This is a genomic window from Pseudoalteromonas sp. SG43-7, from assembly GCF_014164295.1.
Lineage (GTDB): Bacteria > Pseudomonadota > Gammaproteobacteria > Enterobacterales > Alteromonadaceae > Pseudoalteromonas > Pseudoalteromonas rhizosphaerae.
Genome location: NZ_JACJEY010000042.1, coordinates 1 through 42,943, shown reverse-complemented (window position 1 = coordinate 42,943; position 42,943 = coordinate 1). Strand labels below are relative to the sequence as shown.

Here is a 42,943-nt window from a genome sequence, read left to right as displayed (position 1 = left end):
AATCAGCTAAAAGCAGAAACAAGCTTTAATAAAGGCATGCCCGCAAAACAGAAAAAAGCTATGCGCAGTACAGGTTACCTTGAAAAGGTATTGAAATCATAGGCTTTTTTCATGCTCTTGCCCTGGGCTTTAATTGCACTCAATAGGTTTTATTTCGAGTCACTGAATAGATTAATTCTACAGCTAAAAGAGCTAGGCCTATAAGCTCTATTGAAGAAATGCACAGATATTACCTTTTTCATGCGATTTTAATCTGAAAGTTGCTATTACCCTGAAATTAATCCTATATTTAGTGGACATAAATATTGAGCAATGCAATGAAAACAGCGCAAATCCCAGCAGACGAAGAGTCTAGACTAAAAGCCTTGTATGAGTATGAAATATTAGATACCAAAGCCGAACAAGTATTTGATGATTTAACTCAACTTGCTTCTGAAATTTGTGAAACGCCTATTTCACTCATTAGCTTAGTAGATCCGCAAAGACAGTGGTTTAAGTCAAAGTACGGTATTGATGTTGATGAAACTGAGAGAGAGATTGCATTTTGCTCCCATGCAATACTGCAAGACCACATTTTTGAAATACCGAACGCATTACTCGATGAGCGCTTTCATGATAACCCGCTAGTTGTTAATAATCCAAACATACGATTTTATGCAGGCGCCCCGTTAGTAACCCCAAAAGGAAATACTATAGGCACACTCTGTGTTATTAGCGATAAGCCCAAAAAGCTAAATCAAAACCAAATTAACGCTCTGACGATACTAGGTCGAGAAGTTATCACTCAACTTGAACTTAGATTAAACAACAGAAGATTAACATCAGCTCTAGAACAACAAAAAATACATAATGAAGAACTTGAAGTACTAAAAAAAGAAGCTGATAGTGCCAACACCTTAAAGGGCCAATTTCTAGCAAATATGACCCATGAACTTAGAACACCACTACACGGTATTTTAAATTTAGCTGAATTTGGCCTAGCTGAAGAAACGAGTTTAGAAAAAGATAACGCTTTGAAAAGTATTTTAAACTCAGCCAATATACTCTCAAGTATTGTGAATGACATTCTAGATTTTTCAAAAATTGAAGCTGGCAAACTAGATATCGAAAATATCAATTTTAATCTTAAAGAGGTTGTTAACGATCTCTTCAAGCCTCTCATTAAACAAGCATCAGCTAAAGGCATTAAACTTACTTTATATATTGATGAGAAGGTGGCAGCAACTTTAAAAGGTGATCCTGTAAGGATCTCACAAATTCTAAATAACTTGTGTTCAAACGCGATTAAATTTACAAACCAAGGGCAAGTAAATCTCAAAGTCAGCGTTCAAAGTAGTTCATTAATTGAACAGGATATTTTATTTGAAATTATTGATACAGGTATTGGTATCAGCGAAGCAGCACAACAAAACTTATTTCAAGATTTTCATCAAGCAGATGCATCTATATCAAGATGTTATGGGGGCACAGGGCTTGGCTTATCAATCTGTGCCAAGTTAAGTCAACTAATGAAAGGTAAAATCGGCTTTACAAGTAAAGAAGGCGAAGGCTCTATATTTACGTATCAACAGAGCTTTGAAACACATCTATTGTATGATTCATTAAAACAAAAGAAAGAAATAACTAATTTACAAGGGTGCACCATTCTAATCGCCGAAGATAATAAAATAAATCAACTCATCGTAAGTAAAATGCTACAAGCGCATAACGCCAATGTAGTAATCACAGAAAACGGTAAAGAGTGTGTTGATTACTTTAATACAAACCCTGTAGATTTGATTTTTATGGATATCCAAATGCCAGTAATGGATGGAGTACAAGCCACAAAAGCAATTCGGGCACAACAAGGAGATAAAACAACCCCAATTATAGCCTTGACAGCTAACACCTTGAAACAAAACATTGAACATTATTTAGACATTGGTATGGATGGTTATTTAGCTAAACCATTTGATAAAGATAAATTAAATAGCTTACTTAATATTTACAACCCTAATAACCTCAATCTAAAAAAGCTAGCGGTTAAAATTAGTGATCCTAATATTTCAAGCAAATATAAACTAAATCAGACATGCCAAGAGTTAAAAAAGCTAATTCCAAATGCAAATAGAGTTAGCCTTTGGTTACTAAACCACGAATATACTGCGATAAATTGTTTAATATGCCTTGATGAAAATGAGGTAGTAACAAATGACATGGTTTTAAAAGCTCAGGATTTTCCTGCATACTTTAATTATATTTTAGGTAACCAAGTACTTGATGCATCGGATGCAAGGAACAACGAAGTAACAAAGGACTTAAATAAATCCTATTTTGAACCATTCAATGTGTATTCCTTACTTGATTATATCTATTTTATAGATGACAAACCGTTAGGCGTAATTTGTTGTGAAAGTGTTGACTCAAAAGTGTCATGGGACTATGCAGACAAAGAAGCACTGATAAAGATAGCGGATGTAACAACTCTTTTTTTATCCAAGCAACTCAAGTCTTAATAAAAGTAATGAGAATATAAAAAAGGGGACTATTATTTGATAAAATAGTCCCCCGTAATTTAACTAACGTTATTACTTCATTCCTGCAAGAGTCATCAAAAAGCGGATCAAAAGAGACACTAAAAATAATGAAGCAACACTCAAGACCCAAATGATAATTAACCATTTAAATTGATGAAGATGCTTTTTCATATACCCTCCACAAAGCCTTCGCTAAATAGTGCAATAGCATTGAATAACTAATGATACCCCTCGGTATCAACAACTTTGCCACGAAATACATAATAAGACCAAAACGTATAAGCCAATATAAACGGCACGATGATAACAACACCAACCAAGGTGAATTTTAAACTTGATTCAGGCGCTGCAGCTTCATAAATAGACACACTTGGTGGAATAATGTTTGGCCAAAGGCTAATACATAAGCCTAAATATCCCATAAACAACATACACAGCGCATAAATAAATGGCCGATAGTGTTTACTTGAGTTTACTGAGCCCAGTAATAATAAAACAAAAATACCAGTAATAATTGGCAAAGGAGCAAGATATACAATATTTGACCAATTAAACCACATTGCTTTTACATCAGCGTTGATCAGTGGTGTATAAATGCTGATACCTAACATGCACAAGGCTAATAAAATAGTTAATGGCTTAATAAGTTTACGCATTTGTTTATACAAATTATGCTCTGTTTTAACCACTAACCAAGTGGCACCTAATAAGCCATAAGCAAACAGTAAACTACACCCTGTAAATAAGCTAAATGGTGTTAACCAGTCTAAAGATCCACCAGCAAACTCACCATTTTCAACAGGAAAACCAATAATAACAGCGCCCATTGCTACACCTTGAGCAAAGGTTGCCATAAACGAGCCTACAAAAAATAACTTATCCCATAATGGACGGTGAGACTCAGTCGCTTTAAAGCGAAATTCAAACGCAACACCTCGTAATATTAAGCCAAATAACATCACTAAAATAGGCCCATATAAGGCTGATAATATGACTGAGTAAGCCATAGGAAACGCAGCTAACAAGCCTGCCCCGCCAAGCACTAACCACGTTTCATTACCATCCCAAACTGGGGCAACGGAGTTAACCATGATATCTCTTTCATATTTATTTTTAACCAGCGGAAAAAGTAGGCCAATCCCTAAGTCAAAACCATCTAAAAACACATACATCATTAAACCAAAGCCAATAATGAGTGCCCAGATACTCGGTAAATCAAAATCCATCATGTAATCTCCTAAAGCTCAACACCATCGGCCGCTGATAGCGGACGAGCCGGACGTTTGTTTAAGTCATCTTTATTATCGTTGTCATACACTTGTTCAGGGCCCTTTTTGATAAGTGCTAACATATAACGCACACCGACCCCAAACACACAGACATATAAAACAACAAAAGTAAGTAATGAATAACTCATTGCCGTCATCGAATGAGCAGAGCTTGCATCAACCGTTCTTTGTAACCCATATACAACCCAAGGTTGTCGTCCCGCCTCTGTGACAAACCAGCCAGTTAGCATCGCAATCAATCCGGCGGGGCCCATTGCAACACAAAACCTTAAGAACCATTTTTTCTCGTATAATCGGCCTTTTTTACGTAACACTAACCCTGTTATGCCTAATAAAATCATCAATAACCCTAAGGCGACCATAATTCTAAAACTAAAAAATACAATAGGTACATAAGGGCGATCTTCAGGAGGTACAGATGTTAATGGTGCAATGGTGCCATCAAGACTATGCGTTAAAATTAAGCTAGCAAGATGAGGTATTTCTATAGCGTAATCATTGCGCTCTTCTTCCATATTTGGCCAACCGAATAAAACTAAGGGGACACCTTCGCCAGGTTCTGATTCATGCCAATGCCCTTCCATTGCTGCCACTTTCATTGGTTGATGCTCAAGTGTATTTAGGCCATGTTCGTCTCCTACAAAAGCTTGCAATGGTGCGATAATTAACAACATCCACATTGCCATCGACAACATTTTTTTTGCCGCTTGAGTGTGCGAGCCTTTTAATAAATGCCATGCACCAGATCCGCCTACCAACAAGGCTGTCGCTAAAAAAGCGGCTAAGCCCATATGGACTAAACGATAAGGAAATGAAGGATTAAATATTATCTCAAACCAGTCAACCGGAACCGCTCGGCCATCAATAATTTCATAGCCTTGAGGTGTTTGCATCCAGCTGTTAGAAGCCAAAATCCAAGTCATTGAAATCAACGTACCGATTGCCACTAAACAGGTGGATGTAAAGTGAAGCTTTTCGCCAACTTTATTCCAACCAAAAAGCATAACGCCAAGAAAGCCAGCTTCTAAGAAAAACGCAGTCATCACCTCATAACTGAGTAATGGCCCCGTAATAGCTCCAGCAAAATTAGAAAACTGACTCCAGTTAGTACCAAACTGATAAGCCATTACGATGCCGGATACCACTCCCATAGCAAAATTTACCGCAAACACTTTCATCCAAAAACGACAAAGCGTCATGTATATCGGCTTTCGCGTGTATAACCAAAGCCCTTCAAGTACCGCAAGGTAACTTGCCAAGCCAATTGTTATTGCTGGAAAAATAATATGAAAAGAGACTGTAAATGCAAACTGTATACGAGCTAAATCAATAGCAGTAAAATCTATCATAACGCCAACCTACTCCTAGTTAATTACAGAGCAAACATTAAACTTATCACCTATGGTATATATCTTTTTTTTACAGTACAGGCACAGAAAAATAATTTACAATGAGTACAGATTGTCACTACGAGCGAGAGCATGAAACAGTTCAAATATACAGAGCTTGAGGCTATCTTAAAAAAGAAAATTGACGCTAACAGCTTTACTCCAACAGGCAAGTTGCCCTCAGTGAGAGAGCTTTGCAAACTACAGGGCCTATCAAAAGCAACCGTATTACATTCGTTACATCGCTTGGAATCACAAGGACTTATTTATGCAAAACCTAAATCAGGTTACTTTGTAACGCAAATAAAGCCGCCTAAACGAGTGCTACCAAAACAAATCAAAACATCATCTACTCCACGCAATGTGTCAGTACCTGCGATTTTAAAAGACATTATGACGCGCAGTGCTGCCTTTGATATTTTACCAAGTGCTGGCGCGCAGGAAGATGCTACTCACTTAACCGTTCTTAATCGACATTTAAACAAAGCATTTCGTTCTTCTCAAAGTCAAAAAGCATTTTACTATAATAGTTCTGATGGTGATTTGCGTTTGAAGCACGCAATAATTAACCACTATGGTGGTTTAAACCAAAAACCTGATGAGCTTTGCATTACCAATGGCTGTCAGCACAGTTTATTTATTTCTCTTATGGCCACGTGTTCGCCAGGCGACACTGTCGCTGTTGAATCGCCAACTTTTTACGGGGTATTGCAAATATTAGAACAACTTAACCTAAAAATAATAGAAGTAGCATGCGATCCCGAGCACGGCATAAGCATTGACGATCTGACAAAAAAAATAGCCAAGTGGCCCATAAAAGCATGTGTCGTCTCACCTAATTACTCAACGCCAACAGGTGCATGTATACCTCATAGAGCAAGAGAAGAGCTACTTAAATTGGCAGTGAAAAGTGATTTTTGTATTATCGAAGACGACATTTACGGCGATCTGGCTTTTCCTCCTTTTGTTAGTGAGTCTTTAAAAAGTCTCGACACCCAAGGACAAGTAATTTTGTGTAGTTCATTCTCAAAAAGCTTATCAAGAGATTTACGTATCGGATGGGTTTTTGGAGGAAAGTGGCATGATAAAATCACTCAACTTAAACTCGTTACGCAACTTTCTTCATGTGGGTCGATTCAACAAGGATTAGCCACTTTTATAGAAGATGGTCACTATCGTCGCTACCTAAATAAGCACGTATATGCAATTAAACAACAACAAGCAGAGCTGATTAATTTTTTACAAACCCATTGGCCTGAGGATATACGCTTTACACAAGCTAATGGCGGCATATCTATGTGGGTCGAGTTAGATGAGTCAATAGATACCCAAAAAAGTTACAATGAAATACTACAACAAGGTATCGTCATGACCCCGGGCTCACTTTTCTCAGCATCAGGGCAATATAAAAACTTTTTACGATTGAGTTATATTCACCCCCTCACTAAAGCAAGGGAAGTTGCGATCAAAAAACTATTCAGCACCCTCTTGGTAAAAAAATAACACGCTTTATGCCTACGATAAGCCGCTTTAACATCAAATAATAAGGTGGTTTCGGCTAAAACTACTATCAAAGTTGTTGCCAGTCGACAAGCTCGGTTATAATCCGCTCATCTGGCTATATCTTTGGCCTCTAACTGGATTAAAACGATGAAAAAACTCTCTGCGGTGCAAATAAAACAACAAGCACTGGTACTTAAAGTTGCTGATGCAATTGAAGAGCAAGGCCGTAATGAACTCACTGGCATGCTGCAATGCTGGTTTGACGTGGAATATCACTTATTTCCAGGCTCTTTACTAATGTGTTTTCAGTTTGAGAATCAGCAGGCGTTAACAGCGGCAGAGCCTGACTTATTAAAGTGGCAAAAACGTTTAAGTGGTGCAATGCTTAAAAAAGGCGTTATTTTAAAAGACATGCGCAAGCATTTAGTTTTCACCCTAAAGGGGCCTGATGATTAAGTCAGATAGTAGCCATCAATCAAGCCGTTTTTAGTATGATGCGAGCTTTTTGTTGGTCAGAATTTATTCCATCAAAAGCTAATTATCAATATTGCATCATTTTAGGCTAGAACCTGACTTACATTTAAAAAGTTTACACACTAGCATCTTGAGCTCCTTCAAGACCTCGTTGCTTAACATGTTTAATCAATTCAGGGAAAAACGCTAAAAACATAGCATCTAATTCAGTGTAGTGTCGGGCTATATCAGCAGCAGCGCCAGAAAACGTATTAGTAAAGCGAATGCGCTTGGCAATATTATCAAGTGCAACCCCGACCCCTTCGACGGTTTCGTATTCTTTAAACCAATCATTCTGCGTCATATGTTTTACAACACTTTGCATTCTTGGCGGCATAACGGGTGTACGCTTACCCAAAAGCCTATAACTGATTTGCTTAAAGTCACTTAGCGGTTGATCGTTAAACCGTTGCCAATGCTGAATTAAAAAATGATCGAACACCACATCAATAGCGACACCCGCAAAGCGTTTACGCTGAGGCGAAAAATACTGTTTAGCTTCTTTCACTAAAGGGTGAGTATCTGTAAACTTGTCGACTAGATAGTGGTTATCTAGTGCATTTTTTACCGTGATTGGCAATTGCTTTACATGCCTATTGCCGCCAAAATCACCAAGCAAGTTGCCAAAGTGCGAGTCTGCTGTAGGCTGCGCTAAATAAAGATGAGCTAAGTAGTTCAAAGTAATATCTCTTTATATTTCATTACATTAAGAGCTTTCACTCACTTCTCCTAACAGGCGAGTTAAATCATTAAAGCGAACAAGCCCACCTTTTAGATGATAAATACTCGAGCCTTTCCACTTGCCGCCCATTAACTCTCCTAAAAATGTAACTAGGTTACTAAAAGTATACTAATTGATATTACCTTACAGGTAACTAATATATACCACATATTAACAAGCATTTTTAAGGAAAATACAATCAACACTGAACGCACAAATGCACGACAGCCGAATGCTAGTGTACTGATCTTGCAGGTGTAAAAAAATAAAGATCTTTTTCATAAATATCTTTATTTACTGAGAGTGAGCACATCATAAAGAAGCAATAAAAGGCATCAGACCAAAGAGGTATAAAACCTAATAGTTAAAATTCATACATTATTTCAAATACTCATGCCTTTGCATGTGATTTTTATTACAATGCCTGCAAACCTGAATAGTGGAACTGCACGTGCAACAATTTAAACATACCCTCTTAACGCTTTTGGCCCTATGGGCATTCGCACTGATGCCGGATGTCATTTATGGCTTGTTTAATCATAACTACTTGGCCGGTTATAACTTCAAAAGCATTATCATTACCTTACTGTTAATGGTCTTCATGCTGTTAAGCCGCACCCCTAAACTTAACAATATTGTTTTACTGATAATGGCTCTAATGCAGGCCTCTGAACTGATGTACTTCCAATACTTTGGCGGCTTTTACAGTGCTTTTGATATGGTGCTAATGATGGGTGAAATGCATGATGCACTAATTGGCTTTGCTGATGGTTTGAAATTTATGCTACCAGCGTTCTTTTTATCCATGGCATTTTATGGCTTAGCGTATTTCACCTATAACAAATACCATAAAACCAGTTTTACCGTACCTTATATCTCGGTGTTGTTTGTATTATTGCTCACGTTACCCTTTTTACAGTCTTTAGGTTCTAAGAGCTCTCAAAAATACCAGCCTAATATTGCGCACTCAGCTATGAAAAATGGCTTATACAGTGTGTCATTCTTTAGCGCTCGCCAGTTAAAAATGATTCTGGGATTACGTAAAGAAATGCCTAGCTATCAACCTTATCAATTGAGCAAAGGCGAACCTGCGGATGCAAATATTGTAATTTTAATGGGTGAAAGCCTGAGTTATTACAATATGGGTTTATATGGTTATCAAAGAGATACAACGCCAGATTTAATGCCGTATAAACAAGACCCTAATTTCTTTTATTTGCCTGCGATCTCAAGCGCTGTTTCAACACGAGTATCTCTTAGCTTATTTTTTAACACCGTATATGAGCCTAATAATGCAGTCCATATAAGTAAAATGGACACTGCTTTGTTTCGGTTAGCTAAGCGTCAAGGGTTTGAAACCCATTACATTACTACACAAAAAAATGCAGGAGGTTTAACCTATGCATTTTCACTTGGGGATATTGATACCTGGAAAGAAGATAAGCATCTAGATCAGTTCGATGGAGATTATGATGATCGTTTATTGCTCGAACTTAATTCCATGAATCTGGATTACAATAAGCCCCAATTTATTACGTTACATATGCGCAGCGCTCATGCACCTTATGTAGCTAATTACCCTAAAACTCAAGAAGTGTATCCTGTTGATGAGCAACCCTATGAAAAGTACATGCTGAATAGCTACGATAACTCAGTACTTTACACACAAAAGGTGATAGCTAACATTTATGAATTCTTTAAAGATTCAGGTAAACCAACATATATATTCTTCACGCCAGATCATGGTGAACTGACAGGGCAAGATGGTCGTTTTGGACATAACGCTGTCGATATGGATATCGCCCGGGTACCATTTATGTTTTACGGTGTTGATATTCCAAAAAATGAAATAACTCGAATTAAAAAAGAATTAGGTTGTATGCCTAACCATTATTTAATTAGTCTGCAAGTGGCTAAAGTATTGGGTTATGACATTAAAAACCCGAATGAAGAGCAAGGTAAGTATTACTTGAACGGCACCGATGTATTTGGCGAGGCAGGCTTTATGCAGTACGATTTAAAGCAAATACAAGATAAAACTTGTCCAGAATTTTCAAAGTAGCTCCTCAGTATTCAGCCGCTCTATGAGCGGCTTTTATGTTTATAGCACCTTATACTTTCAATTTAGTGTGGTTGATTCACATCTAATATTCTTGATTAACTATAAAAACAAACCTACAACTCACTAATCAACAAGTTCCCTACCCCTTATATTAGGATGATTGCTGCTTTGTTTTCGGTATTCATTAGGAATTTCACCCACAATACTTTTAAACACCCGGTTAAAAGTCGCTAAAGAAGAAAAGCCGCTTTCAAGCGCGATGCTTAAAATGCTCCAACCTTTAGCATCCTCACTTGCCAATAAAACTTGCGCATATTTAACACGATATTGATTAATAAACAGATTAAAGTTGGCTACTTTGTAGTGATAGCGAATAGCTCGGCTGATTTTATATTCAGGTACTTGTAATACTTGAGCAAAATCTGAAATTTTAAGATTTGTTTGCAAGAATAGCTGTTGCTTATTGATAAGTTGATCAATGCCATCGATTAATTCAGGGGCAACATCGATTTGTTCATGTTTATTGGTGTTTTCAGTTATCTCAATGTCATTAAAAATACTAACTGTATCGCCCTCATTTTTAATACCTTGGCTATTTTTATCTCTCGCTTGAAGAAACATTAATGTTTGCATCGCAAGCACAATTAGTAGTGCAGATGAGGTAATAATAATGGGATTATATAGCTCAATTTCAGTCTTACTAAACATTAGCTTAGGTAATACACTTGCATTAAACACAGCTAAAAACCAAGCGCTGGCAAAGAGCACTGATTGCATTTTTTGTGACACTGTTTTTTCACTGTAGCCTCTTATTGCCTCCCAAAAAGAGAGCACAAGTATGCTTGATGAAAGCAATATGGTTACTTCATTCACCCCTTGCTTTAAGCGCCACATTATATCACTGGTAGGTAATGGCTGAGGATCAAAACTCACTAAGTAATGCCATGTTTGGTTAAACATTATCAAGCCTGCAATAGTTGCAGCAAAAACGATATGCCTGCGAGAAATTGGCTTGTTTTCACGAAATAACGCTCTAGCAATCAACCATGAAACATTACATGTAGCGCAAGTAAATAGCCCTATTAGGTATTGATACCCTCCGACACTTGACGCACTGAGTTTTTGCGCCCCAACCATACAGAGCGAGCCACAAAATAGTGCAAACAAATAGTGAACTAGCTGCTTATCTTTTTTCAGTGCATTAAATAACATCAACCCCATGCACACAAAGACGAGAAGGTAATAAGGAGAATTATTTTGCATAACAGGTCGCTCTTAAAATGACGTTGTATAAACAACGTTGCTTTAACTTGGATAATACAAAGTAACTCTAGCGATGGCAAAAAGACTTTGTTAGTGAATGTGTCAGTAACTAATTAACTAACCGTAAAAATTATCCATATATCGTTGCTCAAGTTTCGAATTTGAGAAGTATTCGCCCTGAAAGTCTTTATATTTGGCTATTGAAACGATTTAATGGAAAAGTACATGTTAATGCAAAAAATGAAAACAACCCCAAATAGGCTGCTCGAAAACAGTAAAAAAATATGGTTTATTTGCTTACTAATGGCACAAGGTTGCTTTGTAATTTACCTTATTTTGGGGTATGCCCTGACTAGCGTTACTACAGGTTTATCTGGCTGGGTCCGCCTTAACAATACCGCCTATGTTGCGAGCGACCCCATCGGTAATTTAATCTATGCCACGCATGTGCTACTTGCCGTAGTAATGATAATCGGCGGGAGTTTGCAATTAATCCCCGCAATAAGAGCAAAATATACTAAGTTTCATCGCTATAACGGGCGCGTATTCGTACTGTTAGCTTGTACCATTTCAATCGCAGGAATGTACCTTATGATTGTTAGAGGCACAGTAGGCAACCTGCTAATGCATAGCCTGACAATGTTTAGTGGTGGTATGGTTATTTTATCGAGCATATTTGCAGTGCTGGCTGCTAGAGGGCGTAATATAAATTCACATCAAATATGGGCAATTCGTTTATACCTTGCAGCAAACGGCGTGCTATTTTTTAGGTTAATGATTTTTGCCTGGTTTTTAACGTTTGGCTCACTCGGGATTGATACTACAACGTTCACAGGCCCAACCGTGTTAGCTGTTAGCGTATGTTCTTATGTGATGCCATTGCTCATTGCTGAACTGGTTAGGTATGCGGGGAAAACATCTAATAAAATGATAACAATCGCCACCGCAGCTTTAATGATGTTGATATCCATTGTATTTTTAGTGGGCTTATTTGGTGTAGTGTTAGCAAATTGGTACCCAGCGATAGTTGGCTAATAGCCACATAATTATTAACAAAATAGAAGGCCTAACCCAGCAATCTATTTCAGGGAGATGTGGGCTCTTTTACGGTAGTTGCTAAATCGATATTTGGGTCAGTAATACGCGCAAAAATAAGCCCGAGCTTATCAAGTGGAAATCGGTTGCTGAGTTGTTGATAAGAACCTGGGATCAACTGCTGATCTTTTTGCTGTGCAACCACAAATGAGAATACATAATAACCTTCAAGGCCCATTCTTAAATCACTCATAATGACTTGCTCATCTTGTTGATACACCCCATAAAGGCCTTTAGTAAATGCTTGCAGTAGCTTGATCTGCCTTGCATCATCAAGCTTTGCTAGTAGCGTATTTTCGCTAGGGTAAAATTGCATATCAACGTTGTCTGCGTCATCAAACACAGAGGCATAAATCTCATAATGCCCAAACTCGGTAACGGCCACAGCCCGCCACAACAAGGTATTAAATGGCGTTGGTGTACTTTCAAAGTGCTTAAATATGATATTTTGGGTATTTAGTGCCTGATGAATTTTATCTTCGATATGCCATTTAGCCGCCAACCCCCAAGCTAAATAAAGCGAACTGACGATTAACGCAGCAGTATTTATACGCTGTGCGTAAGGCCACATCCGCGCCAAGCAAAGCGCTATACAAGAGAGTAACAATGGCAAAGTATACGCAGGATCAATAATAAATATGCTCGATATACCAAAGGGGTAAGTCGTCAGTGGCCACAGCAATTGTGTTCCATAAACGGTAAAACTATCAAGCAATGAGTGAGTACTTAAAATTAAAAATAGAGCGACAGACCAGCGCCTCAGCGATACACCTTTGGCCCAGTTCATTTTAAGTAAAAGCCATGCAAACAAGGGGCTTACTAACAGCTGTATAAGCAAAGAATGACTAAAACTGCGGTGATAGACAAAGTTTTCGACATTACCACCAAAATTAATGAGCACATCTAAATCAGGTAACGTGCCAAACGCCGCCCCAACTAATAACGACTTACGGCCCAGCTTATTACCTAATACTGTATAAGCAACTGCACTACCAAGCACAACCTGTGTGAGTGAATCCAATGAAAGCCTCTTTTCAAAATCAATTAAAGCATAGACTTATATTGTACTGTTGTAGGTCTTGTGTCGATCTCAATGAGTGATTAGTTTTCTGGAGAAGCTATAAGTTATGTGGATCCGCAAAAGAAAAATCCACCCCAGCTTATCAGCTAAATTTTTAAAACCGCCAATCCAATTACGATTGTATTTTAGTAAAGAGTCAAGCCTGACGTCATGAATTCGAAGATTGTCTATAATCCTATTTCTATAAAAATCAATAAAATAGGTAAAGCGACTGCGCTCTACCTATTTATTTAAAAACAAGTATGACTTAGCTGCAACTTTTAACAAATGTCCATGAACTATCACTACCAGGCAGGCTATTTGTATACCAGTTCGCCTTATAAACATTGCCCTGATACTGAATTTGGTCGCCAGCTTCGTTATGTGTGTAAGGGCCTGCAGGATAATGCTTTCTAACCCAATTTGGATACGTTTTTACCTCAGTACAACTTGTTCCTGTTGTAACAGCACAACCCGAGGAGTCGACATCAGTACCTTCTGGTGTATTGGGGCATTGATCTTGTACGTCAATTACGCCATCGCCATCTGAGTCTGTAGCCGCACACCCAATAGAATCTACGGGTGTATTCGGCAGTGTGTTAGGGCATTGATCTTGTGAATCAATTACACCATCTTCATCTGAGTCAAGCGGTGCATTATTCATATCCCAATTTAGTAGAATATCTTTTATCTTCTGCCCCGATGCACTTAGTGAATCCCAGCTACCACCAGGAAGAAAGGTTGATGCACCTTCATCTTTGTCATTTAAGGCCCAATTAGCGTGGCTAATAGTATTTGATTTAAGAAAAGCCATCCACGCGTCAGTTTCGTTGCTATTTACACCACCATTACCATCAGCATTGACTGCGCCCCATTCAGTTGCAAATAAAGCAATCCCATTATTTAAAGCCGTCTGCGCCTTATTTCTAAGTGACTCACCATGCGTACCTGCATAAAAATGTAAGGTATAAGCAATATTGTAGCGATCTATCGGGTCTTGTGAGGCAATATCAACATCTTGTGACCAAGTAGGCGTACCAACAATAATTAAATTATCAGGATCTATAGCTCTGATCTTATCAATAACGGTGTTGGCGTAAGGTTTTATATCGTTAGCCCACGATATCTGTAGTGGCTCGTTATAAATTTCATAAATAACGTTGTCGTAGTCGCCATATTTAGTGGCTGCTCGTTCAAAAAACCGGATCGCCATATCAGTGTCGGTATGCGCTTCGTGACTATGAAAATCAATAATGACATACATATCTTCTGCGATTGCTGCATCAACAACTGTATCAAGACGAGTAATATTACCGTCCCAATCGTCATTCAAACTGCCTGAGGTATTTTGTCCGTGACCGATCGCAGCACGAATGATATTAGCGCCAAATTCCTGTTTCGCATTGGCAACCGTTTGCGCGGTATAAAACTTTTCGCCGCCCCAACCTGTATTACTCCAAAATAAGCTTGAACCAGCAAAGCTCTTTGCCTCATCACCAGCTAATATTTGATTACCACTGACGGTTAACTTTTCAACCGCTGCATAACTTGTAGTGGAACAAGCGAGCAATAATGCCAGTGAAAGGCGCTTGGCTTTATATAGTGTTTTTTTAGGTGTACTTCCAATCGTCATAAAATCGTCCTTAAATTAGGTTACCCATCAGATGTAAACTGATATATCAATAATGTCATTAGCAAAAAACTAACAACACAAAGGTAGTACACTGTAATTATAATACAATAATAAAGAATGATTTACTTTATAAAATAATACTAGCGTAAAAGTAACTAAAAATGACCACTCATAGGCTGTCATCTTCAGGGTGGGGGATAAATTCAATAAAAAGCGTGAACGATATACACTTTAGTTGTCGCTAAATACCTTAACCGAAAGCGTTCCATTAATGTTTTAAATATCAATGAGTTGCTCTGTTTACAACATACTTGCCAATTTTCTCTGTATTGCTGTTCAAGGTCAGCGCATTCATATCGTTAATTTGATACGCTTAACCTATAAAACAATAAATTTTATATAGCTTGGTACGCACTCAAAAAATCACTGCCTACCCTTTATAAAAAACTAACTCGCTAATTATGAGAAACAACATGTATAAAACAAATCTCTTGGCTCTTTCTTTAACTATGGTGTCATTGCCAAGTCTGGCTGATGACAATACCGATTTAAAAAATATTATTGACCAACACTGGCAACATGCAAAAAGCGAAAAAGTATTTTTTCGCACCGACCCCGATGGATGGAAACCCAATGGAAATCTGGCTCGCTGGAGTGAGCAAGCCATAAGTAAGCGCCAAACTTATAACGACCAAGTGCTGCACAAATTAGCTGCCATTAACCCAAAATCACTCAATAAAGAACAACTGATGAATTATCGGCTTTTTAAATACGAGCGCGAAACAGAGCAACAAAGTTACCAGTCACTTGATAAGTACTTTCCTATTAACTTTTTAAGCGGCTGGCATACATATTTTGCCGAGGCCCCTGCTAATATGGCGTTTTTAACTACCACCGATTACGACAATTTTTTGGTTAGTTTGAGCGACTACCCACGCTTTAACCAAGAAAACATCAACCTCATGAAAGAAGGCATACAACAAGGCTACACACACTATTGCGAGAGCTTTAAAAATTATCATAAAAGCATCAGTAAACATATCGAAAAAGAGCCACAAAACATTGCCTTGTATGAACCGTTTACACGTATGCCCAACACCTTTAGCCAACAACAAAAAGCAGCCTATCAAGAAAAAGCGAAAGCCCTAATTAGCAATAAAGTGGTTCCTGCTTATCAGCATTTTTATGATTTTTTTGTTGATGATTACATGCCAAATTGCAGAACAGATCCCGGTATTTCAAGCGTTAAAGGCGGGCTTGAATATTATAAGTATGCAGTAAGTTATTACACCACCACACAAGCTACGCCAGAAGAAATTCATGAGCTTGGTCTACAAGAAGTGGCGCGTATTAAAGCTGAAATGCAGGCTATTATTGATTCACTAAACTTTAAGGGTTCGTATGCTGATTTTCTGCAGTTTCTAGCAACTGCTCCACAGTTTTATGCAAAAGACAAACAAGATTTATTAGAAAAAGCGGCTTTCATTACGCAAAAAATGTATGGCAAATTACCGACCTATTTTGGTCATTTACCACGTAATACGTTTACTATTAAAGACTCTGCCAGTCGCGGCGCTTTTTATATGCCACCAGCAGATAACCGCTCTGCCGGCACTTACTTTTTAGCTTCAACCCCTTCGTTGCAACCTTTATATAATTTAGAAGCCTTGAGCCTACACGAAGCGATTCCAGGACATCACTTACAAAATGCAATTGCAATGGAACTGGATGTACCACCATTTCGGCGTACCTTAAGCCATTCAGCATTTGGTGAAGGTTGGGGTCTTTACGCAGAGCGTTTAGGTAAAGAAGCCGGCTTTTATCAAGATCCATACAGTGATTTTGGCCGATTAGGATATGAAATGTGGCGCGCAGTTAGGCTGGTTGTTGATACCGGTATTCACGCATTCGGCTGGAGTCGAGAGCGCGCAATTAACTACCTGAGCGAACATACTGCATTGCCACAAAGTGCCGTAGAAGATCAAATAGATCGTTATATCTCTTGGCCCGCACAAGCGCTTTCTTACAAAATGGGCGAGCTAAAAATACGTGAACTACGTGCAAAAGCTGAAAAAGAACTTGGCGCTGATTTTGACATTCGCAGCTTTCACGACACAGTTATAGGCCAAGGATCGCTGCCAATTGCAGTACTTGAAGAAGTAATAAATGACTGGATAACGCAACAGCAAAAATAACACCCATTACATTAAATTAATAAGCTATTGCTGAACTGATATTAGTTAAACAATAGCTTATTATAGTCTGCAAGTGTGCTTGTTACCTCCCCCATGCACAGTTCTAATTTATGCATCCATATAGTTGTATATGGGTTTAGTAAGTTATTGCTTTTATAAAGTTAATCAAAAACATAACACGGCCTGTATGTAAGCCGCCTATTTATGGCATTACGGTTTAAAATCATCCACCCGATTACAATTGTATTTACTTAATTCAGTAAAGAGTCAGCCCAATTTTGCTATCACTGTCGCTGCATTTTAGGTGCTGCATGAGTCATGAAACGCCTTGCTTAACCTTCCTATTAAATGCCATCTTTAATTGCAACCAAGGCCTCCGACGCATTATGACAACGATTTTTTTAAGTAAATCACAACAAGTCGCTCTGCAACAAGCACTTATCAGTAGTAAGCTGCTAAATAGTGATACTGCAAATAGTGATAACCCACCATCTCTTGAGCAACAAGCGTATAGTCATATCGCCGTCACGCTTTACCGCTTTAATTTACAAAAAATAAAATGGCCCTCTTTTTTAAAAACAGCAATAACCACGGCAACCGACAAATGCCCATGGTTAGTCAACGAACTTGTCAGATGCCAACAAGACTTCCAAGCCCAACCTAATGACGCTGTAATGAGTGAACAAAGTGCATTTATTAATGGTATTTTTAGCGAAGAACTCGCTTATATTGACTACTTAATAGGTACGGAGGTGCAGGCTGAATAAAGTTTCTATATCAATACAGAAAAATACATATTTTAATTTCTATATTGCCACCTATTACTAAAATAACTAACAATTACTTTTACTCCCGAGATAAGTTATGATTATTTAATATCTAAACTATTTTTCTGTGAAATTAAAAACAGCCTTTTTATTTTTATTAATGAGTATCTATATGTCATTTTTTAAAACGTTTATTCCTGACTTGGATGAACTGGATTTAAATACACAAAAATTAAACAAGTCATTAAAAGATAAGATAAACCGTCAATGGAAAGACGTCTTTGATCAAACAACGCTTTTACAACTTTATTCATCACTAATTAAAGAATTAAGATTATTTCGTGAAGGTCAAAGCCAACCTGCGAAATTATATTATTTTTTACAGCTATTTAGTTCATCAGATTATAAAGTTATTTTTGACAAAAAATCTCATCATGCTTTGCTAATGCACACAGAGTTATTAGAGAGTGAGATAGAGCAGCTGTTACTTGAGACCAACACTCAACTGATCCAAAACCCAACGCCTGCAGAGCAAGGTGATTTAAGGGAAATGGTGAGTGATTTAATTTCTTTATATTTTTGTCATCCTTCTTATCACAGTGAAGGATATGACGACTTAAAGCGTATTGGTGGCAACTTAGCATTTAAGTTTTTACGCACTTATCCTTACCAAGATACCAGTAACCTTCTAATCAGTTTATTACCATCAGCTTCAGACCCATTAGAGCAATATACACAATTAATTAATGACATTGTATGTAGCAAACAAAACGATGAAAATCGTGATTTACTACTCTATATTTTAGTTAGCGAAATGATTGGTTTTTATACCGAAAAAAGCGACTTTTTCTATAAAAAATCAAAAGAGGTCTTAAAGTTACTTTCAACTCATATTTCACATTGGAGTGATGACCAAATTGATTACTTTATAACTCAAGGCGTCTTGAATGGCTATAGCATATATCCAACTCCAAAAACTAAGATTGCCGAAATAAAGGGTTATATAAAAAAATTAAATGAAGGTAACTACAAGGCTCAGGTTATCAAAAAACGAGTTAAAGAATATAACCAAGAAATAGCAAATATTGAAAATGACCCTATTGCCTTTATAAATGCGGGCTATAACAAGGCTGCTAAAATTTTAATGGTGAAAAATAATACCATTACATTTTTAGAGAATCTTTCAAAACTTACTCCAGACAGTAAAACAAAAGTACATCTTGATCAACTTATCGCACAGACTTTAGCCCTTAAAAACACACCCAAAGTATTTCCTATTAATAAAACGCCTAAGATCAAATTTAGCGACCTGCATTTTAAGTTACTTGTTATCGAAGAGCTGATGTATAACAAAAATTTATTAACCCCTAAGTTTGACCTTACTCAGTTTATAGCCCAATACCACCTGCGAGAAATTGATAAAGAGCAAGAAGGGTATGAAGTTATACCCGAGGTACTCGCTTACTTTAAAGGGCTTGATATCCCGGAGGATCTGTTAGCGAAAGTAACTTCGTTGACACAAGACTGCGGTGTCGATGGCGGCGCAGAAATTTATTCTCAGATATGGCCTTTTTGGGATCCAGGCTGTGGAGATGAAGTATTAAAAATAAGCAATAAAGCATCAAAAGACTTACCACTGCTACCTAACTTAAAACAAGTCAACGGTTTAGAACACAGTAATCCATCAAAAAAATTAATTAGTAGTTTTAAAGAACGTCATATCAAATTAATTGACCAGGATGTTTAATTTTAATCTCTAGGAGTAATAATGTTTAATTCAGCAGAAGAAATTCACCAGCATATTGGCCAATCAATGTTCGACGCATTACCCGAACAGTGGCATAAAGCTTATTGTGATATCGGCCTGAGTCGAGAAAATACCTGTGGTTTTATGGCAGGGACTTACTATACAGGCGGTGAAGAAAAATTTTATAGTGTAGATATAATCGATGGAATACTGAAAGATTCTCAGTGTGATGAAGCATTTTATGCACTTTATAAAATGATGAAAAAAGACGAAGCGGATATTCCTTGGAACAAAGCTCGTTTTGAATTAGAAAGTGATGGTAGTTACGACGTTAAAACTAAGTTTGATGAAGACTATATAATCTACACTGGATTAGATGCTGATAATGCTGAGCTTGACTCATTGAGTAGCGACTTTCATTTAGCCATAGAGTTTTGGGAAGGCTTACCAGATGATATGCCACGCCCATGGGGAAAAGGCAGTTATGATAAGAGCAAGTTTTTGCAAGGTAATTCAGATACTCATCAAAAAACAGAACCAGAGCAAGTAATATCATCATCTTATTGGCAACAAGCCGGTGAAATAAACGAAACATTAGAGCTGAGCTTTTTAAATCCTTATTTAGCAGATTACCCTCATTGGCATGGCAGCACGCGAGATATTGTTCTGGTTACACCACCGACATGGGAAAATCAAATCGTTGCTACAAGTGGCCTGTCAAGCCCTGAAGCACCATTTGAGGTATATATAGAAACCAATGAATCCATTCAAAGATTCAGCAGCTCTTGGCAAATGAATCTCATTAAAACCATTGGCGGTATAATACCTAATATAGATAACTTTAAAGATCGCCTCAAAAAACACCGTTTTCTTACATTACAATTAGACATGGATGGCGCACCTGAAGAATGGTCAGTAGATCACCCTGACGGTAATATAGGTATGTTTATTGGTTTAGATAATGCGCATATAAATCATGATCATCTTAACTTTTTACCTATAAATATAAAATTAATGCGCCCAGACGAGTTATTGTATTGTTTAGATAAAGCAGCACAAGGCAGAGAGGAAATAGCAGAACTTTATAAGCAGCAAGGCCAAGCAACACTTTCTTGTTTAGATAGAGCCAGTGTTTTACAAAATAACTAATCTGATGTAATGGTCTGCTTCCGATACGGTGTTTATGTGTAATAATTTAATTGTTACACATAAACAAAACCTGCCTTTAATCTGTTGGACTATTTATTTTTAAATAGTTTTAAATTAAAAATAACTCTGTCACTTGGAAACCTGTAGTAACCTGTATTGTCTAAATTAAGCTTAAAGTGATGATAAAATTGGCTTTTCCCAGTCAACTTGATGTTTAGAACCCTTATTCAATGAATTTATTGCTGCCGTGTTACACAAAGTATTGTTTTATGCGGTTTTGTAATATAAGTCACGCAGTTAGCTACAAGTTAGTAAAGCCCAACTGACAATACACACGAGACCATTTAGCCGCAGTAGTACTGCGGCTAAATGGTTTTTTACTATAAATTAAAAGCTATATTCTAAGCTCAGCTTATAATTTACCGGCTCACCGGGTTGAGTCCAAATTGCAGAGTAAGAGTTTGAGTAATATTCTTTATCCAGAACGTTATTCACGTTTAACTGTAAACTCACATCATCATTAACGTTATAAGTTGCAAACAGGTTCACTAGCGTATACGAAGGTAAATAATATGTAGGATCAATCGTTTCACCTAAACGTTCACCTTCATACTGAACAGCTATACCAATAGTCGCATTTAAATCGATTAAGTCATTTAAATCTCTTTTAAGGCGCACATTTGCACTATGTTTAGGGATATTCAGTAATGGGCTGCCTTTTGGCAGTTTTACCCACCAATCTGTATTAACCGTATCGTTTGCTGTTTTTGCATCGATGTAAGTATAGGCAAAATCAAATGAGGTGCGCTCTGTAATATAACCGTGCAAATCAAACTCAGCCCCTTCGCTAGTTACCTCTCCTAATGCTGTCGACACACCCGCTTGCAGATCTGTAGTTAGCATATTGCTTTTTTCGGCGCTAAATACGGTAAAGCTACCATTTAGGGTATCGGTGCTAAATTTAATACCCGCCTCAATAGAGGTTGTGGATTCCGGCTTAAATGCATCACCGTTTATGTCGTAACCGCTGTTTGGCCTAAAACCTTCAGAGTAGCTGGTGTAATATTGTATATCGTCTGAGTAGGCGTACACTAAACCAACCCGTGGACTAAATGTACTTTGGTCACTCTTAGACTGACTTTGATTGATATGATTATCTATTTGCTGATCAAACCAATCATAACGGCCACCCACTTGCACTTTCCATTGCTCAGTGATGTCGATTTGATCTTGAATATAAACCCCGTAACTGTGCTGTACTTCAGTGCTGTTATATAAAAGTGAGCCTTCGGGTGCTGTTTGCCCATACACAAGGTTATACATATTGATTGCATAGCGCGTATCTTCAAGCGTAGGGCGATATCTGTACCAGAGTTTGTCAAAATCAAACTTGCTGGCGTCGGCACCTATTAATAAATGGTGGGTAAACCCAGCTGCTGTTACGCTGCCACTAAGCTCGGTACGCGCAGAAATATTTTTAGTTTGAAAATCGCGCTCGTTATGTTGTCTACTTAAAGTTTCGCCATCAGTAAAGTAAACCTGCCGCCCTGGTGCCAGTTCTGCATCGCTCGATTCGCTTATAAATTTAGAGTCGCTATAGCTAAACCCATTTAAAAGCGACCATTGCCCTATTTGGTGCTCAAAGGTAAGTTGATGAGAAATCGCATCAACCTCTGTTGGTTTATCACTTGGTTCACCTAAAAAAGTATCAATGGGTAATGCATCTACCTTTCCGTCTACAGCAACAATACCACGGTCAAACGTCACACTTTGGTCGACATATTCTAGTTCATAATTTAACTTTGTTGTGTCGGAAATTAACCATAATATTGAAGGCGTTATCACCGTTTTTTTATTTTCGTGGTAGTCTCTAAAGCTTTCACTTTCTTCAATCGCGCCGTTTACTCTAAAGGCGAGTTGTTCGGTAATTGCATTAGTGTAGTCGCCTTCACCGCGATAACTTTGCCAACTACCTGCGCTTATTTTTACAGAGCCTTGTTCTTCAAATTGTGGCTTTTTAGTAATAATGTTAATAGTACCACCAGGCTCAGAGCGGCCATAAAGTGCAGAGCCTGGGCCTTTCATCACTTCTACATAATCAATATTACTGGTATCACGGGTGCCGCTAAAACTTCGACCAGATGAAAAGCCATTAATTAAAAAGCCTGAAGGAATATTCTCATCACCTACTAAACCACGTATTGCAAAGCTTTCCCACAATCCACCAAAATCATTTTGTTCAGAAATACTCGGCGTTAAATCAAATATATCTGTGAGTGTGGTCACCCCTGCATCATCAAGGTTTTCTGCAGATATAAATTCAATACTTTGTGGTTGTTCACTTAAAGGCACATCGCCGCGAAAAGCTTGCCTAACACCCGAAACAGCTATTTTCTCAATGCTTGATGACGCCGTAGTTGCGTATACTGAAGGTGATAAAATTGCACTTATCGCAATTGAAAGCGCTGATATTTGGATTCGTTTAATTGTATTCATTCTATCTCTTAGATATAACACAGCTTAATCAATTAAGTTTGCACTCAAAAAAATTTTAAATGTAACCTACTAGGCAATTAGCTGAAGATGTAGGCAATAATAGTTATCATTTAGAATTCTATACAAACAAGGCAAAAAACGCTACCCTACTTGCAATAAATATTACAAAGTTATTAAAATACAATTTAAAGAAAAACGAAAATACTAACTTCAGCCAAATTATGGAATAAAATAAATTATATGAATATTTCAGGCAAAACAGAATTAATGTTAAGTATTGAGAATTTAAACCTAGACAAAATTAAGCAGTTCATATACTCCGAATATAAAAGTCTTGCTATAGATGATGAAATGTTTAAAAAAGACAGTACCGGGCGCTCCGCTATATATTATGCTGCTCTGCGAGGAGATGAAGATATCATTTGGTTTTTATTATCACTTCTACCCGGAACCGGTATTTTTTGTAAACGTGGGCAACTATTAGAATCAAAAGATAACCAAGGATTGACCCCAGAGGAGTTTGCTCAAGTAAATGGAAACGATAAAATATATAAGTTACTTTGTTCTGAAAGAATGAGGATCGAGTTTTTCGAATAAATTTCAGACACGCGTTATCAAAATGCCTTGGGCGACTAACTCTTTGTTACTTAAATGAGTATAGGTAAGGGGTTGTAAAAAACGCAGTAGTTTTACTTAATTTTCACTTCCCCACAACATCTTAAACCAAGACGTTTTTATAATCCCAATAAAAATAAACCGCGAAATAAAATACCAAAGCAGGCTGAACAGCACACCAAAATAATTGACAACACCACGAACCGTTCATTCTTAACTCATAATAAGATTAAGTTCATAAACTGCTTGTGTAGTATTGAATTGCACACAAAAATGTAGTGTAACCAATTGAAAATATTTGTAATATATAAATTCATGGAGATGGCAACTTCAGCTCCTGCGCGGCTTACTCGCTTTCTCATCATGCTATTTCTTGCTAGTATAAAAATATTAATAACACGTTATACGCTACACTCATAATCGACAAGGAAAGATATGTCAGAATCATTTATTAAAGCATGCGCTGACGGTAATCGCCGTATTGCTCAGTTGCTCTTATCACAAGAAAAAGACCTTGATCCTAATTATACTAATTCGCACGGCTGTACAGCATTGCACTATGCATCGGCTAACGGATACGTTGATATAATGTCCGAGCTATTGGAAAGTGGAGCAAAAATTGACTATGAAGATCATCAAGGTAGGACCGCTTTATTTATGGCTATAAAGGCTCGACAAAAGCCGGCAGCAGAATTGCTACTTGAACTCGGAGCCCGTCCTGACATTAGTGATTACCAAGGTAATAGTCTACTTCACCTAATCGCCATAACAGGCCAAAATGCGTTATTAAGCCCTTTAATTGATGCCGGATTAGATATCAATTTAACCAATACAAATTCAGACAGTCCATTATTACTGGCGGTTAGTAATCGAAAACGTGATGTTGTAAGCAATTTATTAGATCAAGGCGCCGATATTGACCACAGTGACAAAAATGGTAATAACGCGTTATTGATAGCAACAGCATTAATCAATAAACCCTTAGTCACTTTGCTACTAGAACATGGTAGCGATATAAATATCGCTAATGACGATGGCTATACACCGTTATTCATTGCCTGCACTAAACACAACAATATGCTTGTTAAATACCTGCTAGAGCAAGGTGCTGATCCGCTTATCGAATCTAATGAAGGCGTATCGTCTATTTGGCTTGCGTGTGCTAATAACCAAAAAGATATCGTCTCGGCATTTTTAAATGCAGGCGTCGATGTAAATTACAGTAAAAATACCAATAAAGAGTTTGTACTCAATTCATATTTAGACTTAGTTATCGAACAACTAAATTATAGTAATGATAACTATCATGCAATTAGCTGTGAAGGCGAAAGCCTAATACATGTTGCAGCTAAACAAGGTCACTTAAGTATGATTAAGCTATTACTTGAGAAAGAGGCTGATATTGATGCACTGGATGCCGCAGGTAGTAGCGCATTACATTATGCTGCTGTGGGCGGTAAAAAAGATATAGTGAAAGAATTAATAAAACACGGTTGCGATACATTGATTTATAACAAAGCTGAACAACAAGCTATTGATTATAGTAATCAAAAAGGGTTTAGCGAAATCACCGAAATGTTATTAATAGCAAAACAGGCGCAACAAAATGGATAGAAAAGAACGCCCATTACTTGAAATAATCGCACGCGATATGAAAAAAGGTTATTGGAAAGCCGCCGATGCTGCACGCTACGCACCCATGCTATTTCCTCAAGTAGAACCCAGTGACCATGTTCGTAAAGCGGTTGCTGCGATTGCTCTGCAACAATCTCGCGCAGAGCAACTTAAAGCCCTTCAAGCACTCGTGATAAAAGAGCGTAGCAGTAAAGATTTCCTTAAAGAATTTGAAACGCTGCTTGGCAACAAGCGCGACCCACTCATGCCTGCAACTGACCAAGATAAAAACAGTGGCCACTTTCGCGACATCATTATGATGCTACTTGCAACGAATTTTGCATCACAAAAAAGTAGCGTCACTATCACTGCTGATTTAAGTGATTTGTATCAACGAGTTTATCCTCAACACACTGATGAATTTAGCACTGATGTCAGCGCAGAGGCTGTCGTCACAGAGTATATAATGGGTGCTCTATTAAAACTCGCACCTGATATAATTTAAAGCAAGGATGAGCAATGACATTGCACCAAGCACTTGAGTCGAAAGATTTTAAACTCGCCACACAACTAGCAAAGAGCCTCTGCAATAGCCACATCATACAAGCATTGAATGAGACGTTTGTTTTACAAAATCTACATGCCTATTGGCTTGCCTTGGATTTTTGGCTGCTATTAGATGAAAAAAATATCGTGTCGCTCGATTTGCTAAAAAATATGGGGGACGAGGAGGAAGTCGATTTTAATAACATTGATATTGAAAGTCTCATCAATTCAACAACCGAAAAACCAAAACTGAAAGTCGATCAAAAAAAATCATTTCCACTGCTAATATTAGAAAATGAATTAAGGTACTTTGAACATAAAAGCGAAGAAGAATGTGCCATATTAGTTAAATTTATAAACGCTTGTAGAAATTTAAATGCCAAAGGGGGAAAATTATTAACACAAGCGCTTTCACCTAACACACCACTGTCGATTCTCGATGCCTTAATTGAAAAGGGGTGTGACCCTATGTACGAGAATAACGCTCAACAAAACTTTCTTTTTAATATAGTGAAATGGCGTAAACAAGTAGACATAGATACGTTTAAAAAATATCTAACCTATTTTATAGACCAAGGATTAGATATTAATCACCGTGATGTAATAGACGAAACCCCTATCATTGCTTTAATTAAATCAGGTGAAGCAACACAGCGTATAGACGTTATGATCGAGTTAGGCGCTGATATACATATTCAAAAAACGGATATTGATGGCTTTGATTTATTAGAAATAGCAGTTACAAGTTACAATCCCGATTTTGTGAGTGCTTTACTTAAGCATGGACTCGCTTTTGATTATGAAAAACAAGATAGAGAAGGCCATAGTGTATTATTTCGCTTTACAGACCATGGGGTTAGAAAAGATCAATTAACGCTATTTTCTTTATTACTACAGGGACAGCCTGATCTTTATCAGATTAATCACGACAGTAGATGTGAAAAGCATTACTCTACCCCAATGGAAAATTTAGTAACAGAAGCACACCCAGACGCATTAAAACTGGCGTTAGCTATGCTTCGACCAGACATCAACCAAACCGATGAGGAAGGTAACACACCTTTACACCTTGCTGCATCTAATTATGTACATGAAGCAGCCCGAGCGGTTGTTAATTTAGAACGAATAAAAATACTTATAGCGTATGGGGCTGATGTCAACACACTAAACAACAAGGAACAAACACCTGCAGCTTGTGCCAGTGATGATGATAAAAAGGCCGATATACTGGCATTTTTATTAGCAAAAGAACACCAAGCAAAGTGAAATACGAGATCTATAACTAAATAATAGTAATATTCGTATCCGAAGCTGATCATTAAGGATAAAAAGATGATAAAGCGTTTTCTAAGCTTACTTGTTTTATGCCCCTTACCTTTAATTGCTTGTCAATGGCAACCTGATGACTTAATCGGAAGCTACCGAAGTTTGGGGCACTCCTATTTTGATACCTTTGCACTAGAGAGAGAAGATATATTTCATTCATGGTTACACCAAAGGCCTGAAATGACGGCAAAGTGGCAGCTTGATAAAAATTGTATATTGGTAATACGCAGTGAACACTTAACACACCCAATCAAGCTCACCTTAATTGCATTAACAGTCAATAAAGCAGTGTTTAGTGATGGTCAAACTAAACAGCACTATCAACGCTTAAGTGCACAACAAAAAACAGCCAAGTAAATTAACCCTATACACTAATTTAGAGATAACGAATGAGATTGACTAATTTAAAACACCTGAGTCTATACTTAATTTTGCTATTTAATATATTTGCTTTTCAAAGCTACGCCTCTGAGCCTGCTATTTTTTCAAAATACAGCAAAGCGTTAACTTTAGTTGAGCAAAATCCTGAGCTATATCGCTATCGTTTCAACGGGCCAATTACAATACGTGGACTACTCGTAATTCAGCTTGATATGGCAAGCCCAGCTCAAGCAAGCGGCGATATTATCGACATACGTATCATTCCAACCCGATTAGCACGCAATAAGTTGCCCGCAGTTATTAATGGCCGTTATACATCGGCGATTGAGGCTATTTTTATACGTTTATCAGCTCCCCAATTAGACGAACTATTTGCAGGTAAAGAAAACTGGCAACGTTTAAGCCACGGTACAGAAAGACTTATAAAGCAACCCGTAGAAGTCACATTTAATGATTTTAGCGCATCGGTAGAATGCGACAGCCGCACCTACACCGCAACCATTAACACCATAGCAGCTATAACAGATAAGCGAGTCGCTGCATTATCTAAGCTTGATATAAGCGGCTGTTAAGCCGCCTTAAATTAAAGCCGTGATTATTAATAAAGCACTACGACACATATAATTTAACAGGAGTACACATTGATTTTTGCCATTGATTGCCAATATTACGACGACACAGCTATTGCTGCCGGTATCTTATTTGAAAACTGGCACGACGAAGAAATAACAGCAAAGCAAGTCAACACCATTGAAAATATTGCTCCCTATGAACCGGGGCAGTTTTATAAACGCGAGTTACCGTGTATTTTGTCCGTACTAAAATCTTTAGATACTCAACCAGATATCATCATTGTTGATGGCTATGTCACTTTAAGTAGTGCACAAAAGCCAGGTCTGGGCATGCACCTTTATGAAGCACTTGAACAACAGATTCCCGTTATTGGCGTAGCCAAAAGATCATTTGTCGATACACCAAAAGAAGCTGGAATTTTGCGAGGAAAAAGTGAAAATCCTCTTTATATAAGCAGTGTGGGAATTGATCTTGAACAAGCAAAAGAACACATACTGCACATGCATGGTAAAAATCGCCACCCAACCTTATTAAAATACGTTGACCAGCTAGCTAGAGGCATTGTTACCTAAAACGAATAGCAAAGGTATGGATGTAAAAACTGTGTAAATACCCGTTAGATATAGGGAACTAATTGCTCCTTAAATTCTATTATAGTAAGGCTCAGATCCCGAGAGAGCCATACAGTTTTTATCTAAGCGACAAGCACTCACGGCAAGCCTTATTTAATTGCTGAAGTGCTTTTGAAAAGATTCTCAGTTTTATATTATAGCCAAATTTTTCAAAGTATTGCGCCCCAAAACTAAAGCCAGACAGCACTTTTCTATTTTTTAACGCGATCAATAACGTGACATTCAAGTGGCCTTTTTCATAGCAACGACAATGAGGTAAATAATAGCCATGACTGCGAAGCACCTTTAGTATATTTCAAGCTTACGCTGCTGCGAATAGCTTTTCCTCGAAGGTTATTCTTCTTTCTTTGTTTACGTTTTGATTTAAAAAAACTGCACACAACAATTGATTCTAAGCGACCTAACTTCTTTGATGCATATTTAGACTTGATACAAAGCTATATACGAATCATTTTTTTAGATAGACTATCAAGCATCTTTACAAGGAGGAAAATATAGATGCAATTTATAGACCCTTTTCCAGTCAAATGCGAGTTTTGTCAACACTTAGCTTATTATCCGTTAACCCCGCTTAAGGCTGAAAAAGCAGCCTGTACAGCTTGCAAAAAAGTTTTACGGCAGACACCTCGTGATCTTCGTAGATCCAGCCGTAAACATGGAATTGAAATTTGGCCTACAGCTCTTATATTTGAAGTTATGCTGCAGTTCGATATTGACTATGATTTGGTTAGCGACGATGAACTTAATGAGGAAACAACCCTATCAACATTTATTGAACTAATGCAAAGAGCTGATCCAAGTATTTCCGCGCGTGACCTACTTAACTTTGATATGTTAGACACTGCTCGCTCTACCTGTGATGAAGAACAATTACTAACGCTAAAGCTGGAGGAGCTGTCTTTACTGTCTCATCCTAAAGAGCCGTTACCAGACAATAATTCTCTTGCAGATCCAAATGTCAAAGGCATTGAGAAAAGTGAACTGCAAACGATGTATAAACAGCGTCGAAAAGCACGACAAACCCAAGATAAACTTACCCCGCGTCCTTCAGCTGAAGAATCCACCGTTGAAGTTAAGGCCCCTAATGCTAATAAATACTCTAACTTTTGGCAAAAACAAAGCGAAGAAAACCACGCGGATATAGATAAGCCATTAACCGATGAGGAAATTCAAAATACTGTGAATAATTTGGGATATACGCTACCCATACTCTATATACAGTTAATGAAAATACAAAATGGTGGCTATCCACAAAACACGCTCATTCAACTCGATGAAGAAAAACCATCTAACTATAGTATCAGCGAGTTTATTAGGCTAGATTCTATCGCTGCAGAAAGTGAATATATGAGAAACGAATGGGGTTATCCTGATATCGGGCTATATATTTGTAATTGCCCTTCGGCAGGGCACCACTTGGTTGCTTTAGATTACACTGAGTGCGGGCCTACAGGTGAGCCTACAGTGGTACATGTCGATCAAGAAAATGACTTTAAAATAACCATACTTGCTACAACTTTTGAGCAGTTCATTAGTGAACTACAATATGATGAAGATTAACCTCATGAAAAGTGTTATTACTTTAAAAGACTCTAACACTTTTTTGTATAACTAGCTTTTTAGATTGAGACACTATCAGCTCGCTGAGTGTGGTTTATGTTATTGGATTTACCTTTTGAGTTAATCTAGAACAAGCAAATTTAATGCAGTGCGCGCTACTTTAGCGCCCTCTATATTTTTTCAGCATTAATTAACTCAATAAGTAATTGACTATAAAAGCTAGAGCTTTAACGTATAAAGTCAAGATTTTATCTCTTTGGTTTTGTTACTAGTACGGGTTTACATGTTGTAATAAAAGCCACGTTAAGTGGCTTTTATTACAATGTTAGCGCTACAGGTCTATTTGCCAGTTGAGTTGACACCAAGGGTGGTTATCGTCAGCTAAAATTGATGTCAATTCTTCGATATCTAGCTTAATCTCTTGTTTTACTTCGAAAGCATCAGGGTAGCGTTCTGGTGGACCATCCATAGGTTTATCGAGTTTTACACCCACCCAAGTTAAGCGCCCTACTATGTGACTCATGGCTAACTCTTGCCAATCAGTAAATAATTGTTGCGCAATTTTACCTAGCACTAGCAAATAATACCAAGTTTCTTGTTCTGTAATTAAACCCGTAGTATACGCACACCGGCATAGAAATGCAGAACGACCCACATCAAAACCTTTAATCCCACAGTCAGATAATGAAACATTATGCTTTTGAGCCCATCCACTAACCATATATTCATTACTGTTTTTATCGTTGTTTCGATTCAAGTAAAAGTGTTCAATAAATAAATCATAACGCACACTTTCAATCAAACGGCTCATAAACTCGCTGCTACGAGCTGTATCTAAAAAAATATTTAATGTTTCAACTAAATCAGCTTTAGTATGTATACCATAACTATTTTTTAATACTTTTACATTGCCATTAATAATCGCTTGTAGTGGGTACGTTTCACTCTTATGTAATAAGCAATCCAGTGAGTAGCCATTTTGCATCGATAAGTAGCCTGATAAGCTGATTAACCATTGCTTTTGTTCATCGGTTAACGATTGACTTTGCAACATTAAGTCTTCTTGATTATTGTCCATCAACTCTCTCCTTTGTATCTTGCAATTGCTGGCATAAAGCTTTGCACTGCTGTGCATAAGGTAACCCTTGTTCGATAAGCGCTTCACAGCATTTAATAGCTGAATTTAAAGAATGAACGGCATATGGATGAGTATTATATTCGTGGGCAGCTTGTTGAAATGCAGCTAAAGCCGTGTCATATTGGTTTAACTCTAAAAGTGCGCACCCTTTAAAATAATATGCTTGTGGTGCTGCACGTAAACCTTTAATCGCTATATCAGCTAACATGATGCAGGTGTCAAAGTCTTGCTGGTCAAACGCGGCCTCCAAAAACTTTAAACAATCACGCGGGTTGTAAAGCATGAGTTGTTTAATTTCTTTTATATAATTAAGTACATTACGTTGAAAATCATCAACAACACTTGTATCCGCATAAGCAACTAATTCGGTGTCACGAATATATAATATAGCCAGTGCAAAAATTTGCAGTGATTCAGTATGCCCAAGAGATTCTACTGGGCGCCTCACTGAATCGTCTTCTCGGGTTAGCTCAAGTATGTCCATTTCTTGCTCTGAGTAACAACGTGGTTTTGTTGAACCAGGGAAAAAATCCGTTTTATAGAAATCCTGAAAACTAGCAATATGCTCTTGTAATGTATCAACTAAAACTTCATATGTGATTAAATCGTAGCAATATCTTAATAAATCAACAACTAATGGCCATCCCCACAGCTGGCGTTGATTGTATAAATCAATAAACACTAAAAACTCAGAGTAGGCTTCTTCAAAACGGTGTAATTTACATAAGCAAAGCGCTTGTAAATAATTCGCTTGTTCTACAAATATCGGTTTGTATTGCTCGGTGATTGACAACGCATCCTGATATCGTCCATTTTCATACAGTAAGGTCGCAATTTTTATCGCGTTTTTAGCTTCATCAGCTCTCAACTCTCGAATATATCCGCGTCTTGCTGTAATTAATGCAACTTCAAGCTCCATATCACCAATAGCAGCTAGTTTTGCATCTAAATAAAGATATGCCTTTTCATAATTATTAAGCTTTAAATAACATAAACCAATATATTTGAACATTACCTTAGTACACAGTACGCGGTAATTATGTTCTTGCTTTAAATAAAGTGCGAGTGCAGCCTCATAATTTTTTAATTTATACTCAGCATGTGCTTGGTAATTTAACAGATCTTCCTCTGTTTGTGGAATTGTCAGAGGTTCAAGTATACGTTTAATGGCGCTATAGCTATTAAGCGTCCATAAATACTTAACTATATAATTATAAAGGGGAAAGTCATTTTTAAACTCAGGTCCAATTTGTTCAGCAACATTTTCTAAATCTTCTGTAGTCAATGTGTCGTATAAACATTTATCTTCAATATAGTTACGTATTTCAAGATGGCGTTGAAGATTTTTAAAATCAACATGTTCTGAAATACCGACCACTAAACCGTCATGTATTCTCTTTGGTAACGTTTTTATATAACCCGACAATGCAACCGCAATTTGACGCGTAGTATCATCGCCACTGATAGATAAGCTGCCAGAAATACTTAAACTGGTATCTAAAAATGTCCAGATATTTTCAGGTAAAAAATAGTGTTTAGAAAAAAAGTCGAGTAAGTTGACAGTCAATGCATTACTTTGATTAACATCCCAAAATATCGGCGCCGCGAACAACATTTTCCATTGTTCTAAACTGTGCCTAACTGAAATATCACTATAAAGCTGTGTTAAGGCAAGGTTGAGTTGGGATATTGTTTTAATAGTTGAAAATTCAACGGGTTTGTCATCATCAATATCGTGATTGGAGCTAGGTGGTGGCTCCGAAAAAACTTCATCCTGTGTGTCTTCAATATCAGTATCTAGTTGCGGCTGAAATGCTTTAAGTGATGCATCGTGCCAACTAGCTGAATTATCATTTGCATCATCATCACTTTTTGAGATTTCTTCTAGTGCTTGATCATACGCTTTACGTAACGCTTTAAACTCTTCAGGGAATTCTGTTGGCGGAGTTTGTTTTAGTAACTGCGTATAAGCTAATTTTATAGCCCGCTTATCTTTAGTTGGTTCAATACCTAATAGTATCCAATGGTACATTTAGTTTACTCTTATGTTGTGGGCACAAATAATAGAATGCATGTTAATAAGAAATATTCAAAAACATTTTTATACGCTCTTTGGCAGCGTCAATTTTATGATTATCATGGGTTTCTAACGCGCGATCAAAAAGCCCAATGCTTTCACCAACCTTTCTACGTTTATCACCTAAGCTCTCTTGAAACATGCGATCGAGCTTTGCTTTAAAAGCGGTATTGGCAAGTTTATTTTTTGGGAGTATTTTTAAAGCTTGCAGTCTTGAAAATTGCTCTTGCAATTGATTTTGGTCAAGCTCTTTCACGTTCTCACCAACATAAGTACGATAGGTTTTTTCAGAATCCTTGTTTTTAACTTCCACTTCAATCACACCATTGAGATCATAAGTGTAAGTTATATAAAAAGACTGAATTTTGTTCAAAGGTTCAAGTGTAATGTCTAATGTACCCATTAATACATTATCTTTAGGTAGGTAATTTTCACCTTGATAAATGTTAATCAAAACACTTTCTTGACTTGGATGTCTAGAAAATAAAGAGCGCGTTTCACTGACCGGGATCGTAGAGTTACGCTCAATAATGGGTAAAAACTCAGGTTGGTTATGCTCGTTAGATATCTCAACGCCCAGTGTAAATGGGCAAACATCAGTCATGATTACATCTTTGAGCTGAATATTACGCTCGTTCATACTTGCTTGAATGGCAGCCCCAATAGCAATAGCATGATCTGGGTTGTATTGAATTTGTGTAATACGCGAAAATACATGATTAATTTGTTGGCGAAAAATAGGCATGCGGGTCGCACCGCCGACAAAAATAAGGCCTGCAATATCATCCATCGATAATTTTGCATCAGACATCGCTCTATGAATAGGAAACTTAATGCGCTCAATTAAATCATGACAAATATGGCCGAAATCGTCTTCACTTAGGGTATAAGTTAAAACATCGCCTTTGTATTCAAAATCAAAACTGGCAGAATCGTCGATGGTTAGCTGACATTTTAATTGATCACATAAAGACCATATATTTCTTCGCTCACTTTTGGCTAGACGGTACGGTTGGATATCATTTTTGCCAAATACATCGTCGACAATAGCTTGGGTAAAGTCATTACCACCGAGGTAATTATCGCCTCCAGAGGCGTGAATCTCAAAAATGTCATTAAACACTTCAATAACTGACACATCAAATGTTCCACCACCGAGATCAAGCACTAAATAAGTGTTATCTGAATCTTTATTATCTAATCCATATGCAAGGGCTGCGGCGGTTGGCTCGTTAATTAAGCGCTCAACCGTTAAACCAGCAAGTGAAGCCGCCTGCTGTGTAGCTTGCCGTTGTTTATTATTAAAGTAGGCTGGTACTGAAATAACAGCTTCAGTAATGGGTTGTTGTAAATATGCTTCAGCTTGCTCTTTAAGGTGCTTAAGTAAAATAGCCGACAGCTCTATTGGGGTATAAGATTGTTCTTCTAATTGATAGACTTTATCTGTGCCCATAAAACGTTTAAATTCAGACACCGTCAACTCAGGATGAGTCGCTAAACGATCCCGAGCAGCTTGACCTACCAATACATAGTCATCTGAAAAACTCACAATAGAAGGCACTAGAACATTGCCCTCAGAGTCAGCGATAAGTTTAACACCACTATCTTGCCATACAGCAACAACACTGTGTGTCGTTCCCAGATCAATCCCTATCTTCATATTACTCCCCCGCTCATCGGAACATTATTAAATCATTTTATATATATTAAAACCACTATTTAAAAAACCACTTATTATACTAACATTGATTGTTATATGTAAAATCCATCAAAATAAGAAAGTGCAATAAAAAAGCCTATTTTTTTCACTGCGTGTAATTCAGGCCAAAAAGATGTTCACCCTAAAAATAAAATCTTCTTAAACAAGAGGATAAAAGAAAAACCTATAACAGATAAAGTGATTAATCTAAGAAATTAAAGATAACAAGAGATCCATTAACTAATTAAAACGAGCTTAAATATATTAAAATTTCAATGTTAATTGATTGTAAATTTTAAGCTTGTTAAAATTAATACTGAGTTAATCTTGCCGTGATATACTAAGTTTATTTTTTACTTTATTAATAAGATTCTCATGCAAAATATCTGTGCGTATAACGATACTTTAAAAACCAAAAAATGGCATGACTTTCATTTTCCAGCAATAGAAATCACCAATTTGCCGTCTTTTTCACAAGATGAAAGCTACATCTTTAGTGACTTACTTCATCAAGCAGTAAAAGATCGAACAGACCAAGATGTTCTCAAGCTTTTCTTAATAACACCTGATACTCAATTGAGTAATCATTTTTATATGGTTGCCTACTTACAAGATAAGACTATTTTTACCGCCGAAGTGCTCAACACCCCACTATTTTCACAATGGTTAACAACAATTGATAGAGAAAGAAGAAAAGGCGTAGAACCTAAATCTAAGCTGTATGATCTTGCCAGTAATAGTCTATCTAGTCGCCCAATATCAAGAGCGTTTGCTGAGCAAATATTCACACATACCGGTGAGTTTATTGATGAAAATATTCCTAATGCATTTAAAGCAGAAGAATTAGCGCAACAAAAAATAGATTACATCACCCCATTTATTAACTTTGATTCCCATGAAGACTTTTCTTTAGTAAAACAAAATTTAACTCAATTAGTTGAGTCTGAGGGATTAAAAATAATAGAGCCCATTGATAATAAAGCGATTTATCAACAATTTAAAACGCAAGCTGGTTTTGAGTTTCCCACTATTTTAAAAGACTTTTTAACACTGCATAATGGCATTGAAAAAACAGGTTTTATGAATGCACAGACCATACTAAAAGAATGGAGTGACTGGCAAACACCATATCAAAAATGGACGCAAGAGGACTTGCTCGATACTTACAGCAGTAACGATGGCACAGTACTGCCTTTATATTGCACCCCCTATTGGATCCCCTTTTTCGACCAAGGTTGTGGTAATTTTTATGCCATAGATCTTGCACCAAACAGTAAAGGAAAACCTGGGCAGGTAATTAGTTTTGGCGCAGACCAAGAAAGCGGCTATCTGCAAGCGCATAGCTTAGCAGAACTCATTGCTGGTTTTATGCATAACGAAGATTAACAGCAACTTTTAACGACGTATCTTGGCCCATCGTTTAGTTGTAATGATGGGCTTTTTTATAAACTAAAACCTTTTACGTTGAAATAAAATCGTCTTGAAAGCTTAAGCTTTGTTGAACGACTTTACCGCTTGCTTGCATGTCGTCTTGAATATACTTTAACAGTCCATTCACGCAGATTGGCATTTCCCACGCGCTGGCACCGCGCTCCATTTCAGAGAACTTTAATTCAGGCCTTAAATTGGCTGTTCCAGGTAAGAACACATTAGCAATTTTTTTATTGTACTTATGTGCAAATGCGACAGTGTGAGCACTGCCACTTTTAATTTCCCACTCGATAGGTAGCAGCGTATTACAAAGCGCAGCCTGTATTCGATTTCGTCTAACAAAGTTTTCGGCACTGTATAATTGTTCAGGTAGGTATTCTGTTACTACTGTGCCACCACGATTTAATATTTGCGCTTTAAGTGTGTTAGAGCCTTTAGGAAACTCAACGTATATACCATTACCAAGAACCGCAACGGTGGGAATGTTATATTTTATCGATTCTGTATGTGCTATTTGATCGATACCCAAAGCTAAGCCACTGACTGTAACAAGCCCTTTATTTGCCAATGCTGCGATGACTGTTTTGGCTAAAATTACACCATCTGTTGATGGCTTACGAGTACCTATCACTGATACGGATTTTTTATGTAAGTTTTCAATTGGACCCTGAACAAAAATCCAATGAGGTGCATCATCAATTTTCTTCAACTCTTGAGGAAAAAGCTCCTGCTCTTTGAACAAAAGTCTTACATTATCAGCATGAAGAGAACGTGCGCGCGCTAAGCCAATTGACCAAAGTTGTTGTTGATATGCCTGCCATTCAATATCATCAGGTAATGACACATTCAGGTGTTTAGAAATTTCATCAGCATTACTCGCTTTAAGTAAATTTTTAAAGCCTAAGCCTGACTCTGCTATTTTGTGTAATACCCAATACCCAACGCCGCTTAATGAAGTCAACGCGAGAAAAGCCACAGTTTCATTGCGCCAATAGTCTTTTTGCTGTTATTTACTCAACGCCAAATTCCATACAACTGTTTAATTTAAAACGCGCTGATTTTTACAGTATTATCAATCAAAGGCAAGGTAAACCAACTGCCTCGGTTGGCACACCTAAAATGCCAAAGCGCTTGTTAAAAACGCAAACTTACTCGTTTAATAACTTATTAAGCGTTGTTATGTTTTTATCTTGCGATTCATAAACAGTATCAAATGGCTCGCTTGACCAATCGCCGTGTTTACTTTGCCATGTAAACCAAGCAGATGAAATAAACTCAAACTCTTGCATTTCCTCCACCTCTTCACCGGCTAAAAAGTTAATTAACTGCGCTAACGTACAGTGCCCACTATCAACCAACGTTAACACCTCTGTTCCCATTAGCTCTGTGTCGTCATCAAGTAAAATGATAACAACCGATTCTACAATCAGTTCATACTCCTTATATTCCATTATTGGCGTAACGTATGACTCATCTTGATGGCCTAATAAAATACTGGCGTAATTATCACTAACTTGGCCATTTTTAAAAACTAATTGTTGATTCATTTATTTACCTTAACTGCCATGATCGACTTATCTTATTCTTTAAATTATCAAATTTTTGGGTTTAATTCACGACTTACACAATCAAAAATAAGCTCAACCTTAGAACATGGTATTAAATGATAAATAGAACCAAGCAAAAAGCAGCCTGTTTGCTAGAGGTTTTCGAATAGCTGCCCATTGTGGTTTATTAAAAAATATCATGCTAAATTAGAAAACTCTAAATCAAGGATGATGTATTTTTGCAACACTCAAATCTACCTAAGAATGTAAAGTTTCACATTAAAAATACCTATTTGCCAAATAAGGTAAAATTAAGGACTCAAGGCCACCTCAATATTATTGCAATTAGGGCCATACTAACTTTCATCGTTCCATTTTGTGGTGTGGTTGGCTATTTTACTGAGTCAATATTTTATGGTATTTGCTTTGCTCCTTTATTTTTATCACTCGTTTTTGCTTACTCAAGAAGCCATTATTTAGTCCTTGATATTGAAACAGGTAAAGCGTACAAAGAAAAATTATTTCTAGCTAAAGCCACATCAAAAAAGATTTTAAAAAATTTAAACGATGTTGAAGTTTTAGTGCAACAAATTCCAGGCCTTGCAGATAAGTATCAAATAGCGCTGTGTCATGAACGCTACACAATTGGCACCTACCAAGATACCCAAGCAGCCGCCGCGTTTTTAGCTAATCATTTTGGCTGTATACACACAGAAAAGGTAAATGAGTTTACAGAAAAAACAAACGTCAGCAATAACACGCCCGATTTAGACCAAAATGCACTCGATAATAGACCTGCAAGTACAGTAGATGATCCAGCTCTAAAAAGCGGCAAAGATATAACTTTCTGGGATACCAAATCATTGATAAAAATGATTCTCCTCCCCTTCATATGTTTTATTATCATCGGACTAATAGTGATTACTTTATAAAATGAAATTTACAAAACTGACAAATCAACAAGCCCAAATCAAGCCATTTGCCACAAGTGCTGTTAACTTTATTGGCGCATTTATTTTCTTTATAAGCTGTTTATGTATGTTTAGTGTAATGGATGGCGAATTTCCTTTGATACCTTGGGCTGCCATTTCCACACTTGGCTTTTGTTGTACATTTGCTAATTACAAAATTAAAATTGATAAAGAAACAAAAAACATAACTATACGCGCCAAAAGTATTTACGTTATTAAAGCAGATTCAATTGCATTTGCGGATATACGCGGCATAGTGGTTGACGAAAAATTATTTGGTAAAAGGGATTACCGCCTATATCTTAAATTAGTTAATGAAGATAGATACATATTAATAAATAAAGGTTACAAAAACAGCTTAGAAAAAGTAGCCAATGAGCTAAGTAGCTTTATAAACAAACCTATCTATAAAACCTATGAACGTTAGGTAATTGCCAAAAACACTGCTGAAAATTCAACCTCGATAGATAAACAGACCCTAGTTAACCACATTTATTTTTTAAAAATCTAGTTTAATCTTTTACTCTCATAGTGTAGGTCGGGATCAAACTTTATATTTGTCTTAATTGATAAAAATCGTAAAAGCCACTTAAGCATAATGCTCAAATGGCATTTACTCAGATAAAGTTTAAGTAACTAATCCAACGGCAGCTCTTGTAGCTTAATTAATAACGCTTGTAATTTATTTGCAGGGAATGTGAGTTTAGAAAAAATTTCATCGCGATCAAATCCATACTCTAATTCAATAATCCATTGCTTAAACTTTTCTATATACTGTTCAGGTATTACTGAAATAGGGATAGCTTGCAAAGTCTCAGATCTAATATGTTCAGTAGTGCTGGCAAAATGCTCTTCAAGCCCCGCCATAAAGTATGCCCAGTGCAGTTCTGTAAAGTTAGCCATAAACAATTCATAATCAATGTGATCAGTTGCTACTTCAGTAAAAAAACGTTTAAATGCGTGCTCTGGCTCAACATTAATAGCGTGTGAGAAAAACTCGGTATTAGCTTCAATTATGGCCCATAAACTTCGGCTCTCTCTTCCCAATACTAATAATGATTCAACCTTGTCAGGTGCGTGTGTCAGTGCATAGGAAATGAATCCTGAGGCGTATTCACGATCTAAACGAGCCATAAGTGTATTATTTAACGCATGTTCACTGGGGATGTGCTCACAAAGCGTCAATAACGTATTTGCACTTAACTTATCGTTTTTGTTATCGATTAGGCTCGCGTCTGCAATGGCTAGAAACACCTCAGACTGCTTATCTAGTGCAAAATAATCACGTAAAACCTGTAGGTTAGGTTGTATCGGGTAACCCACCAGCAGTGCATCGCACGCTGTGGGTAAGTCAATCAACCCATGACTTAAACGATAAAAAATAAGCTCTTCGCTGGGCATTGAGCTATCGTTTAATTTCATTGCAAGTGCAATATATTCTTGTGCCAGTGAGTGATTACTCGCAGCGAGCACTAAAGCCGTGGCAGCATCTTTCCAAAACGGCATAATGCCTCGGACCATAAACAAACTATTTAATTTTTCAACAGTTTGATTAATGTATTCAAGCGGGAATTCATGCTTTAGCATATACTTTAAAATATGCAAAAGGCTCATCGCTTCTTCTCGACCATCCGCTACATAACTCGTTAGCTGAATATCTTCATTAAACCAGTTGAATATATTACGATAATTTATATCACTTGTTTGCCCCTTTAAATCTAATAATGCTATTTTGGCATTGGTTCGATATTCAGGATCATCATTATCCATTTCATCAAGCAGTGTTTCTGCAATATCATAATCACTGATATAGTTAATAAGATCTAATAATAAATACCTTGAAAAAAAGTGCCGAGGTATTAACGCCTGAATGATATCCGCGCCCCAGTTGTCAATAATCTTATATAACCATTGAGTATTGAATTCATACTTACTCTGCTTTGATAAATGCTCATAACAACTTGTAACAAGTATATCTTTAACTTGCTCGTCCAACGTGAGCTTATTATTAGTTTCATTATTAAAGGCTAATAAAAACAACAGACTTGTTATGACTTCATCGCTTTCGAATTCATTAAGCATGAGATCAGCTGCGCTTAATGAACTGGTATCTAAATTAATAATGGCTGCTAATGCTGACTTTTTCGAATTATCCGTTAACTCTGTATGCAAGGTTATCTCCTAAATTTTAATCCATAATTATTAATATTAACCGATTTTATATCAAGAAAACATGAAGTTATTCCACAGGGCCCGAGGACACTTTGTTAATAAAGTTAACCGAATAATAATTCCTCTCTAAAAGCGTCATCATAACAGATTCTTACACACTTACTTCTTATCGACCCTTTGCTATTTGCATACTGTTTTACCATGTTTCTTATCACTCGAAGGAATACACCAATGTGCTGCGCACTCAGTGGTTCATGTATTTAACTGGCATCTTCTTTAAAGGCCACATCTAATATCTAGGGTTGTTGATTTTCTGTCAGCCAATGATGCCTGATAGCTTTGCTTATCAGCGCGCTATCTGTTAACGATGTCAGATAATAATGGGTATCTATACTCGTTCTATTCCCTTTTTTCTTTCTCTTTTTACCGTAACGAGTGTGTTTATTGACCGCCATTTTTCTTAATTTCAGGCTTTAACGTAGACGCATCAAGACAATCAGCACGTCACGTCGGCTAGCTAATTGTTTTAATGTCTCTGTTTGACAATGCATCTAACGTAATGATTGCATATTTAATATCAATCATTTGAAGAGGGTCTCTTACTGCGGGTATTTCATTGATCTTAATGAATCCGTAAATCCGTATCAACCGTTCGAAATATGCGAGCAATACTGTGTCGTGTCGGTATGCCATTGCTGAAAGGACGAAATTGCTTTAACCAACCAACCTTACATTTCAATGCCTTGCATTTCTTCACACCCAGATGTTACAGCACTAATAATAAGAAAAAGCACATCGACAAGGTTATGATACTGGTTGATTGTTGAGCGGTTATCTTTTACGAGTTCTAGATAGGAAAATAAAGACAAATGGAATATAAAATGATGAAATTTAGCGCATTAGATCATAAATTATAATTATTTACAAAGTATGATCCCCCCTACGCTAACAACCGATAAAGCGAATTTACTAAGCTGGTAATTTTCTATATGGTATCTACTTCTCGCATGCGCTGCTTTTTAACAGTGGCTGTAAATAATAAATAAGGGAAATAAAATGCTTAACTGGTTTAAAAAAACCACTTTGCTATGCGTTGCAAGCTCTGCAAGTATAGCCATAGGGGCAACAACCCCCACGACCAGGGCAAGATCACGAACTTTACCTTGACTTAAAAGTATGATCTTATACTCCTTTTTAAGGAGCCCCCATGCCTGATATTCAACTATTTAAATATTTCGAATCAATTGACGACCCTCGCCAGCAG

General features: G+C 37.2%; 34 protein-coding genes and 3 pseudogenes. 20 read left to right on the top strand and 17 right to left on the bottom strand.

Features of this window, described 5'->3' with window-relative positions:
* The first annotated feature begins 317 nt into the window (after positions 1 to 317).
* On the top strand, positions 318 to 2,495 hold the full coding sequence (locus tag H5200_RS16905; protein WP_182740542.1) for a response regulator: 2,178 nt from the start codon (positions 318 to 320) through the stop codon (positions 2,493 to 2,495).
* Between the two features lie 72 nt (positions 2,496 to 2,567).
* On the opposite strand, the gene H5200_RS16900 is transcribed toward H5200_RS16905, so the two are convergent.
* The 3 genes from H5200_RS16900 to H5200_RS16890 are packed head-to-tail and all read right to left on the bottom strand — an operon-like array spanning position 2,568 to position 5,154.
* The gene (locus tag H5200_RS16900; protein WP_149982745.1) at positions 2,568 to 2,687 is read right to left on the bottom strand and encodes a DUF2474 domain-containing protein; all 120 of its coding nucleotides are present in this window, start codon (positions 2,685 to 2,687) and stop codon (positions 2,568 to 2,570) included.
* A 47-nt stretch (positions 2,688 to 2,734) separates the two neighbouring features.
* The gene (gene cydB, locus H5200_RS16895) at positions 2,735 to 3,742 is read right to left on the bottom strand and encodes a cytochrome d ubiquinol oxidase subunit II (RefSeq protein WP_182719049.1); all 1,008 of its coding nucleotides are present in this window, start codon (positions 3,740 to 3,742) and stop codon (positions 2,735 to 2,737) included.
* An 11-nt stretch (positions 3,743 to 3,753) separates the two neighbouring features.
* Positions 3,754 to 5,154: a cytochrome ubiquinol oxidase subunit I gene (locus H5200_RS16890; protein WP_182719046.1), complete on the bottom strand. Its 1,401-nt coding sequence runs from the start codon at positions 5,152 to 5,154 to the stop codon at positions 3,754 to 3,756.
* Between the two features lie 132 nt (positions 5,155 to 5,286).
* On the opposite strand from H5200_RS16890, the gene H5200_RS16885 reads away from it, so the two are divergent.
* Together H5200_RS16885 and H5200_RS16880 are read left to right on the top strand one after the other, a co-directional pair.
* Complete coding sequence (locus H5200_RS16885) at positions 5,287 to 6,696, top strand: PLP-dependent aminotransferase family protein (RefSeq protein WP_182761943.1); 1,410 nt, start codon at positions 5,287 to 5,289, stop codon at positions 6,694 to 6,696.
* Between the two features lie 147 nt (positions 6,697 to 6,843).
* Positions 6,844 to 7,152, top strand: a complete 309-nt coding sequence (locus H5200_RS16880; protein ID WP_149982748.1) for a hypothetical protein — start codon at positions 6,844 to 6,846, stop codon at positions 7,150 to 7,152.
* A gap of 133 nt (positions 7,153 to 7,285) precedes the next feature.
* On the opposite strand, the gene H5200_RS16875 is transcribed toward H5200_RS16880, so the two are convergent.
* Positions 7,286 to 7,888, bottom strand: coding sequence for an ACP phosphodiesterase (locus H5200_RS16875; RefSeq protein ID WP_182719044.1), 603 nt, complete (start codon positions 7,886 to 7,888; stop codon positions 7,286 to 7,288).
* Positions 7,889 to 7,927: 39 nt separating this feature from the next.
* Positions 7,928 to 8,020, bottom strand: a pseudogene (locus tag H5200_RS16870) (winged helix-turn-helix transcriptional regulator); the annotation flags it as partial.
* A gap of 361 nt (positions 8,021 to 8,381) precedes the next feature.
* On the opposite strand from H5200_RS16870, the gene H5200_RS16865 reads away from it, so the two are divergent.
* A complete protein-coding gene (locus H5200_RS16865; protein ID WP_149982750.1) occupies positions 8,382 to 9,992 on the top strand; it encodes a phosphoethanolamine transferase in 1,611 nt (536 codons plus the stop codon).
* A gap of 123 nt (positions 9,993 to 10,115) precedes the next feature.
* Here the strand turns inward: H5200_RS16865 and H5200_RS16860 are convergent, their stop codons facing one another.
* The gene (locus H5200_RS16860) at positions 10,116 to 11,255 is read right to left on the bottom strand and encodes an AraC family transcriptional regulator (RefSeq protein ID WP_259398540.1); all 1,140 of its coding nucleotides are present in this window, start codon (positions 11,253 to 11,255) and stop codon (positions 10,116 to 10,118) included.
* Positions 11,256 to 11,480: 225 nt separating this feature from the next.
* On the opposite strand from H5200_RS16860, the gene H5200_RS16855 reads away from it, so the two are divergent.
* Positions 11,481 to 12,290: a DUF2306 domain-containing protein gene (locus tag H5200_RS16855; RefSeq protein WP_182719041.1), complete on the top strand. Its 810-nt coding sequence runs from the start codon at positions 11,481 to 11,483 to the stop codon at positions 12,288 to 12,290.
* 49 nt (positions 12,291 to 12,339) lie between these two features.
* Here H5200_RS16855 and H5200_RS16850 read toward each other — a convergent pair whose 3' ends face one another.
* Together H5200_RS16850 and H5200_RS16845 are read right to left on the bottom strand one after the other, a co-directional pair.
* A complete protein-coding gene (locus H5200_RS16850) occupies positions 12,340 to 13,371 on the bottom strand; it encodes a metal-dependent hydrolase (protein ID WP_182761941.1) in 1,032 nt (343 codons plus the stop codon).
* A 307-nt stretch (positions 13,372 to 13,678) separates the two neighbouring features.
* Entirely contained in the window at positions 13,679 to 15,043 is a 1,365-nt protein-coding gene (locus H5200_RS16845) for a cellulase family glycosylhydrolase (RefSeq protein ID WP_182719039.1), read from the bottom strand.
* A 473-nt stretch (positions 15,044 to 15,516) separates the two neighbouring features.
* On the opposite strand from H5200_RS16845, the gene H5200_RS16840 reads away from it, so the two are divergent.
* The 4 genes from H5200_RS16840 (at position 15,517) to H5200_RS16825 (ending at position 20,901) form a co-directional block, all read left to right on the top strand.
* Positions 15,517 to 17,238, top strand: coding sequence for a DUF885 family protein (locus H5200_RS16840; RefSeq protein WP_182761939.1), 1,722 nt, complete (start codon positions 15,517 to 15,519; stop codon positions 17,236 to 17,238).
* Positions 17,239 to 17,624: 386 nt separating this feature from the next.
* Complete coding sequence (locus H5200_RS16835) at positions 17,625 to 18,005, top strand: hypothetical protein (protein ID WP_182761937.1); 381 nt, start codon at positions 17,625 to 17,627, stop codon at positions 18,003 to 18,005.
* Positions 18,006 to 18,177: 172 nt separating this feature from the next.
* A complete protein-coding gene (locus H5200_RS16830; RefSeq protein WP_182761935.1) occupies positions 18,178 to 19,752 on the top strand; it encodes a DUF6892 domain-containing protein in 1,575 nt (524 codons plus the stop codon).
* Positions 19,753 to 19,773: 21 nt separating this feature from the next.
* Positions 19,774 to 20,901 carry a hypothetical protein gene (locus H5200_RS16825; protein WP_182761933.1) on the top strand — a complete coding sequence of 376 codons (1,128 nt, stop codon included), beginning with the start codon at positions 19,774 to 19,776 and terminating at the stop codon, positions 20,899 to 20,901.
* Positions 20,902 to 21,288: 387 nt separating this feature from the next.
* Here H5200_RS16825 and H5200_RS16820 read toward each other — a convergent pair whose 3' ends face one another.
* A complete protein-coding gene (locus H5200_RS16820) occupies positions 21,289 to 23,397 on the bottom strand; it encodes a TonB-dependent siderophore receptor (RefSeq protein ID WP_182761931.1) in 2,109 nt (702 codons plus the stop codon).
* A gap of 240 nt (positions 23,398 to 23,637) precedes the next feature.
* Here H5200_RS16820 and H5200_RS16815 point away from each other — a divergent pair, with 240 nt between their 5' ends.
* The 7 genes from H5200_RS16815 (at position 23,638) to H5200_RS16785 (ending at position 29,024) form a co-directional block, all read left to right on the top strand.
* Positions 23,638 to 23,994, top strand: coding sequence for an ankyrin repeat domain-containing protein (locus H5200_RS16815; protein ID WP_182719031.1), 357 nt, complete (start codon positions 23,638 to 23,640; stop codon positions 23,992 to 23,994).
* Positions 23,995 to 24,447: 453 nt separating this feature from the next.
* The gene (locus tag H5200_RS16810) at positions 24,448 to 25,626 is read left to right on the top strand and encodes an ankyrin repeat domain-containing protein (protein ID WP_182761930.1); all 1,179 of its coding nucleotides are present in this window, start codon (positions 24,448 to 24,450) and stop codon (positions 25,624 to 25,626) included.
* Positions 25,619 to 26,131, top strand: coding sequence for a hypothetical protein (locus H5200_RS16805; RefSeq protein WP_182761928.1), 513 nt, complete (start codon positions 25,619 to 25,621; stop codon positions 26,129 to 26,131). Before H5200_RS16810 ends, H5200_RS16805 begins: the two co-directional genes overlap by 8 nt.
* A 14-nt stretch (positions 26,132 to 26,145) precedes the next feature.
* Positions 26,146 to 27,438, top strand: coding sequence for an ankyrin repeat domain-containing protein (locus H5200_RS16800; protein WP_182761926.1), 1,293 nt, complete (start codon positions 26,146 to 26,148; stop codon positions 27,436 to 27,438).
* Between the two features lie 66 nt (positions 27,439 to 27,504).
* Positions 27,505 to 27,855 carry a hypothetical protein gene (locus H5200_RS16795; RefSeq protein WP_182719026.1) on the top strand — a complete coding sequence of 117 codons (351 nt, stop codon included), beginning with the start codon at positions 27,505 to 27,507 and terminating at the stop codon, positions 27,853 to 27,855.
* Between the two features lie 32 nt (positions 27,856 to 27,887).
* Complete coding sequence (locus H5200_RS16790) at positions 27,888 to 28,451, top strand: hypothetical protein (RefSeq protein WP_182761924.1); 564 nt, start codon at positions 27,888 to 27,890, stop codon at positions 28,449 to 28,451.
* A gap of 69 nt (positions 28,452 to 28,520) precedes the next feature.
* The gene (locus tag H5200_RS16785) at positions 28,521 to 29,024 is read left to right on the top strand and encodes an endonuclease V (protein ID WP_182719024.1); all 504 of its coding nucleotides are present in this window, start codon (positions 28,521 to 28,523) and stop codon (positions 29,022 to 29,024) included.
* Between the two features lie 118 nt (positions 29,025 to 29,142).
* Here H5200_RS16785 and H5200_RS16780 read toward each other — a convergent pair.
* A pseudogene (locus H5200_RS16780) lies at positions 29,143 to 29,452 on the bottom strand (IS4 family transposase); the annotation flags it as partial.
* A gap of 130 nt (positions 29,453 to 29,582) precedes the next feature.
* Here H5200_RS16780 and H5200_RS16775 point away from each other — a divergent pair.
* Positions 29,583 to 30,644 carry an SMI1/KNR4 family protein gene (locus tag H5200_RS16775; protein WP_182761922.1) on the top strand — a complete coding sequence of 354 codons (1,062 nt, stop codon included), beginning with the start codon at positions 29,583 to 29,585 and terminating at the stop codon, positions 30,642 to 30,644.
* A 331-nt stretch (positions 30,645 to 30,975) separates the two neighbouring features.
* Here the strand turns inward: H5200_RS16775 and H5200_RS16770 are convergent, their stop codons facing one another.
* Genes H5200_RS16770 through H5200_RS16760 form a run of 3 tightly spaced genes read right to left on the bottom strand, consistent with a single transcriptional unit; the run spans position 30,976 to position 35,519 of the window.
* Positions 30,976 to 31,722: a DUF1266 domain-containing protein gene (locus H5200_RS16770; RefSeq protein ID WP_182719022.1), complete on the bottom strand. Its 747-nt coding sequence runs from the start codon at positions 31,720 to 31,722 to the stop codon at positions 30,976 to 30,978.
* Positions 31,712 to 33,814 carry a tetratricopeptide repeat protein gene (locus H5200_RS16765; RefSeq protein ID WP_182761920.1) on the bottom strand — a complete coding sequence of 701 codons (2,103 nt, stop codon included), beginning with the start codon at positions 33,812 to 33,814 and terminating at the stop codon, positions 31,712 to 31,714. Before H5200_RS16765 ends, H5200_RS16770 begins: the two co-directional genes overlap by 11 nt.
* Before the next feature lie 43 nt (positions 33,815 to 33,857).
* The gene (locus H5200_RS16760; protein ID WP_182761918.1) at positions 33,858 to 35,519 is read right to left on the bottom strand and encodes an Hsp70 family protein; all 1,662 of its coding nucleotides are present in this window, start codon (positions 35,517 to 35,519) and stop codon (positions 33,858 to 33,860) included.
* 414 nt (positions 35,520 to 35,933) lie between these two features.
* Here H5200_RS16760 and H5200_RS16755 point away from each other — a divergent pair, with 414 nt between their 5' ends.
* On the top strand, positions 35,934 to 36,944 hold the full coding sequence (locus H5200_RS16755; protein WP_182761916.1) for an SMI1/KNR4 family protein: 1,011 nt from the start codon (positions 35,934 to 35,936) through the stop codon (positions 36,942 to 36,944).
* A 73-nt stretch (positions 36,945 to 37,017) separates the two neighbouring features.
* On the opposite strand, the gene H5200_RS16750 is transcribed toward H5200_RS16755, so the two are convergent.
* The gene (locus H5200_RS16750) at positions 37,018 to 37,965 is read right to left on the bottom strand and encodes a DNA-processing protein DprA (protein WP_182761914.1); all 948 of its coding nucleotides are present in this window, start codon (positions 37,963 to 37,965) and stop codon (positions 37,018 to 37,020) included.
* A gap of 172 nt (positions 37,966 to 38,137) precedes the next feature.
* Positions 38,138 to 38,536: a hypothetical protein gene (locus H5200_RS16745; protein WP_182761912.1), complete on the bottom strand. Its 399-nt coding sequence runs from the start codon at positions 38,534 to 38,536 to the stop codon at positions 38,138 to 38,140.
* A gap of 239 nt (positions 38,537 to 38,775) precedes the next feature.
* Between H5200_RS16745 and H5200_RS16740 the strand changes: the two genes are divergently transcribed.
* Together H5200_RS16740 and H5200_RS16735 are read left to right on the top strand one after the other, a co-directional pair.
* Positions 38,776 to 39,468 (top strand): hypothetical protein, encoded by a 693-nt coding sequence (locus H5200_RS16740; protein ID WP_182761910.1) that lies wholly within the window; start codon positions 38,776 to 38,778, stop codon positions 39,466 to 39,468.
* 1 nt (position 39,469) lies between these two features.
* Positions 39,470 to 39,934 (top strand): hypothetical protein, encoded by a 465-nt coding sequence (locus H5200_RS16735; RefSeq protein WP_182761907.1) that lies wholly within the window; start codon positions 39,470 to 39,472, stop codon positions 39,932 to 39,934.
* Positions 39,935 to 40,143: 209 nt separating this feature from the next.
* On the opposite strand, the gene H5200_RS16730 is transcribed toward H5200_RS16735, so the two are convergent.
* Both H5200_RS16730 and H5200_RS16725 read right to left on the bottom strand, forming a co-directional pair.
* Positions 40,144 to 41,679, bottom strand: coding sequence for a hypothetical protein (locus H5200_RS16730; protein WP_182761906.1), 1,536 nt, complete (start codon positions 41,677 to 41,679; stop codon positions 40,144 to 40,146).
* Between the two features lie 104 nt (positions 41,680 to 41,783).
* Positions 41,784 to 42,548, bottom strand: a pseudogene (locus H5200_RS16725) (ISAs1 family transposase).
* Positions 42,549 to 42,943 lie beyond the last annotated feature (395 nt).

What these genes read in the sequence shown, in the direction of transcription:
- H5200_RS16905 (WP_182740542.1), top strand. Translation starts at nt 318, where the DNA reads ATGAAAACAGCGCAAATCCCAGCAGACGAAGAGTCTAGACTAAAAGCC.
- H5200_RS16900 (WP_149982745.1), bottom strand. Translation starts at nt 2,687, where the DNA reads ATGAAAAAGCATCTTCATCAATTTAAATGGTTAATTATCATTTGGGTC.
- cydB (WP_182719049.1), bottom strand. Translation starts at nt 3,742, where the DNA reads ATGGATTTTGATTTACCGAGTATCTGGGCACTCATTATTGGCTTTGGT.
- H5200_RS16890 (WP_182719046.1), bottom strand. Translation starts at nt 5,154, where the DNA reads ATGATAGATTTTACTGCTATTGATTTAGCTCGTATACAGTTTGCATTT.
- H5200_RS16885 (WP_182761943.1), top strand. Translation starts at nt 5,287, where the DNA reads ATGAAACAGTTCAAATATACAGAGCTTGAGGCTATCTTAAAAAAGAAA.
- H5200_RS16880 (WP_149982748.1), top strand. Translation starts at nt 6,844, where the DNA reads ATGAAAAAACTCTCTGCGGTGCAAATAAAACAACAAGCACTGGTACTT.
- H5200_RS16860 (WP_259398540.1), bottom strand. Translation starts at nt 11,255, where the DNA reads ATGCAAAATAATTCTCCTTATTACCTTCTCGTCTTTGTGTGCATGGGG.
- H5200_RS16855 (WP_182719041.1), top strand. Translation starts at nt 11,481, where the DNA reads ATGTTAATGCAAAAAATGAAAACAACCCCAAATAGGCTGCTCGAAAAC.
- H5200_RS16845 (WP_182719039.1), bottom strand. Translation starts at nt 15,043, where the DNA reads ATGACGATTGGAAGTACACCTAAAAAAACACTATATAAAGCCAAGCGC.
- H5200_RS16840 (WP_182761939.1), top strand. Translation starts at nt 15,517, where the DNA reads ATGTATAAAACAAATCTCTTGGCTCTTTCTTTAACTATGGTGTCATTG.
- H5200_RS16835 (WP_182761937.1), top strand. Translation starts at nt 17,625, where the DNA reads ATGACAACGATTTTTTTAAGTAAATCACAACAAGTCGCTCTGCAACAA.
- H5200_RS16830 (WP_182761935.1), top strand. Translation starts at nt 18,178, where the DNA reads ATGTCATTTTTTAAAACGTTTATTCCTGACTTGGATGAACTGGATTTA.
- H5200_RS16825 (WP_182761933.1), top strand. Translation starts at nt 19,774, where the DNA reads ATGTTTAATTCAGCAGAAGAAATTCACCAGCATATTGGCCAATCAATG.
- H5200_RS16820 (WP_182761931.1), bottom strand. Translation starts at nt 23,397, where the DNA reads ATGAATACAATTAAACGAATCCAAATATCAGCGCTTTCAATTGCGATA.
- H5200_RS16815 (WP_182719031.1), top strand. Translation starts at nt 23,638, where the DNA reads ATGAATATTTCAGGCAAAACAGAATTAATGTTAAGTATTGAGAATTTA.
- H5200_RS16810 (WP_182761930.1), top strand. Translation starts at nt 24,448, where the DNA reads ATGTCAGAATCATTTATTAAAGCATGCGCTGACGGTAATCGCCGTATT.
- H5200_RS16805 (WP_182761928.1), top strand. Translation starts at nt 25,619, where the DNA reads ATGGATAGAAAAGAACGCCCATTACTTGAAATAATCGCACGCGATATG.
- H5200_RS16800 (WP_182761926.1), top strand. Translation starts at nt 26,146, where the DNA reads ATGACATTGCACCAAGCACTTGAGTCGAAAGATTTTAAACTCGCCACA.
- H5200_RS16795 (WP_182719026.1), top strand. Translation starts at nt 27,505, where the DNA reads ATGATAAAGCGTTTTCTAAGCTTACTTGTTTTATGCCCCTTACCTTTA.
- H5200_RS16790 (WP_182761924.1), top strand. Translation starts at nt 27,888, where the DNA reads ATGAGATTGACTAATTTAAAACACCTGAGTCTATACTTAATTTTGCTA.
- H5200_RS16775 (WP_182761922.1), top strand. Translation starts at nt 29,583, where the DNA reads ATGCAATTTATAGACCCTTTTCCAGTCAAATGCGAGTTTTGTCAACAC.
- H5200_RS16770 (WP_182719022.1), bottom strand. Translation starts at nt 31,722, where the DNA reads ATGGACAATAATCAAGAAGACTTAATGTTGCAAAGTCAATCGTTAACC.
- H5200_RS16765 (WP_182761920.1), bottom strand. Translation starts at nt 33,814, where the DNA reads ATGTACCATTGGATACTATTAGGTATTGAACCAACTAAAGATAAGCGG.
- H5200_RS16760 (WP_182761918.1), bottom strand. Translation starts at nt 35,519, where the DNA reads ATGAAGATAGGGATTGATCTGGGAACGACACACAGTGTTGTTGCTGTA.
- H5200_RS16755 (WP_182761916.1), top strand. Translation starts at nt 35,934, where the DNA reads ATGCAAAATATCTGTGCGTATAACGATACTTTAAAAACCAAAAAATGG.
- H5200_RS16745 (WP_182761912.1), bottom strand. Translation starts at nt 38,536, where the DNA reads ATGAATCAACAATTAGTTTTTAAAAATGGCCAAGTTAGTGATAATTAC.
- H5200_RS16735 (WP_182761907.1), top strand. Translation starts at nt 39,470, where the DNA reads ATGAAATTTACAAAACTGACAAATCAACAAGCCCAAATCAAGCCATTT.